Consider the following 57,671-nt stretch of genomic DNA (forward strand, 5'->3'; position numbering starts at 1 on the left):
CTCGGTAACCAGGCCTTTAAGATCGTTCCACACCTCGGTGCTGATGGGCTTGTTGTCATTTTTGCCCTGATCTGACCACCAGACGGTATCCCTGGTGGTGTCGTCGCGAACGATGTATTTGTCCTTCGGAGAACGGCCGGTAAAGATACCGGTATCCACGGCTACAGCCCCCAGGCTGGTAACCACTCCCTTTTCATAGCCTTCGAGGCCTTCACGGGTTTCTTCGATGAAAAGTTGCTCGTAGGAGGGGTTGTAAACGATTTCCTGGACGGCATTGATGCCGTACTGGCCCAGATCGATCTGACTCATGGGGGATGGCTCCTAGGGTACGTAGTGTCTAGCTGTAGGGATTTGTCTGTCTGTTTTCTGGCGGCATTGTAGCCCAAAGGTGAGGGTGAGAGAACGCCGAGCAGTCACGAAAATGAAAGACTTTCAGGTCGGGTTACATAATGGATGGGTGATACGCTTTTAAGACAAAAGTGTGAGCAAAGGTTTCATTTGTTTTCTAGTTGTTGATTGTTGATTTTTCTGATGTTAATACAAGGGCTCCTTTGCAAGGATGTTGCGAGCGGCCAGTAGAGCCGCCGCAGAGATGTTTCACACTTAGAAGGAATGAAACCTTGAAACTCCAAACCGCCTTCAAGCTGAGCCCGCTGGTCCTGGCGCTGGCTTCTGCTTCGTCTGTTGCTGCGTTGTCGAATGGTACACGCCACGTTGTTTTTGATAATCCGGTCACTAAACAAAGCCTTGCTGACAAGTCAGCTAAAGGCCCATTGCGTGAGGTGATCCCCAACCGTTACATCATTGAGTTGACTGGTGAACCTGTCGCGACACGCAGTGCCAAAGGCGTTGGATCTGTTGCTCGAACTGCCAACGGTAAAGTGGACTTTGCTGCTTCAGCAACAGTTTCGGTAAAAAGCCAACTGGCTTCCCAACAAGCACAGACGGCGAAGGCACTGAGCACCCTGTACCCTTCAGTCAAAGTGCTGCGTAACTTCAACACCGTACTCAACGGGCTGGCAATCGAGGGCACTAACCTTGACATCGACAAGCTGAAAGCGCTGCCGAATGTTAAGCACGTGTATCGTGACCAAATTATCCATGTCCAAATGGATCAGTCCTTGCCCATTATCAAAGCTCCCGCAGCGTGGGAGGCTCTTGGTGGCCAGGCTACAGCAGGGCAGGGTATTCGCGTTGCCGTAGTGGACTCCGGTATTCGTCCAGAAAACCCCATGTTTGATGATGCTGGCATGACCGCTCCCGACGCCAGCACCCTGCCTACCGATGACTACTGCCATACCGTCGATGCCAGTTTCTGTAACAACAAGCTGATAGTCGCCCGTTATTATCCTGCCCCTTCTGGCACCATTGCCGAGGAATATACTGATAAGCCACTGGGTTGGAACGGTCATGGTACCCACGTTGCTGGTACTGCAACTGGTATGCCGGTAACTGCCGATTACGAAGGCACCGATTACTCCCTTTCCGGTGTCGCGCCTGGCGCCTATTTGATGGTGTACAAAGCGCTTTACCAAAATGACACCACTGCTTCAGGGTCCAGCCTCAGCTTGGCCTCAGCGGTTGAGGATGCGGTCAAGGATGGCGCTGACGTTATCAACAACTCCTGGGGCGGCGGTCCTGGTGGGAACCCGAATAACAGCCCCTACAAGTCGGTATTTGAAAATGCCGAAGCTGCTGGTGTAGTGGTAGTCAGTGCTGCTGGTAACGACGGTAACGGCGCCCAGACCATCGGTTGCCCAGGCTGTGTCGAGTCCGGCATTACTGTAGCTAACACTCAAACCGGCCGCAGCTTTGTTCAGGAAATGAATGTCGACGGTCTCGGTGATTTGCAGATGGTTGAAGGCAGCTCTTCGGTACAGCTGTCCAGCTTGGCTGCGGCTGACCTCACTGCGCCTCTGGTTGCTGCTGCCAATGTTGATGCCGAGAATGCAGACGGCTGCGATGCCTTCCCTGCCGGCACTTTTGCCGACAGTTTTGCCTTTATCTCCCGCGGCAGCTGTAACTTTACCCTTAAGGCTGCCAATGCTCAGGCTGCCGGTGCCAAAGGCCTGGTTGTCTATGACAATGGCGGTGGTGTTGTTCAGATGTCCATGGATGAATCCACCATCTTTGGTGTGATGATCAGCCAAGCCGACGCCGAGAAAGTGCTGGCTGCTATGGGCACCGGTTCTATCAATGTCACCCTGGATCCTGCAGTTCACTCTTATGTGGATAGCTCTTTGGTTGACGTGATGAACAGCTCCTCTTCACGTGGCCCCAATGGCGACAGCAGCTTTATCAAACCTGACCTGGCTGCCCCCGGTACCAACATTCTGTCGGCATTCTCTCCAGATGAGTTGGGTATTGGCGGTACTGATCCTGTCTTTGATTCTCTGACCGGTACCTCCATGGCCAGCCCTCATGTAGCTGGCGCGGCGGCACTCGTTCTGGCGGCGCACAGTGACTGGACGCCCGCAGAAGTAAAAGCCGCTTTGACCACCACCAGTACCACTGCCGTTAAAGATGATGACGGTGAGAAAGCGGCAACACCTTTTGCCATGGGCGCTGGCCGTATTGATGTCTCCAAGGCAATCAACGCAGGGCTTGCGGTTGCACCTGTGTCTATTTCCATGCAGAACTGCGTAACTAGCTGTAGTTCTACGGTTAATGCTACCAACTTGGCACAAGACGCAGTGGATTGGCGGGTCAGTGTCAGCTTTACCGATCCGACTATTAGTGGAACTGTTTCTACCAGTACCATGAGCCTTGGTGCGGGCGCCTCCAGTCCCTTTACTCTGACGGCTGATGCCTCGTCAGCGGTGAAGAACAAGTGGTACTTTGGCACTATCACGTTTACTCCCAACAGTGGGAACGCGCCTCAGGCCCATATGCCGGTAGCTATTTATGCCGGTAACAGCACCAATGATAACCTGTTGACTTCGACTGCAGGTGAGGCTGCGGCTGGTGATGAAGTCCACGGCCAGACTGTACTGACCAATAGCTTGATTGACGGTACAGCAACCCTGAAAGTGGCTGCTCCTGAAGGAGTAACGATGGCCGCACAACCTGAGGTCACTCTGGTTAATGCGACACAGCAGTCCTACTCCTATGATGCTGACAGCCAAGTTGCGACCTGGGTTGGTTCAGTTAACAAGGCATACGGCCAACTTACCGCATCAGGCGTTCCAAGCTGGTTGAACAGTCTGCCTTCTATTACTGATGATGGCGTTGATTTCGACTCTTTTGATTGTGACTCTGTATGTGACGAAGGTACTTTGACCCTGACGATTCCTGCGTCTTGGGGTTTGAAGTTTATGGGGGCTAATGTTTCCACGCTTGCACTCAGTCCCAACGGGTACGTGACGTTCAACGGTGCGGCGGTATCCAGCTCTTACGCTAACGACGATTTACCTTCAGCCAGAGTAAGTGGTGCCATGTTGGCTCCGATGTGGACAGATCTTGACCTGACCAACACCGGTAAGTGGTATTACCAACTGCTCAACGATGGTACTAACGACTACTTGATCTTCGAGTGGAAGGATATTGTCGAGTATGGTGATACCAGTGGTCGTAAGTTCACTTTCCAAGTTGCACTGCAACTGGATGGCGATGCTGCTTATGTACACTATGTCAGTCTCGACAGCTTGCCTGAGTCTATGACCGCTGGTGTGCAAGACGCCACTACTACCCGAGGCAAGGCTCTGTACCTCAATGGTGATGGCACTGCCCCTGTTGCCGGCAGCAGCTATGCGGTCGAATATCAGGACGGTGGCAGTGTCACTCTGGATTACGATCTGTCAGGGAAAGCTGCAGCTGAGGACGCCACTCTCTCAGTGGTAGGTAAAGAGCCTGCAACAGTTGATCTGAGTGCACATCTCAAAGCCGCTCATCACATCATTACCTCGACAGTGTCTTCTGATGATGCAGAGGCTCAAGCTCTCTCCTTGCTGATAGCCGACCCGAATGGTGTCGCTGCCGAAGATGGCATTACCATCACCACTCAGCCTGCCAATGGCAAGCTGGTGGTTAACAAAACGGGTCTTGCCACCTACACGCCCAACGAAGGCTTCACTGGTACGGATAGCTATAGCTATACCCTTACCGATAGTGCCGATCTGACAACCACTACCGGTACTGTCACCGTCAACGTAGCGGCCGAGCCTGCTACCAACACCGGTGGCGGTGGTGGCGGTGCCTTCGGCATCCTGGCCCTGCTGATGGCGCCTCTGATGTGGATGCGTCGCCGTAAGGCCTGATAAATCCTGCCCATAAAAAAGGCCCCGCAAGGGGCCTTTTCTTTATCTGCCGTTTGGCGCTTTTTTACTGGGTGCTTTGGGGAGCGTCTTTGGCTCCGGCGAAAATACCGGCTACATCAACGCTGTCGAAGCGGTATTGCTTGCGGCAGTATTCGCAGTCCATGTCCAGGGTGCCATCGTGCTCGGCGACCAGCTTGAGCACTTCGTCCTGGCCCAGGGAGATAAGGGCGCTCTCGCAGCGTTCGCGGGAGCAGGTGCACTGGAAGCTGACCGGTTGCGGCTCAAAGAGGCGCACTTCTTCCTGGTGGAACAGGCGGTGCAGCACATCTTCGGCGCCAAGTTCGAACAGCTCTTCGGCTTTGATGGTGTCGGTGAGGGTGGTCAGGTGTTCGAACTGGCTTTCCTCGTCCTCGGCGGCAGGCAGCACCTGCAGCATCATGCCGGCGGCCTTTTGGCCTTCGGCAAAGAGCCAAAGCCGGGTAGGCAGCTGCTCGGAGTTGGCAAAGTAGCCTTCCAGCACTTGGGCCAGGTTGTCCCCTTCCAGGCCAACAACACCTTGATAGCGCTCGCCGTCTTTGGGGGAAATGGTGATCACCAGGTAGCCTTTACCCACCATCTCGGCCAGGGTGCCGTCCGGTACTTCACCCTGGTAGCGGGCCACACCGCGCAATACCTGCTGGTGGGTGCCGTTGATCACCGCCAGGCTGACCGGGCCGTCCCCTTGCAGTTGCACGGTGATTTCGCCTTCGAATTTGACCGTTGCCGTCAGCAGGCTGGTGGCTGCCATCAGCTGGCCCAGCAGGCGCTGGATGGGCTGCGGGTAGTTGTGGTTGGCGATGATGGCCTCAAAGCTCTCATCGAGCTGGACCAGTTCGCCCCTTACCTGTGCGTTTTCAAACACAAAGCGATACAGCTTGTCTTGGGCCATGGTTACTCCTGATGCTTGAAATCTCTCAGCTGCCGGCGCTGCTTTTTGTCCGGCTTGCTGTCGGGGTGCGGATTGTACAGGGCATTGAGCTTGCGCGCCTCGGCATTTTTGGCTCTTTTTTCGGCGCTTTGGGCCGTCTCTTCATAGAGCTGCTGGGCAACGGCGGCCGGGCCCCGGGTCTCGGTCAGCGCCAGGACAACCACTTCTTTTTCGTCACTGCCGGCCCAGAGTTTGACCAGGGCCCCCACTTCCACGATTTTTGCCGCTTTTACCCTGTTGCCGTTGTAATGCACCTTACCCCCTTCCACCTGGGCGCGGGCCAGGGAGCGGGTCTTGAAAAATCGGGCTGCCCAGAGCCATTTGTCCAGGCGAACTTTTTGATCGTTTTGCTTGTCAGTCATAGGCACCTTCACTTGCTTGGGGCATTATGACCAAGATCAGGCGCAGATGCAGTTTTGTGGGCAGGGTCTCACCATGGGGTGAACCTGTCTTATCCATCTATTGCAACTTGGTCGTCATGCTGAGACTTTACTCTGGAAACGCCAAGGCTTGCGTTGCAATTGCCAAAGCCATGGTTTTAACTAGCAAGTTGCTGTTGATAAACCAATTAGAAACAATTAGTGCACATTTTGCGCATCACTTTTTGAAGGGGTCGCAGCTTCCACCATGGATGTGGGGTTATGCAGGGAGCTGTAAAGATAATGAATTCTGAATTACTTCTTGAGCGCGCTGGCACTCTGGCCCGGCGTCTTCCCGAATCTGCTTTGCGCAGGTGGCTGACTATAGTGCCCGCCATGGTGGCCTTGTGGCTGCTGGCAGGGCTGGTGTGGCTACTGCTGACACCTACCCCAGGGCCATCGCCCTGGCAGCCCCAGCAGGATAACGCTTCTGGCACCGACCTTGATTTGAGTGGCCTGAATGGTTACCCCATGTTCGGGGTGGCCGATGTGGGCGCCGAGCAAGCCCAGCCCACCCAACAACTGGTCGACGCTCCGGAAACCCGCCTGAAATTGCGCCTCACCGGCCTGGTGGCAGAAAGCCATACCGGCAGCGGCGTGGCCATTATTGAAAGCCAGGGCAGCCAGATGGCCTACCGGGTTGGCGACGACATCAAAGGCACCCGCGCCAAGGTGGCCCGCATCCTCTGGGACAGGGTGCTGCTGGATAACAGCGGCAAGACCGAAGCGCTGATGGTAGACGGCAAGGAATACAAACCCCTGACCGTGCCGGCAGCCCCCGTTGCTCGCCAGCCTGCCCCCACCGCTACGGTGCCGGCTGCCGAAGTCCAAGCCACCTTAAGGCAGGTGCGTAACAACCCGCAGTCCATTGGCGATCTGGTGCGTTTCAGCCCGGCCCGCGAAGGGGACAACATCACCGGTTACCGGGTCGCCCCGGGCCGCGACCCGGCCATGTTTAAGCAGTTGGGTCTCGAAAGTGGCGATTTGGTCAAATCCATCAATGGCTATGACTTGAGCGACCCGGCCCAGGCCCTGGATATCCTCGGCCAGCTGCAAGGGCTCGACAGCCTGAGCCTCGACATCGAGCGCGGTGGCCAGCCTATGAGCCTGAACATCAATATTGCGCAATGACCGCCATGAAGAATAAAGGAAAACCTATGGTCATCAATAAAGGCCTCAAGCCGACCCTGGCGGCCATGCTGCTGGCATCCTTGCTGAGCGCCCCGGCCCTGCCGTTGCAGGCCGCCGAATCGGCCAAGCCCAATACCTATTCCGCCCAGTTCCGCGACACCGACATCAACGAATTCATCTCCACCGTGTCGGCGGTACTGAAAAAAACCATCGTGGTTGACCCGTCGGTGCGCGGCAAGATCGACGTGCGTTCCTACGACCAAATGACCGCCGACGAGTACTACCAGTTCTTCCAGAACGTGCTGGACGTGTACGGCTTTGCGGTAGTGGAAATGCCCAACGGCGTGCTGAAGGTGGTCAAAGCCAAAGACGCCAAGACCGGCGCCATCCCGGTGGTGGACGGTAAGCTTGGCAAGGAAGGCGGTGACGAGATGATCACCCGGGTCTTCCAGGTGCATAACGTGGCGGTGCGGGAACTGTCGCCGCTGCTGCGCCAACTGGTGGACAACGCCGGCGCTGGCAACGTGGTGCATTACGACGACTCCAACGTGCTGATCGTCACCGGCCGCAGTGGCGTGGTGGACCGCATCGGCCAGATCATCCAGCGGGTGGACAAGGCCGGCGACCAGGAAGTGGCAGTGGTTAAGCTCAAATACGCCTCCGCCGCCCAGGTGGTGTCCATCATCAACGACCTCAACAAGGGCTCGACTGCCAACAACAATACTTCCTCGCCGCTGGCGGTGAAGGTGGTGGCGGACGAGCGCACCAACTCGGTGCTGGTGTCTGGCGAGTCCAAGGCCCGCGACCGCATCATCAAGACCATCAAGGGCCTGGATACCGACCAGCAAAGCACCGGTAACACCCGGGTGGTGTACCTCCAGTACGCCAAGGCCAAAGACTTGGTCGACGTGCTGCAAGGAGTGTCTGACACCATCCAGGCCGAAGATCAAAAAGGTGACAAGGGGACTACCCGCACCGCCAGCAGTGGCCGCCAGCAGGTGTCCATCAAGGCCCACGAAGAAACCAACGCCCTGGTGATCACCGGCCAGCCGGACCTCATCAACAACCTGGTGAACGTGGTCAAAAAACTGGATATCCGCCGCGCCCAGGTGCATGTGGAAGCGATGATCGTCGAGCTGTATGACTCCGACGGTACCGACCTTGGCGTACAGTGGTTCTCCAGCAAATACGGTGCCCAGCAGTTCTCCAACGGCTCGGCTCCCAGCTTGACTACCCTGTACGGCGCCTACAGCGCTGCCACGGTCAACAGCGGCACCACCACCACCACGGTGGACCCGTCTACCAACATCACCACCACCACTTCTACCAACAATACCGCCGACTATTCCGACCTGGCCTCGGCCCTGGGCGGGGTCAACGGCGCGCTGTGGGGCGTGGTGAAAGGCGACTGGGGCGCGCTGGTCAACGCGGTGAGCTCCGACACCAAGGCCAACATCCTGTCGACCCCCTCGGTCACTACCCTGGACAACAAGGAAGCCTCTTTTGTGTCTGGTGAGGATGTGCCGCTGCTGACCGGTTCTACCCCCAGCTCTGACAACTCCAACCCCTTCCAGACCATCGAGCGTGAACAGCTGGGTGTGAAGCTCAACGTCACCCCGCAGATCAACAACGGCGACTCGGTGCAGCTGGCCATCAAACAGGAAGTGTCCAGCCGCTCCGGTAACACCGCTGTGGATATCACCCTCAACAAGCGGGAAGTGAACACCACGGTGCTGGTGCACAACGGCGACACCATAGTGCTGGGCGGTTTGATTGACGAGCAGACCCAGGAATCGGTGTCCAAGGTGCCGCTGCTGGGGGATATTCCCATCATCGGCAACCTGTTCAAGTCCACCTCCAGCACCAAGCAAAAGCGTAAATTGATGGTGTTCATCCACCCGGTGATTGTCCGTGACGATGAAACCATGCGTGGTCTGAGCCGCGAGAAATACAACCTGGTGCACGACGAGCAAATGCGCCGCAAGGAAGAGGGTATCAGCCTGATGCCCTTTATGGACGTGCCCGAAATGCCGGCCTGGGACGACAGCCTGGCCCAACCGCCGGGGCTGACCGAATTTATCCGCGACCGGGATAACAAGCATGACTGAACAGAGCCTCAACGCTGAACTGGCCGAGGCCACAGAGGCGGCCGAGCTCAGCCCCGAACAGGAGCGTGCGGCAGGGCGCCTGCCCTTTGCCTTTGCCAAGCGCCACGGGGTGCTGTTTACCGAAGGCCAGCTGTACCTGCGTGACGGCGCCGAGCCGGCGGCGCTGCTGGAGGCCTGGCGCTTCCTCGGCACCGGCGTGGCGCCTACCCCCATCAATGGCCACGATTTTGAAGAGCAGCTGGTGGCCGCCTACCAGCGCGATTCCAGCGCTGCCCGCCAGTTGATGGAAGACATCGGCGCCGACCTTGATTTGAACGCCCTGGCCGAAGAGTTGCCCCAGACCGAAGATCTGCTGGACTCCGACGACGACGCGCCGGTGATACGCCTTATCAACGCCCTGCTGTCTGAGGCCATCAAAGAAGGGGCCTCGGATATCCATATCGAGACCTTCGAGCAGGCGCTGGTGGTGCGGTTCCGGGTCGATGGCGTTTTGAAAGAAGTGCTCAAACCCAGCCGCAAGCTCGCCAACCTGCTGGTATCGCGCATCAAGGTTATGTCCCGCATGGACATCGCCGAGAAGCGGGTGCCTCAGGACGGCCGTATTGGCCTGCGCATTGCTGGCCGCGCCGTTGACGTGCGGGTGTCTACCATGCCGTCTAACCACGGCGAGCGGGTGGTGCTGCGGCTATTGGACAAAAACGCGGTGCGCCTGGATCTCGAAGACCTGGGCATGGTGCAGTCGGTGCGCGACCAGTTCGAGGGCCTTATCCGCAAGCCCCACGGCATTATCCTGGTTACCGGCCCCACCGGTTCTGGTAAGTCCACCACCCTCTATGCGGGGCTGTCGGAGATCAACTCCAAGGACCGCAACATCCTCACCGTCGAAGACCCCATCGAGTTTGACCTCGAAGGCATAGGCCAGACCCAGGTCAACCCCAAGGTGGACATGACCTTCGCCCGTGGCCTGCGCGCCATTTTGCGCCAAGACCCCGACGTGGTGATGGTGGGGGAAATCCGCGATTTGGAAACCGCGCAGATCGCGGTGCAGGCGTCCCTCACCGGCCACTTGGTGCTCTCCACCCTGCACACCAACACTGCCTCCGGGGCCATTACCCGCTTGGAAGACATGGGGGTCGAGCCGTTTTTGATCTCCAGCTCCCTGTTGGGGGTCCTTGCCCAGCGCCTGGTGCGCCGCCTCTGCCCGCAATGCCGCAGCCCTTACCAGGCCAGCAAAGGCGAGTTGGAGCTGATGGGCATCGAAGAGAAAAAGCTCACCCTGTTCCACCCCAAGGGCTGCGAACACTGCAACATGACCGGCTATCGCGGCCGGACCGGCATCCACGAGTTCATCATCATCGATGAGAAGCTGCGCGAGCTTATCCACAATGGCCGCGGCGAGCAGGCCATCGTCAAGCAGGTGCGCAAGTCCGTGCCCAGCATCCGCGACGACGGCTTTGCCAAGGTCCAAGCCGGTATCACCTCCCTTGAGGAAGTGCTGCGGGTTACCCGGGAGGACTGATGGCGGCTTTTGAATACGTTGCCCTGGATGCCAAAGGCAAACAGAAAAAAGGCATTTTGGAAGCCGACAGCCCCCGCGCTGCCCGAAGCGCGCTGCGCGACCAGGGGCTGATGCCGGTTTCTCTGGCCGAGAGCGTGCAGCAGGAAAAGGCCCGTGGCAAAGCCCGCGGCCTGGGTTTTGGCACCAAGGTGTCGGTGAGCGATTTGGCGCTTATCAGCCGCCAGCTCTCCACCCTGGTGCAATCGGCGCTGCCGCTGGAAGAATGCTTGAAAGCGGTGGCGGACCAAACCGAGAAGCCGCGCCTTCAGCGCATCCTGATGGCGGTGCGCTCCAAGGTGGTGGAAGGCTATAGCCTGGCCGACTCCATGGCCGAGTTTCCCAATGTCTTTGACGAGCTGTACTGCGCCATGGTGGCAGCCGGTGAAAAATCGGGGCACCTGGATACGGTACAAAACCGCCTGGCCGACTACACCGAGCAGCGCCAGACCGTGAAGCAGCAAATCCAGCAGGCCATGATCTACCCCATCATGCTGACCCTGGTGGCCATCGGCGTGGTGTCGTTGCTGCTGACCTCGGTAGTGCCGCAGGTGGTGGGCCAGTTTGAACACATGAACGCCACGTTGCCGGCCAGTACCCGCTTTTTGATTGGCGCCTCGGATTTTGTCCGCGACTGGGGGCTGTTGGTACTGGCGGGGGTTATCCTGGCCGGGGTCGGTTTTAGCCGGGCCATGAAGAAAATAGGCTTTAGGCGCAAGGTGCACGGCTATTTGCTGCGTATGGCGGTGCTGGGTAAGGTGGTGCGCGGCGTTAACACCGCCCGTTTTGCCCGTACCCTTGCCATCTGCTCTGCCTCGTCGGTGCCGCTTTTGGAGGGCATGCGCATCAGCGGTGACGTGCTGACCAACGTGGTGATGAAAGAATCGGTGGCCGAGGCCACCACCAAGGTCCGCGAGGGCACCAGCCTTCGCCAGGCCCTGACTCAGACCAAACTGTTTCCGCCAATGATGCTGCACATGATCGCCTCCGGGGAGAAGTCCGGCGAGCTGACCCAGATGCTGGAGCGCGCCGCCGACAACCAGGACCGGGAGTTTTCCAACCTGGTTACTGTGACCCTCGGGGTGCTGACCCCGGCCATGGTGGTGACCATGGCCGCCATTGTGTTTTTCATCATGATCTCTATCCTGCAACCCATTCTGGAAATGAACAACATGGTGGCCTGAGCTGCCAAGGAGTCGCTGTATGAACAAGAAACAACAGGGTTTTACCCTTATCGAAATCATGGTGGTGGTGGTGATCATCGGCATGCTGATTGCCATCGTCGCCCCCAACGTGTTGGGTAACAAAGACAAGGCCATGGTTCAAAAAGCGGTGGCCGACATCAACGGCCTGGAGTCGGCCCTTGAGATGTATTACCTGGACAACTCCACCCTGCCCACCACCGAGCAGGGCCTGCAAGCACTGGTGCAAGAGCCCACCCCGGCGCCTCGCAACTACCGCCAGGGCGGTTACATCAAGCGTCTGCCTACCGACCCTTGGGGCCGCGACTACATCTACATCAACCCCGGTGAGCATGGCCGTTACGACCTCTACACCCTGGGCGCCGATGGCCAGGAAGGGGGCGATGAGCTCAATGCCGACATCGGCAACTGGAACCTCAAGGACTTCCAGAAGTAAACGATGACAGCCCCGCGCGCCCAAGGCCTTGGCTTTACCCTTATCGAGATCCTGGTGGTCCTGCTGCTGATGGGGCTGATGGTGGCTATGGTCTCCGTCTCCTTTGGCGGCCCCAGCGACGGTAAGCTGGTGGATAAGGAAGCCGATACCTGGCAGGCGCGCTTTGCCCTGATGCACGACGAAGCCATCATGCGCTCCGAAGAGCTGGGGCTGAAATTTGACGGCAAGGGCGGCGTGGAAGTGATGCGCTTTGACCCCGACGCCCCGGTGCCCGGCACCGAAGACGACCCAGACGGCCCCAAGGGCGCCTGGGTCGACCTTAATGACGACAATGTCCTTAAAAACTGGCAAAGCCAGCCGGGCATTCACGGCAGCTTGGTGCTGGATGGCTTGTCCCTGGGGGAAAGCCTGATCCCGGACGACGCCTTTAAAAGCGGCGACGATGACAAAAGCGCCAACAAAGACAGCAAAGACGGCAAGGATAAACGCCTGACTCCCCACCTGTTCTTCCTCTCCTCCGGCGAGTTCATGCCCTTCGAGCTGTGTCTGTATAAGGTGCACAGCTCGCTACTGGATGGCCTCTTTGACAGCCAGCGCCAGAGCCGCGAGCGCGCCTTGCTGGCCAGTAGCGACCCGGACGCGGTGGTGGCCACCTGCATCGACGGCCACGCCAATGGCTCCTTGAGCCAGCCGCAAGACCCAGACCTGGATTGGAGCAAGGGAGAGGTGAAATGGTAAGGGCCAGGGGCTTTACCCTTATCGAGGTGCTGGTGGCCATGGCCATCTTCGCCATTGCCGCCATTGCCATCATCAATGCGGTAACCGCCAATATCCGCAGCCTGTCCATCCTCAAGGACAAAACCCTGGCCGACTGGGTGGCCACCAACAAGCTCAACGACAGCCTCTACAGCGCCGTTAAAGACGGCGCCAAAGGCACCGAAACCCAGGCCGGGGTAGAGTGGTACTGGCAAATCAAGAAGCTTAAAACCGAAGACAAAGACTTTTACGCCCTGGAAGTGACGGTCTCTAAAAACAGCGATCTCTCCCACCCCGAGGCGGTGCTGCGCCGCTACGGCGCCGTGCAGGAGCAAAAGAAATGAGGCGCCAGCGCGGCTTTACCCTGATTGAGATGATGGTGGCCATGGCCATCTTCGCCTTGATTGGGGTGGCGGCTTACTCGGTATTCAACCAGGTCAGCCTGGCCGACCGCTCCAGCCAGGAGGCCTCCAAACGCCTGGCCGAGGTGCAACAGGCCATGCTCACCATAGAGCGGGACATGACCCAGCTCTCCAGCCGCCAGGTGCGGTTTCCCAATGGCGACAAGCAATCGGAAGTGCTGGCCGGTAAGCATTTTTTCCTCGACAGCGAAGACGACGGCATCCTCTTTACCCGCCGGGGCTGGCAAAACCCCTCGGCGATGCTGCCCAGAAGCGAGATCCAGCTGGCCGCCTACCGCCTGGAAAAGGGCGAGCTTATCAAGCAGTACTACTTTTATCCCGACCCCGAAGTCGGGGTAGAGCCCCAGCGCCAGGTGCTGCTCACCGGGGTTGAAGAGCTGAAAATTCGCTACTACGACGGCGAAAACTGGCAAGACAACTGGGCCGCTTCCGAGTTGCCCCAGGCCATCGCCATTACCCTCAAGCTCAAGGATTACGGCGAGATAGTGCGCCGCTTTGCCACCCCTTCCAAAGGCCGGGGCAAGGCCAAGGAGGACAGCTGATGCGGCGCCAGCAAGGGGTAGCCCTTATCACCGTTATGCTGATCCTGGCTGCCATTGTGGTGGTGGCTGCCAGCATGACCTCGCGCCTTGGCCTTAATATCCGGCGCACCGGCAACCAACTGGGGCAGCACCAGGCCTATTTTTACGCCCTGTCCGGCGAGGCCTATGCCGAGCTTGCCCTGCACCGGTTGCTGGACGACAAAGATGGCAAGCTCAACCTTAGCCAGGACTGGAACAAGGAGCAGAGCTTTCCGGTGGAAGGCGGCGGTATTCGCGGCCATATTCGTGACGCCCGCACCTGCTTTAACCTCAACAGCCTGGCCGGCGACGACGGCGCCAGCCACCGCGCCCAGTTTCAGGCGCTGCTGGAAGACTTGGATGTCGAGAGCTTCCAGGCCGAGACCATCGCCTTTTCTCTGCGCGATTGGCTTGATGACGACAGCGATCTGAGCTCCAGTTTTGGCGCCGAAGACGCCGAATACCAGGGCCGCGAGCATCCCTACCTCGCTGCCAACGGCCCCATGGCCGACCGCTCCGAGCTGCGCATGGTCAACGGTGTTACCGCTGCCATTTACCAGAAGGTGAGCCCCTATGTGTGCGCCCTCGACGACACCAAGCTGCAACTGAACATCAACACCTTGGCGCAAGACGATGCGGTGGTGCTGGCGGCGGTGCTGGCGCCCATGACCTTGGAAGACGCCAAGCGGGTACTGGCAGACCGCCCCGAGAAAGGGTACGACACCGTCGAGGGGGCCTGGGCCGACCCGACCCTGGCCGCCGTGAAGAATCTGCCCGAGGGCGCCAAGGATGCCTTGGTGATCACCTCGGACCGTTATTTTGTCGACCTGGAAGGGCGCTTCCAGGAACGGCCCTTGTATATGCAAAGCCTTCTTAAAAAAGATGACGATAACAAGCTGACGGTGCTGTGGCGCCGTCTGGGAGGACGCTTGTAATGAATACCCTGGTTATACGGCTGCCAGTGACGGCAAGCCAGCCGGTTTCCTGGTTGCACTGGTCTGCAAGCGACAGCCAGGTGCTGGCCAGCGGTACCCTGGCCAGCACCAACCGGCTGGGCGATTTGGCCGGCCTTGACGGCCGGGTGCTGGTACTGGCGCCGGGCAGCAGCTTTTTTTGCACCGCCCTCAAGCAGGCCAACAAGAGCCGCCAGTTTTTAAAGGCGGTGCCGTTCATGCTCGAAGAAGAGCTGGCGGACGATGTCGACAGCCTGCACTTTTTGCTCAAGCCCCAGGGCGAGCAAGTGGCGGTGCTGGCGGTGCGCCACCAGCTGATGCAGGAATGGCTGGGCTGGCTGGAAGAGGCCGGTATCGAGCCCTGGAAACTGGTGCCCGATTTTCTGGCCCTGCCGCTGGTGGAAGGGGCTTGGTCGGCCCTGGGTATCGACGGCGAGCTGCTGCTGCGCACCGGCGCCTACACCGGCCTTACCGTGCCCCAAGAGTTGGCCGAGTGGGTGGTAGCGCCCCTGGTGGGCGACGACGTGCAGCCGGTGGAAGCCTATGGCGATGTCACCTTGCCCCTCACCTGCACCCAGACTCAACTGAGTGCCGAGCTGCCGCTGGCAGTGCCGGCCAAGCAGGCCGATGCCCTGAATGTCGACCTGCTAAGCGGCCCTTACCAGCGCAAATCCCAGTCCAATACCCTGGTCAAACGCTGGTGGCCGGTGGCGGCCAGCTTCGGGGTGCTGTTGCTGGTGGCACTGGTGGGTAAAGGGGTGGCCATTTATCAGTTGTCTGCCCAGTCGTCGGCTCTTGAGCAGCAAATTGCCCGCGATTACGGGCGCCTCTTTCCCGGCGAAAGGCTGGTGAGCGCCGGTGCGGTGCGGGCCCAGCTGCGCGGCAAACTGAAGAACCTGGTCAGCGGCTCTGCCAACGCCAGCCTGCTGGCCATGCTTAACGATCTGTCGCTCACCTTTGCCAAGGTGGGCAACATCAAGCCGGACAACCTGCGTTTTGACGCCAGCCGCGGCGAGCTGAGGCTACTGACCACGGCCCCGGATTTTGCCGCCTTTGAAAAACTCAAAGCGGCCCTGAGCGATCGTTACAGCGTGGAAACCGGCGGCCAAAGCACGGTAGAAGGGGGCGTCTCCGGCACCCTCATCTTAAGGAGCAAGGGATGATCAAGGACTATTGGAACAACCTGGCGCCCCGTGACCGCCAGATCCTCACCTGGGCCTCTCCCTTTTTTGCCCTGGGACTCTTTTACTTTGTTATCTGGCAGCCCCTGCAAGGGGCCGAGGCCTCGGCCCGCCAGACGCTGACCAACCGCCAGGGCGACTTGAGCTTTCTGCGCGAGCAGGGCAGCCGGGTGCTGGCGGCCAAGGGCGGCAAGCTGGCCAGCGGCGCCGGCAGCCTGACCGACCGGGTCACCCGCAGTGCCAACCAGTTCAGCATTCGCATCGACCGCCTGCAGCCGGGTAACGGCAACATCAACGTCTGGGTGGACGAAGTGCCCTTTGAAAAGCTGGTGGGTTGGTTGACCCAGCTGCAACTCAAAGAAGGGCTGAGTGTGGCCCAGGCCGATATCGCTGCCACCGGTAAGCCGGGCATGGTGAAAGTGCGGCGGCTGGAACTGACGGGGGCCTGATGAAAGCAGCAAAATGGACAGTGCTGGGCCTGGTGTTCTTCCTGGTGGCCCTGGTGTGGCAACTGCCAGCAGCGGTGGTGCTGGGTTATGCCAAGCTGCCAAAAGAAGTGGGCATAGAGGGCGTTTCCGGCACGGTGTGGCAGGGCAGGGTAGAGAGCCTCAGTCTGGCTGGCACCGCCTTTAAGGACGTGACCTGGCAGCTCCATCCCCTGGCGCTTTTTACCGGCAAGGTGGCTGCCAGCATTAAAAGCCGGCCAGACCGCACCCGCTTGAGTGGCGATCTTGCCGTTGGCTTTGGCGGCAAGCTGGCCCTGGATAACCTCATTGTGCGGGTGCCCGTGGCGCCGCTGGTAGCCGGGGTGCGCTTGCCCATTCCCAGCCAGGTGGGCGGTGAGTTGTCGGTGGCCATCGCCCAGTATCGCCAGGGCCAACCCTGGTGCGAGGCCCTCAAAGGCAAGGCCCAGTGGCTGGATGCCTCGGTCACCAACAAGTTTGGCGACTTCAATCTGGGCCGCATCGATGCCGACCTTGATTGCGACAAGGGCGCGGTGACTGCCGTTATCCGTGACACGCCGCCGCGCCTTGGCCTGGAGCTGGAAGCGCGCCTTGACGGCCAGCGCTATCATATTCGTGGCTTTGCCAAACCTGCCGCCGATCAGCCCAAGAACCTGCGCGATGCCTTCGCTTTCTTCGGGCGCCCCGCCGCCGACGGCCGCTACCCGGTGCAGTTTCAGGGCGCCTTGCCCCGATAAAAGGTATTTACCGCATTGGTGAAAAAAAAGCCCTCAAACGAGGGCTTTTTTACAACAATTTTTTAACGCTGCAGCCCCCGGCAATACTGGCAATTCGCCTGTTTTTGCCGAAAATAAACGCCGTTGCTGCAACATAAATGCAGCATCCTAGTAATTTCAATGTATCTAAATTGTAAAGAAATATAGTTAGGGTCTGTCCCGGTTTGTAACTTCATCAGTTTCGGGAGAGACCCTTTTATGACTTTCAAGGTAGCGGCCAAATTCAGCGCCCTGACGTTGGCCATGGCCCTCGCCGGTTGCGGCGGTGACATCAACATCAATGAAAACACCAGCAACAGTGGCAACAGCGGCGGCGGTTCTGAGACTCCGGTAGCCCAGTGCCCAAGCTTTGCTACTGATGGTACCGCCATTGCTGGCCACAGCGAGCCGGTCTGTGTACTGTCCGGGGCCATTACCGCTGACGCCACCTTGACTGCCGATACCCTCTGGGCTCTCAGTGGCCGTGTGGCTGTGGGTAACGACAACGCCGATGCCGCTACCCTCACTATCCAGGCTGGGACCACGGTATTCGGCCAATCCGGCGCCGACGTATTGGTGGTGTCCCGTGGCTCGAAGATCAATGCCGCTGGCACCGAAGCCGCGCCCATCGTGATGACCTCCCTGCAAGATGTCCTTGGCAATACCGACAATGCCTCTTCCGGCCAGTGGGGCGGTTTGGTGCTGCTGGGCAAGGGCCTGACCAACAGCTGTGAAGACGCGGATAACTGCACTGTAGAGGCCGAGGGTGACGCCGGCCCTTACGGCGGTAATGACAACGCCGACAACTCTGGGGTGCTGCGTTATGTACAGGTGCGTTACTCCGGCTTTGAAGTGCTGCCGGACAACGAGCTGAACGGCATCACCTTTGCTGCCGTTGGCTCTGGCACCACCGTTGACCATGTTGAAGTGATGAACAGCTCTGACGACGGTATCGAACTGTTTGGTGGCGCCGTTAACCTTCGCAATATCGTGCTGTTGGGTAACGAAGACGACTCCCTGGATTGGACCGATGGCTGGCAGGGCAAGGCCCAGTTTGTGTTCGTGCAGCAAAGTAAAGACGACCTGCATGCCAACCGCGGTATCGAAGGTGACGGTAACAAGAACGACAACCTTGCTACCCCTCTGACCCACCCGAAAATCGCCAACATGACCATCATCGGCAACAACTTCGACGGCGATGACGACTCCGAAGGGGTACTGCTGCGCGAAGGCACCCAGGCGGAGCTGTACAACTTCATCATTACCGGCCCGGCTGGCATGGGCGAGTGCTTTGAAATCAACAACCAAGCGACTGTTGACCAGTTTGACGCCGGCAACATCGTGCTCCGTAACTCCATTATTGACTGCGCCGAGCCGTTCAAGGACGCCGAGGATGATGCCGGCAACCCGCTGACCGACCTCGAAACCTGGTTTACCGATCCGACCCGCCAGAACGTGCTGGGTGATGCTCAACTGGGGGGGTATACCCCGGCAGCCACATCCCCTGCCATCGGCGGTGGTTATGACGTGGCCAACAATGTCGATAGCTGGTTCCAAAGTGTTGATTACATCGGCGCCTTCGACGGCACCTCCGATTGGACCCTGGGCTGGACCCACGGCTTGCACGACGAAACCCCGGCCTTGGCGGCCTGCCCTAATGGCACTACCCAAGTGGCGACCGTTACCGACAAGCTCAACTGCCAGGTGAGCGGTGACATCACCAGCGATCTGACCCTCAAAGCGGGCGCCGATTATGTGTTGTCCGGCAAGGTTGCCGTGGGCCACGACAACGCTGATTCCGCCACCCTGACCATCGAGCCAGGTGTCACCGTGTTCGGTAAAGGCACTGCTGATTTCCTGGTGGTTTCTCGCGGTTCGAAAATCATTGCCGAAGGCACTGCCCAGGCGCCCATTACTCTGACTTCGGTACAGGACGTTATCGGTTCCAGCACTGCGGCTGGCCAGTGGGGCGGCGTAGTGCTGCTGGGTAATGCGCCCTCCAACCAGTGTGCCGATTTGAGCGCCTGTGATGTGGAAGCCGAAGGCGACGCCGGCCCTTACGGCGGTAACAACAGCGCCGACAACTCCGGCAGCCTCAAATATGTGGTGATCAAACACGCCGGTTACGAAGTGCTGCCCGACAACGAGCTGAACGGCCTGACCCTGGGCGGTGTGGGCTCCGGCACCACCATCGACTTTGTGCAGGTGCACCAGAACCTGGATGACGGCATCGAGCTTTGGGGCGGCAACGTCAACCTCAAGCACATTGTCCTGACCAGTAACGGTGACGATTCCCTCGATTGGTCCGATGGCTGGCAGGGCAAAGCCCAGTACGTGTTGGTTAAGGAAGATGCCGACAACGCCAAGGCTAACCGCGGCATTGAAGGGGACAACTCCAAAGCCAATCCTGCTGCTACCCCGCTGACCGACCCGGTGGTGGCCAACATGACCATTATCGGTAACGCCTTTGACGGTGATGACGACTCCGAAGGCGTATTGCTGCGCGAAGGCTCTGCCGGCCATCTGTACAACATGGTAGTGACTGGCCCTGCTGGCATGGGCGAATGCCTGGAGATCGACGGCACCGAAAGTAACGACCTTGCCGCTGCTGGCGACATCGTGATGACCCACTCGGTTATTGCCTGCCCTGAGCCCTTCAAGAGCGCAGGCACTCTGGATGCTCAAGCCTGGTTCTTGGGCCAAGAAGGCAACAGCACCGCAGCCCAGATGAGTGATGTGGTCAACGGCATCTTCACCATCGACACCACCGCGCCGGTTGACTTGTCTGCCGACAGCTTCTTCGACCAGACCGACTACATCGGCGCGGTCAGCCAGAGTGCTGATTGGACCGCCGGTTGGACCTACGGCCTGCACTAACGGCACCGGGAGCGCCCGCCTGGGCGCTCCTCTTATTTATCTGTGTCGCAAGGATTTAATATGATGCGTCGATTCCCGACCCGGACCCCGGTGTCATTGGCCGTACTGGCCGCACTGGTAAGCCTTCCCGGATTGGCTGCCGAAACCGAGCAAAGCGCTAAGGACGAGTTCAACGTTGAGCGCATAGAAGTGGTGGGCCGCCAGATCAGTACCCTGTCATCGGTGATGGCCGAGCGCCGTGAAAAAGCGGTGGTAGCGGACCTAATGGATGCCGAGCAGATCAGCCGCACCGGTGACTCCGATGCTGCCGAGGCGCTGCGCCGAATCACCGGCCTGACGCTGGTGCAGGACAAATTCATCTATGTACGTGGCCTGGGGGAGCGGTATTCCAGCACCACCCTCAACGGCGCTTTGGTACCGTCCCCCGATCCGACCCGGTCGGTGATCCCGGTGGACATGTTCCCGGCCTCCATCATCGACTCGCTGGAAGTGCAAAAGGCCTATTCGGTCAACAAGCCAGCGGCCTTTGGTGGCGGCAATGTTGATATCCGCACCTTAAGCTTTCCGCTGGAATTTACCTTTGCTGCCAAGGTGGGGCTTTCGACCACCAGCCTTAACGATAGCGACGGCCTGGATTACGACGGTGGTGGCCAGGATTTTTGGGGCGATGATAGCAGCCGTGGTCTGCCGGATGACGTTAGCGCCGCTTCCAGCCAGTATGGCTCCATCAACCCCATCAACATTGCCAACGGCTTGGGTGGGCTGACCGCTGCCAACCTGGAGCGGGCCGAGGTCATTAACCGCGAGTTGGGTACCAGTTTCAACCGCCGTATGGACCTTAAGAACAGCAGCATCGACCCTGACTACGATTTCTCGGTGGCCCTTGGTAACCGTTTTGATATCGGTGAGCAAAGCGTGCTGGGCTTCATGGTAGGGGTGGCTCACGAAACAGAGGCCAAGAACCTCAAGCAGCGAGAGCGCTTTTACTCCCTGTCTGCCGAGGGTCTGGACCCGTTGGAAAAATTCGACAACATCCGGGGTACCCAGTACGACGAGAAGAATTCCGGCGTGGTGTCGGTGGGCTTTGACTTGGACACTTACAACAAGGTGACCTTCACCACCACTTACCTCAAAGACACCAGCGACGAGGTTAAACGCAAGATTGGCGATACCGTCGAGACCATCAACGAAAGCAACGCCAACTACAGCATCAACAACATTCGCTACGAAGAGCGCTCCATGGTGGCCAACCAACTGCGTGGCAAGCACATGTGGAGCTGGCTGTTCAACTTGGAAACCGACTGGCAATACACCGAAGCCCGCGCTCGCCGTTACGCCCCTGGTGAGTTGGAGTACCGTTACTACAACGAGTATGACGACAGCGGCGCCCTGCAAAGCTCGCGGCTGCGCCGTTCCAACAATGCCGCCGTTTACCAGTTTGGCGACATGAAGGACAAAACCAAGAACGGCTCTGTGGACTTTAAGCTGCCGTTTGAAGTGGGCGACTCCAGTTTCGATTTGTTGGCCGGGTACAACTACTTCGAGCGTGAGCGCGATTCCACAACCCGCCGTTATGGCTTTGATACCCGTGGCTTTAGTAATGACATTCTGGCCGGCAGCTTTGCGGATATTTTCTCAGACGACAATATCCTCAATGAAGCCAACGGTTTTGCCATTTCGGATACTGCCACTCGGGCCGACGATTACCGCTCGGCTCAGCAGCTTGACATGGGCTATGTGGGTTTTGACTGGCGATTGGGCTTTGACTGGCGCTTTACCGGTGGCTTGCGCTACGAAAACTTCCGCCAGGCCTCGGTCCCCTTCAACCCCACCACTGGGCAGATTGAAGGAGCGGTGATCGACATGGTGCGGGCCGAAGACGACCTCTACCCAGCCCTCTCCGCCACCTATTTTTTGACCGATGACATGCAACTGCGCTTTGGTTACGGCCAAACGGTGGTACGCCCCGACCTGCGGGAAGTGACGCCGGTGTTGTACGTGGACCCGGTGACCGACTTCAAGGTGACCGGTTACAGCCGCCTTGAAAGTACAGACATGACCAACTTCGACCTACGTTGGGAGTGGTATCTGGCCAGCGGCGCCAACCTGTCGGTGGGGGGCTTTTACAAGAAGCTCGACAAACCCATTGAAACCCTGGAGTTGCAGGGCTCGGACGGCGATCGTCAGATCTCCTTTCGTAATGCCCGCAACGGCAAAGTCTATGGGGTGGAGATTGAAGGCCTGCGGGACTTTTCGTTCCTTACTGACAGCGGTGATAGCCCCTGGAACGGCCTCTTTGTGGCGGGCAACCTGACGTTGTCTGACTCTGAGATCCGCATCGAGCAGCTAGCCGAGACCAACCTTACTCACCTTAAGCGGCGCATGACCGGCCATTCCAAATACGTGGCCAACGTGCAGCTGGGGTATGACTCGGTCAACGGCAAGCATTCCGCCAACCTTAGCTATAACGTTTTTGGCGAGCGCATTGCCTTTGCCGGCACCATGGGCCGGCCGGACGCTATGGAGCAGCCGTTTCATTCGGTCAATTTCACCTACACCTACTATCCGACCCTGGACTGGTCCGTGAAATTGGTTCTGAAAAACCTGTTGGATGAGAAGACGTCAATCGAGCAAGATGGAAACATTGTTCAGGAAAAAGAAGAAGGGGTCAGCTACGGGTTGAGCCTTTCTTACAAGTACTGAAACGGCGCCCGAGGGCGCCGCCGGTGCATACCTATAACGATAAACAACGTATTTTCTTACCCCCGGCCATTTATATGGCCGTTTTTTTTATGTCCTCGATAAAGCCCAGGTAGTCGCTGGTGGAGGGAAAACCGTTGAAGGTTTTATGAGGGCGTTGGGAGTCGGGGTTTTCTACGCCAAGCAGGTAGCGGATGCCAAACTGGTGGGCCGCCTCAAGGATTGGCTGGGAGTCGTCCACAAAAAGGGTGCGCTGTGGGTCGAACTTGAGATCTTGGTGCACCCCTTGCCAAAGCAGCTGGGATTCTTTGGAAGCCCGGTAACTGTGGGTGCTGATGAGCTGGTCTAAGTGCTTGTCGAGCGCCGTCAGCTCTACCTTCAACGACAGGCTCTTGGGATGGGCGTTGGTGAGCAGCACCACCTGCCGGCCTGACTCGCGCAGCGCCTTTAAAAAGGGCAGGGTGTCGCTTCGCAGGCTGATGAGGTGCTGAATGTCGCGGCTGGCCAAATCGATATCCAGCCCCAGGCGGGCGGTCCAGTAGTCGTAGCAGTACCAGTTGAGGGTACCGAACACGGCGGCGTACTCGGCGTCAATACGGGCCTGGGCCTGGGCCAGGGTGATGCCGTCTTTCTCGGCCAGCAGCACCGGCACCCGCTCCATCCAGAAGTGGCTGTCAAAATGCAGATCCAGCAGGGTACCGTCCATATCCAGTAAAACGGTGTCAATTTCCGACCAATTTAGCCTTTGGTCATTTCGCATCTGGTATCTGCCTTCGTGATTGGGTGTAATGGGGGAGCTATTCTAAGCCAGCGGTATGCCCATGACGAAATCTGCCAAACTCCCCGAAGTGCTCGATTCCGAGATAGTGGCCCAGAGCCGGCTGTTCAAGGTTGAGCAGTTGCACCTGCGGTTTTCCAACGGCGCCGAGCGCATCTATGAGCGCATGGCGGGCAAGGGCCGAGGCTCGGTGATGATAGTGCCGCTGCTCAACGACGACACCCTGCTGCTGGGCCGCGAGTATGCGGCGGGCCTCCACGCCTATGAGCTGGGCTTTCCCAAGGGCCTGATTGACCCGGGTGAAGACGCCATCGAGGCGGCCAACCGCGAGCTGCAAGAAGAGATAGGTTATGGCGCCCGTGACTGGACAGTGCTGCGGGACGTGTCCATGGCGCCGGGCTACTTTGGCTCGCAGATGACGCTGCTCATTGCCCGCGATCTCTACCCCTCAAGGCTGGAAGGGGACGAGCCCGAGCCCATCGAAGTGGTGCCCTGGCCGCTGGCCCGGCTCAATGAGCTACGCTATCAAAAGGATTTTTCAGAAGCGCGCAGCCTGACCGCTTTGCTGCTGGCCAGGGACTGGTTGGAGGAACAGGCACTGCTATGAATCCCCAAGCCCTGATTGACGACATTATCCACCTTGCCCGCCAGGCTGGCGACGCCATCCTGCCCTGGTTTCGCTCCGACCAACTGATAACCGAACACAAGGCTGACGACAGCCCGGTAACTAACGCCGATATCGCCGCCAACAAGGTGATTTTAAAGGGCCTCAAAGCCCTGACCCCGGACATTCCCATCCTCTCGGAAGAATCTGGCCACAAACCCTTTGCCGAGCGTCGCCAATGGCAATGCTACTGGCTGGTGGACCCGCTGGACGGCACCCGGGAGTTTGTCGGTGGCTCGCCGGACTTTGCGGTGAACATCGCGCTGGTGGTAGACAACGAGCCGGTGATGGGGGTGATCCACGCGCCGGTGTCGGGCGATTGCTACTGGGCGGTCAAAGGCCATGGGGTCTTTAAAAACGGCCAGCCCATCCATACCCGCAAACCTAGCTCGCCGCCACTGCTGGCGGTGTCGCGGCACCAATCCCTGGCTACCTTGAAGAGCCACCTCAAAGAGGCGCTGGATTTCGAGGCCCTGGCCTTTGGCTCGGCCAGCTTGAAATCTTGCATGGTGGCCGAAGGGGTGGCCGACGCCTACGTGCGCATCGGTCCCACCGGTGAGTGGGATACTGCCGCCAGTTGGGCCATCGTGGTGGAAGCCGGCGGGGCTATTGTAGATTTGGATGGCAAGCCGCTCACCTTCAACCGCAGCGAGAGCCTGGAAAACCCCAACTACGGGGTGCTGGGGCAATTGGCTGCGGCCCAGCTGTTCCCTTAAGGAAACCTGTCCATGCGTGTGCTGATGCTGGTGGTGGCGGTGCTGGTATTGCTGGCCATGGTACGCATGCTGGCGCTGGGTGGTAAGGACGACCCGCAGGCGCCACTTCCTAAACAGACCCTTGAGAACGTGCATCGCCAACTGGACGACGCCATGCTGCAAAGCCAGTGCCTGAACGCCATCCAGGCCCATTACGGCTTTCAGGGCATGCGCATTAAAAGGCTTGCCGACAATCGCTATCAAATCAGCGACAAGGGCCACAACGATATCCTCAGCTGCACCCTCGGGCCCGACGGTGCCATCAAGCTCACCGACCAGACTCCTTAGCCGCGCAGCGTCAAAATCGTGACACTTGTCACATGCTCGAAATTAAACCACTTGTTCATCTTTGCTTTGTTTAATGAAAAACAAGGGGTTACGTTTCCCTTCGGTAGGATTTCTTTTGTTTAGCGCTGTCTAAGTTCATTACCTTGTATTAACATTCAGGCCACTAATGCGGTGCCAAGGTAGGTTATGCAGCACATGCAGGGAAGGTTTGACGTTAATCAGTCTCAGGCCTGTATCGACAGTCCTCTATACCTAAAGCGCAGCCATGACGTTGCCCTCCCTCTTCGCCTGACCGGCGTTCTCAACCACAGCTCCCTCGACCACTCTTTAGGCCTGTTCGCCTTGAGCTTGCGCGCTGTTAAGCCGTTCGCTGCGAAAGGTGCTGGCTACGCCGAGCAAAAGGCCCGGGGTGGGTTGCTGAGGTTCTTTGTGCCGGGCAGCCCTACCCCATACCGCATCTTTATTTAGCAAGCGAAGGTCGGCGGCAACCAGGCCATGGCCAGGTAAAAGGCGTCGCCTTCGCCAGCCACAAAGCCGAGGCGCAGATAGAGCCTTTGGGCCGGGCTGGCAGGGGCAACCTGCAGTTTTATAGCGAGCGCTTTGGTGGTGGCTTCGGCCTGCAGCTGGCGCAGCAGTGCACTGCCAATACCAAGCCCCTGGTGGCTGGGCAGCAAGGCGATGTCCACTAGGCGCAGGTGGTCCGGTTGTTCGGCTACCAGCAAGCGGCCAATGGGCTGGCCCTGCTGCTCGATAAGGGCAAAGCGTTGGCTGGGGTAGTGCGCGAAATAGTGATGGTATTGCGCCTCGAACTGGTTTTGCAGGAACAGCGCTTTTTGCTGGTCGTTAAATGGAAAGGCTGCGACTTCAGCGCGGCGGTTGGCGGCATAGAGTGCGGCCATAAAGACTTTGTCATGGTCCGTTATCGGACGAAGGCTGATGCCGGGTGGCAAAGCGTTAAGCATGGATCCGTTTCCTGTCCTTGGCATGGCAACGGGGTATCAATAACGGAAGAGGATACGCAATGGAACCCTATATCGGAGAGATCCGGATCTTCGGCGGCAATTTTGCCCCGGCGGGCTGGGCCTTTTGTAACGGTCAGATATTGGCCATCAGTGAATACGACTCGCTCTTCTCCTTGATTGGCACCATCTACGGCGGTAACGGCCAGACCACCTTTGCCCTGCCCGATCTCCGTGGCCGACTGCCACTGCATATGGGTAATTTGAACACCGGCAGCCACTATGTATTGGGCGAGCGGGCTGGCAGCGAGGAAGTCACTTTGCTCTCGACTCAGCTTCCCCAGCACAGCCACCAGGCTCTGGCCGCCGCTAGCGGTGGCGTTGAGAGCCCGAGCAACGCCGTTTGGGCTGGCTCCAGCGCGGGTTCAGCCTTTTCCAAGGCCAACCCTAACACCACCATGGCCCCCCAGGCTGTGTCTGTGGCCGGTGGCAACCAGCCCCACGAGAACATGATGCCGAGCCAGGCATTGAGCTTCATCATCGCCCTTTACGGCATTTACCCGTCAGCAACTTGAGGAGGACTCGTCATGGCTGAACCCTTTCTCGGCGAAGTACGCACATTCGCCTCCAATGTGGTCCCCAAAGGCTGGGCAGCCTGCAATGGCCAGTTGCTGCCCATCAACCAGAACCAGGCACTGTTTGCCATTCTCGGTACCACTTACGGCGGTAATGGCACCACCAACTTCGCCCTGCCCAACCTCCAGGGGCGCGCGCCGGTCCATGCCGGTTCTTATCAGGGGCAGACGGTGTCTCTGGGCGAGAGTGCCGGCGAGGAAACCCACACCCTGACGGTATCGGAGATGCCTGCCCACAACCATATGGTGGTGGCGGACTCAGCCGATGCCACCAGCGTCTCTCCTAGTGACGGCTACTGGGCGGCCAGCGCCCAGGCCAGCCCCTATGCCAACCAGGCCGGCACCGCCATGGCTGCCAACGCCATTGGCAATACCGGTGGCAGCCAACCCCACAACAATATGCAGCCCTTCCTGGTGGCCAACTTCTGTATCGCCATCCAGGGCATTTTCCCGAGCCGAGGCTAAGGAGCACACAAATGGATTCGTATGTCGGTGAGATCCGCATCTTCGCGGGTAACTTTGCCCCCAGAGCCTGGGCCCTGTGCAACGGCCAGTTGCTGCCCATTTCCCAGAATACGGCGCTCTTTTCCCTGCTTGGCACCACTTATGGCGGTGACGGGATCAGCACTTTTGCCCTGCCCAACCTCCAGTGCCAAGCACCCATGCACTGGGGGCAAGGCCCGGGCCTGACCTCAAGGGAGCTGGGAGAGCAGGTCGGCACAGGCACCGTTACCTTGCTTCAATCCGAGATGCCTGGCCATAACCACCTTGCCAATGCCGTCAATGCCACCGGCACAGAGACAGACCCTGAAGGCGCCTACTGGGCTCAGCTCGTTGCAGGCCGACTCCCCCTGTCACTTTATGGGGGCGGTGGCGACAAAACGGCCATGTCGCCCCTGGCCCTAGGGGCGAGTGGGGGCAGTCAGCCCCATAACAACAAGCAGCCCTACCTGGGCTTGAACTTCATCATCAGCCTTTATGGCATTTTTCCGCCGCGCTCCTGAGTGGGCCCGGAACAGGCTTGGTGAAGGCTGCCTCGTAAGAGGCGGCCTTTCGCCTTTGGTTTTGAACAGACACTGTGTCTTTTACTCTAATTAAATAAGGAAGTTGCCATGAGTCGAGCTTGGCTGTGGTTGGGATTGTTGGCCGCTTTTGCGGGAAGTGCCAAGGAGCTGGTGTTGGTAGATACCGCACTGGCGCCCCTGATCAAAGCCGAAGCCGGCACCGAGGTCAGGGCCATCAGTCGCCTTGACCAATTGCCAGGCGCTCTGGCCGGCGGCCAGTGGAGCAGGGTGAGTCTTATCAGCCACGGCCAGCCTGGCACCCTGCAACTGGGTAACACGCTTCTCGACCAAAGCTTTCTCAACCAGCACCCCGGATTTTTGGATGCCTGGCGAAAACAACTGACGCCAGGTGCCCAGGTGGAACTCTGGGGGTGTGATGTGGCTAAGGGAGAGGGGCATAACCTAGTAGATGTGCTGGCAAAGAGTGTCGGCCGGCCGGTGTTGGCCTCAACCGATGCCACAGGCCCGGCGGCGCTGGGGGGGAATCTCATTCTTGAATATGGCCAAGGCCGTGCAGCTAACAATGCTCTGCTGGCCCAGCTGCCCATCTTGCTGGCGGTGAGCAATGAAGACTTTGAAAGCATTAGCGGCAGCCCCGCTTACTTCCCCAACAACTCCAACATCGGTAACTCCTTTGTCTTCTACAGCAACAACAGTACTGGCCACGACCCTTTCTATGTGAACGGTCTCCAAAGCGTTAACGGTAACGCTCCTCGTGGTTCTTACTGGCTTTACTTTTATAGCACCAACATCGGCGACGTAACCGAGGTACACGTAAGTAGCCAGGACGGCTCTGAATTTAAGCTCGATTCCTTTTTTCTCGATACCAATGCCGGGAATGCCAGCGTTACCCTCCATGGCTATAGGAACGGTGTCGAGATTGGCAGCACCACGGCGTCTACCGGCACCGTCAATTTGAGCGGTAACAGTGCCTTTTCCAATATTGACTCACTGCATATTACTGGTGGCGACCTCGACGTTCTGATGGATGACATAACAGTCTCAGCCGCTGTTACATCTGGGCCAACCGTTACGGCTGGCAATATCAGTGTCAGTGGCCATAGCGGCACCGGCGGTGCATACAAAGTAGGGGATACTGTGTCCGCCACTTGGAACAACACCAGCGGCGGTGATAACAACAGTGGCGTGACTGGCGTTACCGTCGATTTCAGCCAGTTTGGCGGTGGCGCTGCCGTTACTGCCAGCAACAGCGGCGGGAACTGGACGGCCACTTACACCATTGTGTCGGGCGGCATTGACGCTCCCAACCGCAACGTCAGCGTCTCGGCAACCGACAGTGTCGGCACCACTACCGTTAGTGGCACCAATAACGTTACCGTCGACAACATCCCGCCCACCGTCACCGATGGCAATATCAGCATCGGCGGCGCCAGTGGCAACGGCTCGGCCTACATCATTGGCGATACCGTCAGCGCCACCTGGAACAACACCGCTGGCGGGGATAACAACAGCGACACCATTGGCAGCGTCTTTGTCGACTTCTCTGCATTCGGTGGTGGGAGCGCTGTTGTGGCCAGTAACAGCTCTGGTACCTGGACGGCCACCTACACCATTACCGCCGGCGCCATCGAAGCGAATAACCGCAATGTGGCGGTGACTGCCGTCGACAATGCTGGCAACAGCACCACTGCCGGTGATTCCACCAATGCCACCGTGGATAACGTGGCGCCGGCTGCCCCTTCAGCGCCGGCACTGAGCGCCGGCTCCGACAGCGGTACCCTGGGAGATGGCCGCACCAACGTCACTACCCCAACCCTGACGGGGACCAGCGAAGCCAATGCCGCTATTGCCATCCAAGACGGCGCTGCTCAGGTGGGTAGCGGCGTGGCAGATGGCAGCGGCAACTGGAGCATCACCACCAGTAACCTGAACAGTGGTAGTCACAACCTGACCGCCACCCAAAGTGACACGGCCGGCAACACCTCCAGCCCTTCGGCGGCCCTTAGCCTAACCATTGATACGGCGGCCCCCAGCGGCTACAGCCTGACGGTGGACCAAAGCGCCGTGAATATCGCCAACCAAAGCACCACGTCGGTCACCCTGGCCGGGGCCGAAGTCGGCGCGGCCTACCAACTGAGCATTTCCAGCAGTGGCGGCGGTACGCCGGTCACCGGTAGCGGCACCATCAGCGCCGCCAACCAGCAGTTGACCGGGCTGAATGTCAGCAGCTTGGTAGACGGCACCTTGAGCTACAGCCTGACCCTTACCGACACCGCCGGTAACAGCGGCATTGCGGCCACCTCCACGGTACTCAAAGACAGCGCGGCCCCTACAGGCTACAGCGCCAGCTTTGGCGCCAGCTTTGTCAATATCGCCAACCAAGCGGCCCAGTCTGTCACCATCAGCGGTGGCGAAAATGGCGCCGATTATCAGCTCACCATCAGCAATGGCGCCAACGATGTCAGCCGCAGCGGCACCCTCACCGGCACCAGCCTGACCCTGAACGGCTTGAACCTCAGCGCCCTTGCCGACGGCACCATAAGCCTTAGCCTGGTGCTGACCGACGCGGCTGGTAACGCCGGTGCGCCGGCCACGGGCAGTATTACCAAGGACACGGTGGCGCCGACCCTGCAAATCAGCACTCCGGCCGACAGCGCTACCGATGTGGCCCTGGGGGTCTCGCCCAGCCTGACCTTCAGCGAAGACATGGCACCCGGCACCAATGGCAGCAACCACATCACCCTGACCGCCTCCAACAGCACCGTGGTTTTTGACGGCGCCGCCAATGGCGCTGCGGTATCAATCAGTGGCGCGGCGGTCAGCTTTACCCCCAGCCAGGAACTGGTGCCGGCCCTGGTGCATACTCTGTCGGTCGGAGCCGATGCCCTGACCGACCTCGCCGGCAACCCTTATGGCGGCGGCAGCCTTAGCTTTACCGCCCAAGACACCACGCCGGTGGCCAATAACGACAGCTTTGCGCTCACCGAAGACACCCCGGCGCAGCTGGCGGTGCTGGCCAACGACGCGGCTGTCAGAGGGAGCTTTAACAACGCCAGCCTGGTGGTGGTCACCGCGCCCCAGCACGGCACCCTGGCCCTCAATACCGGCACCGGCATCTTCACTTATACCCCGGATGCCGATTACAACGGCGCGGACAGCTTTACCTACCAGGTACAGGACAGCTACGGCACCTTGAGCAACACCGCCACCGCCACCCTGACCTTGGCGGCGGTAAACGACCCGCCACGGGCCCAGGACGACAGCGCCAGCCTGCAATCGGGCGCTAACCTCAGCGTGGATGTGCTGGCCAATGACCAAGAGGTGGACAGCGGTGACAGCATCAATCCCGCCACCCTGGTGATTGTTGCCAAGCCCCAGCATGGCAGCGCCACTGTGCAGGGCGGGCAAATCCTCTATCAGGCCGACAACGACTTCAGCGGCGTGGTGACCTTGCGCTACCAAGTGGGTGATACCAGCCAGGGGGCCTTGTCCAACGAAGCCACCCTGACCCTCACCGTGTTGGCCAGCGGCGCGCCGGTTGCCAATGCCGACACCGCCACCTTGGATGAAGACACCAGTGTGGACATCGATGTCTTGGCCAATGACAGCGGCAATGGCCTGGACCCTGACACTCTAGCCGTGGTGCTGGCCCCCAGCCACGGCGCGGTTAGCCTGGTCTCGGGAATGCTGCGCTATGTGCCGGAGGCGGATTATTTTGGCAGCGACAGCTTCAGTTACCGGGTAGCGGATGCCTCGGGGCTGACCTCCAGCGCCGCCACCGTGACCCTCACCATCAACCCGGTCAACGACCCGCCGGTGGCCGTGGCCGACACCGCCGTGATGGTGACCACCGGCGCCATGGACATCAACGTGCTGGGTAACGACAGCGATGTGGATGACGCCATTGGCGACCTGACCATCCAGTTTACCGGCGCGCCAGCCAGTGGCAGCCTCAGCCTCAACGGCCGCCTGGTGCATTACCAGCCCTCGGGTTCGCCAGTCAGCGACAGCTTCCAGTACCGGTTGCGCGACCCCTCCGGCGCCGTCTCGGCATCGGTAACGGTCAACCTGGTAGCCAGCCTGCCCAACCAGCCGCCGCTGGCGGTGGACGACCAGGCCAGTACTCGCCAAAACGAAGCGGTGACCTTCAACCTGCTGAGTAACGACAGCGATGCTGACGGCAGCCTGGACGCGCCCAGCCTGGCCTTGGTGACGGCGCCCGCCAACGGGGTGGCCACACTGCAAGGTTCAGGGCAGGTGCTCTACACCCCGGCCGCCGGCTTCCATGGCGACGATAGCTTTAGTTACCAGGTCGCGGACGACCAAGGCCAGCTGTCCAACACAGCCTTGGTGCAGGTGCGGGTGCAACGTATCAACCAGTTGCCCCAAGCCCAAGACGACAGCCAATCCGTGGTGGCTGGGGTGGCCAGCAACATTGACGTGCTGGCCAATGACAGCGACAGCGACGGCTCGGTGGTCTCGGCCCAGCTGCAGCAAATGCCGGCCCATGGCAGCGCCGTGGTGCAGGGTGATGGCAGCGTCACCTACACCGCACTTGTCGACTACCAAGGCAGTGACAGCTTCACCTATGTGGCGGTAGATGACGAAGGCGGCCTGTCTACTCCCGCAACAGTCAACCTGACAGTGACCCCGGCCAATGCCGCGCCGCTTATCAGTGGCACACCGGCAACCTCGGTGCAGCAAGGGGCCAGCTACCGCTTTGCCCCCACCGCCAGCGATGCCGACGGTGACAGCCTCACCTTCAGCATCCAAAACAAACCGGCTTGGGCCAGCTTCGACGTGGCTACCGGGGTGCTTGCCGGTACTCCCGGTAACGCCGACGTGGGTACCAGCAGCAACATCGTGATCTCGGTCAGCGACGGCACCGCTGTCAGTAGCCTGCCGGCGTTCAGCATCACCGTTATCAACGTCAACGATGCTCCGACCGCCCAAGCAGACAGCTACGGTCTGCTTGAAGGCAGCCTGCTGACCATCGGCGCCTTTGAAGGGGTGCTGGCCAACGACAGCGACCCGGATGGCGACACCCTGAGCGCCCAGCTACTGAGCGGCCCGGCCCACGCCACCGCCTTTAACCTCAACAGTGACGGTAGTTTTAGCTACCAGCACGATGGCAGTGAAGGCGGCAGCGACAGCTTCAGTTACCAGGTCAGCGACGGCCAGGGCGGTGTGGCTTCAGCCATCGTCTCCCTGACCATTCACCCGGTGAACGATGCGCCGCGCTTTACCAGCATCGCCCCCACATCGGCGATAGCCGGCGCTACCTTCAGTTACCAGGTGGTGGTGGAAGACCCGGACAGCGCCGTTACCCTGACCCTGGTCACGGCGCCGGCCTGGCTGACCCTGGAAGACAATGTGCTGGCGGGCACAGTGCCGGCCGATGGCAGCGGCCAGGTTACGGTTGAACTGTTGGCCAGCGATGGGGCTAAGACTGCTACCCAGCGCTTTGTGCTGACCATTACCGAGCCGCAGCAAAGCCTGGTGGGCCTCACCGGTACTTGGCAGGGTTTACCTGCCAAGGTAGGCCGGCCCCTGGCGCTGGTGCTGTCGGCCCAGCATCAAGGCGGCCCGGCGCTAAGCGGCGCCACCCTTGAGGTGCAGCTAAGCGGCGCGGCCATGAGCAGCATCAGCGGCTGTACCTTAAGTGGCGCGGTGCAGCGCTGCCCGCTGGCGCTGGCCAGTGGCGCCCAGCAGCAGTGGACCCTGCCGGTCAGCAGCCAAAACCAGGGCGACCAAACGGTCATGGCCCGGGTGCTGGATGCAGACGGCAACCCGCTCAGTGAGCTGACTACCGACGTTACCCTGGCGGCCGATGCCCTTTCCCAAGGTGACAGGGCGGCGGTGATCGCCAAGGCCACCGCCCTGGCCCTTATCCACGACCAGGGCCAGCAGCTGCTGGTGGCCGGTACCAGCGAAGGCGATGACATCACCTTCTACAGCTTCAGTGGCCAAACCCTGGTGGCCGAGGCCAGCCTTGCCAACCTGGGCCACACCCGGGCCCTGGCGGTGCTGGACTGGAACCAGGACGGCCTTGAGGATCTGGTGGTCATCAATAGCAGCGGCGACGCCTCGGCCATTTACCTCAACCAGGGGGATCTGCACTTTAGCGCCCTGCAAACCCTGCCTTATGGCCGCAAGGTCAAGGTGGCGGATGTGGATGGCGACACCTATCCGGATCTGCTGGTGGGAGGCCAGGGGCTTTACCTGTTCCGTGGCAACGATGGCGGCGCCATGGCCGGGCTTGAAGTGGCCAACGTGCCCTTCATCGTCAAGGAATTTGCGCTCTGGCCAGACGGCCGGGTGTTGGTGACCGACGGCAGCCAGCTGTCGCTGATGGCCCTTGATACCGTGGCCGACCAGACCGGTGGCAGCGTGGCCAGCGTGCCGATGATGGCGGCCTTGGCCGACGACCCGGCTACCGGCCAGATCCGCACCTTGCGGGTGGCTGACCTCGACGGTAACGGCGAGGCTGAAGCGGTGGCCAGCTATGGCCTGGATGCCAACGGCGAGGGCGGCGGTGTGGCGGTACTGAGTGATGCTGGCGACGGCACCATGGATACTCTCACCCATGTTGGCGATGCCGCGGTTAACGATCTGTTGGTAGCGGACTTTGATGGCGATGGCGACCTGGACCTGCTGGCTCAGCATGACAACGGCAGTTGGCAGCTGATGACCAACCTCGGTTCTGCCTCGAGCTTTATCGCCAACAACCAGACCCTGTTCCACCCGGACAGCCTGGGCCTGGTGGGGGATTTCAATGGCGACGGCATGGCCGATATCCTCCTGACCGACATCGGCGACGGCTCCTGGACCATCTACGACGGCCTTGCCAGCTTGTTGCTGGGCCCCAGCGCCGATTTGGCGTTGACCAGCGAGCTCACCGCCACCAGCACCGAGTATCAGACCCGCTACCAGCTGAAGGTGCAAAACAACGGCCCGGCCAGTGTTGACCAAGCGGTGCTGACGGTGCAGGTGCCGGCCAGTGTCACCGTGGCCCAATGGCCAGCGGGCTGTGTACAAAGCCAGGTGGGGTGGCAATGTAGCCTCGGTACCCTTGCCAGCGGCGCCGAGGTGCAGCTGACCTTGCTGGCGCAAGGCAATGCAAGTCTTGCCAAAGCGCAGCTTGGCGCCAGGGTGGACGGCACCGCCGGCGACCCAGACTTTAGCAACAACAGCACCAGCGACACCCTGGGCCAACCCTGGGGGCTGCGCTATGGGGTGAAAGGCCACGGCGGCGCCCTGGCCTGGCCCTGGCTACTGTTGCTGGCCCTGGCCTGGTATCGCCGCCGGCCAACAGCGGCCTGAGTGCGAGGGAAATAAAAAAGGAGGCTGACGCCTCCTTTTTTGTTGCTGTTGCTAAGGCCTTATTCGGCCTCTTCTTCTGCCACCGAGAGTTTGACCCCCACCTTGGCAATGCCGCTGTCAGACACCGACACCACAGTCCACACCAGGTTGTTCCAGTGCAGCTGGTCCCCCTCCACCACCTTGGCGCCAAGGGCATGGGTGATGAACTCGGCCAGGGTTTGCTGCTGCTGGGTGTCGTCCAGGGCCAGGCCGTAAAGCGGAGCGATATCGGCCAGGGGCGCCGCGCCATCCAGCACGAAGTCGCCAAAGAAGGTGTTGTCCAGGCCCCGTTTTGGGGGCTCGCTAAACAGGGTGCCCAGCTCGCTAAGATGCCCTTCTTTACCGATAACACAGAGAATGTCGCCGGCCTCCATGCAGGTAGAGCCCTTGGGGTGCAGCAGCTGCTTGTGCCGGAACAAGGCGGCGATACGGGTGCCCTCTGGCATATGCAGGTGGCGAAGCTCGGAGCCGATAAACCACTTTTCCGGCCCCAGCCGGTAAACAAAGAGCTCCCACTGGCTGGTGGGGTAAATTTCCAAACCGGCGCGGGAGATGGGCGAAGGTTTGGCCGGCACTTCCACCTTGGCCAGGCGGGTAGCCAGGGGCAAGGTACTGCCTTGCAGCAGCAAGGATACCAGCACCACGAAGAACGCCAGGTTGAAGAAGATTTGCGCGTGCTCAAGCCCTGCCATCATCGGGAATACCGCCAGGATGATGGGTACCGCTCCGCGCAGCCCCACCCAGGAGATAAACCAGCGCTCCCTGGCCTTGAAGTTCTTGAAAAACCCCAGGCTCGCCCACACCGCTACCGGCCGGGCAAAGAGGATCATCCAAAGCGCCAGGGCCAGGGCGGGCAGGGCGATGGGCAGCAGATCGCTGGGGGTCAGCAGCAACCCCAGCACCAGGAACATGCCAATTTGCGCCAGCCAGGCCAAGGCGTCCAGCACGCTCAGAATGGTGCTGTTGCTGCGAAGCGGCTTGTTGCCCATAAAAAGCCCGGCCAGATAAATGGCCAGAATGCCGCTGCCCCCCAAGGCGTTGGTGATGGCAAACAGCAGCAGGCCGCCGCTCACCACTAGGATGGGGTAGAGCCCGGCGGCGAGGTTGGCGCGGTTTACCAGTTGCCAAAGCCCCCAGCCACCGGCAAGGCCCAGGCCAATACCCAGGCCGAACTGCTGCACCAGGCTCAGCAGCAGCATGGGGCCGGGCTGGGTGCTGTGGCTGATGATGGCAATGAGGGTCACGGTGAGAAACACCGCCATGGGGTCGTTGGAGCCCGACTCAATCTCCAGGGTGGCCCCCACCCGCTGGTTGAGGCTGCGCCCGCCCAGCAGGGAGAACACCGCTGCCGCGTCGGTGGAGCCGACAATGGCCCCCACCAGCAGCCCTTCCATCCAGTTGAAATCAAAAAGGTAAGCGGCCGCCAGCCCGGTCAGGGCGGTGGTGATGGCGACCCCAATGGTGGCCAGGGACAGCGCCGGCCACAGCGCCACCCTGAAGGTGGCGGCCCGGGTTTGCAGGCCGCCGTCCAACAGGATAATGGCCAGCGCCAGGTTGCTGACCAGATAGGCCACCGGGTAGTTGTCGAAATGGATGCCGCCGGGGCCGTCTTCGCCGGCCAGAATGCCCACCGCCAGGAAAATCACCAGAATGGGAATGCCCAGCCGCGACGACAAGGAGCTGACCAGCACGCTGGCACCCACCAGCACGGCACCGATGATGTAAAGGCTGTTGATGGTAATGGCGTCCAATGGGGGTCCTTCTGGGCGGGTGCAAAGCCATACTTTACCCTAGCCGATAACAATGCGGCCAGGTAACAGGCTGTTACTACAGGCTTTATTGGGGCAGGCGCGGCAGCCCCAGTTTGGGCGCCAGCCGCCAGTACACCGGCTTTGGCATCACCACCAGCAGCGGCGAGGCTTTCGGGTCCAGCCAGCCCAGCAGTTGGTGCAGGGCGGGCTCGGCCATGGCAGTGCAACCGGCGGTGGTCTCCCCTGGGCCTTTCCAGACATGCAGGAAGATGCAGCTGCCTGCATTTTTGATGTTGGCCGGGTTGTGCAGCACCACCAGCGCTTCTTGATAGCGCCTGTCACCGGGGGTTTTGAGGTCGAGGCGCAGCGGCTCGCTCGAACCGGCTACCGCCGCCTGGCCCACCTGGTTGCTGTCTACCAGTTGGTTGTAATAGGGAGAGGTGGGCACGTCCATGCAATAACTGCTGGCGCTGGTGGCAAGATAGGGCAGGGCCGTGGCCAGGGTAGGGGCGTAGCCAAAAGCGTTACCCAGGGCGAAAATACCGGCCGGGGTCTTGCCGTCGCCCTCGGCCTTTTGCGGGTTAAGGGGCTGTTGGGGGTAGATGCCAAGGCCCCAGGCCAGGCCGCTTCTACCCAGGCTGACCGGGGTGGCCACCGGGCCGGCGCGCCAGTGGCCGTCTTGCTGCTCAAGGGTTTGCAATTGGCCTTGGGGGGCTTGCCAGTTGCCTGTGGTGACCACGATCAGCTGCCGCGCCTGCAGATCGGCGGCCATCACCTTAAGGGGGAGCAGCAGTAACAACAGGATGCGATACATGGTGGTTGGCGCCTCTTTATCCAGTCAGCATCTCATTCTTTAACAGGGCGTTTCAGTTTGGTAGCGGTTTTTGCTATCAAAGAGCGGCATCCCAAAAATAAGCAAAAGTGAGCCCATAGTGCATTGGTATTCCCTGTTACCGCCCCTGGTGGCCATCGCCTTCGTGTTTTGGAAAAAAGACGTGATAGGCGCCCTGGTGCTGGCCATTGTCAGCTCCGAAGCCTTGCAACTGGTGGCCAAGGGCACCCCGAGTCTCGCCCAGACCGGCGTCAACAGCGTCGACAGGGTGGTGGCGGTGTTCAGCTCGGCCGGTAACGTGCAGCTCATTATGTTCAGCGTGTTGATTGGCGCCTTCCTGGCGCTTATCCGCGAGTCTGGCGGTGTGGCGGCCACGGTGGCCTGGCTGGTGGGTAAGGGCCTGGCCAGTACCGCCCGGCGCTCGCGGCTCATTACCATGCTGGCCGGGGTGGCGGTGTTTGTTGAATCCAACCTCAGCGTGCTCACCGCCGGTATCCTCTCCCGTGGCCTCTTCGACAAATTCAAGATGAGCCGGGCCCAACTGGCCTACTTGGTGGATTCCACCTCGGCGCCGGTTTGTATCCTGATTTTGCTGAACGGCTGGGGCGCCTATGTGCTGGGGCTGCTGGCCGATTATGACCTGCCCGGCGGCGCGGTGTCGGTGCTGTGGGGCACTGTGCCCCTTAACTTCTACGCCCTGGTGACTTTGGCTATCGCCTTTTACGTGGCCTGGACCGGCAAGGTGTTTGGCCCCATGAAGGAGAGCGAAAAGCGCCTCGAGCAGGGGATGGCCGGCCTTAGCTCGGTGCCGGCCACCAAGGTGCGCTACATGGCGCTGCCCCTTATCACCCTGGTTGGCGGTATGGCCGGCTTTATGCTTTGGAGCGGCCATGGCGATCTCACCCAAGGCAACGGCTCGCTGTCCATGCTCTATGCCACTCTTTGCGGCATTTTGGTGGCCTACCTGCTGCTGATTTTTGACCCGGCCTTTACCCACAAGCGTTTGATTGACCTTTGCTTTACCGGCATGGGCGAGCTGTTGCAGCTGGTGAGTATTGTGCTGCTTTCCATTGCCCTGGGTGCCAGCCTCAAGGTGCTGGGCACCGGGGTTTATATCGCCGGTTTGGTGGGAGAGTTTTTGCCGCTGGTGCTGGTGGCGCCGGTGTTGTTTCTGGCCGGGGCGGCCATGTCCTTTACCACCGGTACCAGCTGGGGCACCTTTGCCATCCTTATCCCACTTGGCATGCCGCTGGTGCAAAGCCTGGGGCTGCCCCCCGAGCTGGTGCTGGCGGCCATCCTTGGTGGCGGCATTTTTGGCGACCACTGCTCGCCCATCTCCGACACCACGGCGGTGTCGTCCATCGCCTCGGGCTGCGATCTGCTTGAGCACGTACGCACCCAGATGCCCTACGCCCTGGTGGCAGGGGGAGTGAGCCTGGTGCTCTACTTCCTGGCATCCTTGGCGATGGTGTAACCCCAACAAGGAAGTCATGTCATGGTCGACCCCCAGGTTTATGCGCCGGATTATCAGCACCTATCCGACCAAGCGCTCTTCGTACAGTGGGAGCGGCGGGCAAGCCTTGGCCACCCCAATCAGGTCAAGGCCCTGGCGAGAGAATTGGACAAGCGCAACATTCCCTACACCGGCTTTTTTGCCGGGCGCCGGTATCTGCGCTCCTCGCTAAAACGGGTGCTGTGGACCCTCGGCGGCGGCGCGGCCATCGCGGCTTTGGTGATGCGCGGCGTCAGCCTAGCCACTAGCCTGCACCTGGCTGGCTTTTTGGCGCTGATGGCGCTCCTGGTGTTGCTGCTGCTTGGGTTGGTGCATATCAGCGGCAAGGTACCTTCCTACCACGGCCTGCTTGCCAGCAATGCCAGCGCCCCGATATTCAGCGCCTTGGTGCAGCTGCTGCTGGGCGGTCTTTTTTGGCTGCTCACGTTCAGCGCCGTGGCGGCGGCTATCTAGGGCGGGGCTTTGCCGGGCGGGATTGATAGGGCTGCAGGCCCTAAGGTAGAACTCCTTTACAGTGATTTGGCGCTGGCGGTACCATTCTTTGTTAAAGGCATTTTAAAAATTAATCGTTATTTATTGCCTTTCATTAATGTTAATTCGACAAAGGATGTTACTTGATGATGTTTCGTATTCTGGCGCTGATAAGTGTGCTTTTTTTTGTTGGCTGCGCCTCCAACCCCATGCAACTGGCTACCAACCAGCAAATCTCCAAAACCACCGCAGATAAAGCTCAAGTGGTGTTTATGCGGGATGCCTTTCTGGGCCAGGCCATTGGTGCTTCGCTTTATGATGTTACCGACGGCCAACTGATTTTTATTGGTATTTTGGATAACGGCACCAAAGTGGCTTACCAGACCACACCCGGCAAGCACACTTTCATGGTGGTTTCTGAAGCGGCCGATTTTTTGGAAGCCGATCTTAACTCAGGCCGTAACTATTACAGCCTGACCACTCCTCGAATGGGGATGTGGAAAGCGCGTTTTTCGTTGTGGCCAATTAAGAAAGATCCAGCTGCCGAATACCGCATCGACAGCAAAGACTTCAAAGAATGGCTGGAAGACACCAAGCTCTACACCCTATCTGACAAGGCTAAGGCTTGGTTTGAAAAGAACAAGGCTGACATCAAATCCAAGTACAACGAGTACTGGCCGGTATGGCAGCAAAAATCAGCTGCCGATGTCGCTAAGCGAACCTTGTCCCCGGCGGACGGAGTTTAAAAAAGCGCGCCTCTGGCGCGTTTTTTTATGCCCTGATGATTTCCCTGCCTAGGTAATTGGTGTTAGTGGGCTTGTGGTGGCTCGGTGATGGTGAAAATATCGGCTGAGCGAATGGGCCTTGTGCCCGCCCTGGCACCTGAGTCGTGCCGATGTAGGAGGTGATCATGGATTTTAAGGAAAACGGCCTGGTGGCCGTGATTGGCGCCGGTGTCATTGGCTTGTCCTGGGCGGCGCTGTTTGCTGCCCGTGGCCACAGGGTGCGGCTCTTTGACCCCCGCGCCGATCTCTACAGCCATATGGCCCGGTATCTGCCGGTGTTTATTCCCCAGGTGCCGGGTATCCACGAAGACCCGGGCATCATCATGGACCGCATCAGCGCCACCGGCGACCTAAAAGCGGCGGTAGAACATGCCGACTTTATCCAGGAGTCCGGCCCCGAGCAGGTGAGTTTCAAGCAGCACCTTTGGCAGCAGATTGAAGAGGCGGCTCCCATCGACGCGCTGTTGCTGTCGTCCTCTTCCGGCATCGTTGCCAGTGAGCAAGGCGCGCTGATGAAGGCGCCAGAGCGGCTTATTATCGGCCACCCCTTCAACCCGCCCCATATCCTGCCGCTGGTGGAAGTGTGCAGCGACGACCGCACCCCGTCCCTCTATCTGGACCGGGTGATGGGCTTTTATAAAAAGCTCGGCAAGGTACCGGTAAAGCTCAACAAGGAAGTGCCGGGCTTCGTGGCCAACCGCTTGCAAATGGCCCTGGCCAGCGAGGCCATCCGGCTGGTGGACACAGGAGTGGTGAGCGTGCACGACCTCGATGCCATTGTCACCAATTCCCTCGGCATTCGCTGGGCCTCCATCGGGCCGCTCAAAGCGCTGCACCTGGCCGGCAGCCAGGGTGGTTTGTCAGGCTTTTTACAGCACATCGGGGTTGGCCTTGCCGACCACATCGGCCAGAAGGCCATGTTTACCAAGGAGCTGGTCAGCCGCATTGGCGATCAGGCTGAAGCCGCCTATCCCTTTGACGAATTTGACGAATACCGCCGCTGGCGTGACCGGCGCCAAGCGGTGATCATCGAGGATCACGAGCGCCACCCGGAACGCTGAACCTGACCTTTTGAGCAAAGTCATTCTGAGCCGCTGGCCAAACCGGCCTTGCGGCAACGGGCCTTAAGATGCTGGCATCAACAGTATCTTGGAGGCGTTATGACACAGCAGGTTTTGGTAACGGGTGGTAGCGGTTTTGTGGCGGTGCATGCCATCAGCCAGTTGTTGGCCCAGGGTTACCGGGTGCGCACCACGGTGCGGGACCTGGCCAAACGGCCCCAGGTGCTGGCGGCCCTGGCCCATGGCGGTATCACCAGCACCGAGGCGCTGAGCTTTATCGAGGCGGATCTGCTGGCCGACCACAACTGGCACGAAGCGGCCGCCGGTTGCGATTACGTGCTGCATATCGCCTCGCCCATCTTCCTGCGCTTGCCCAAGCACGAGGACGAAATGATAAAACCGGCGGTGCAGGGCACCCTGCGGGTGCTTAAAGCCGCCCGGGACGCCGGCGTCAAACGGGTGGTGATGACCTCCAATTTCGGCGCTGTAGGATACAGCCACAAGGACAGAACCCGGCTTATCGACGAGCACGACTGGACTGACATCAACGAGCCTGGGCTGTCGGCTTACAACAAATCCAAGGTGCGGGCCGAGCGGGCCGCCTGGGATTTTATGGCCAAAGAGGGCGGCGCCCTGGAGCTGGCGGTGGTCAACCCCATGGGCATCTTCGGGCCCACTTTAAGCCCAGTGCTCTCCAGCGGCCTTGAGCTGCTACGCAACATCTTGAGCGGCAAGATGAAAAAGCTGCCCAACCTGACACTCGGGATAGTGGACGTGCGGGACGTGGCCGATCTGCACATTCGTGCCATGGTGGCGCCGGACGCCGCCGGGCAGCGTTTTTTGGCCCTGGCTGGTGGCACCCTGAGCCTGGCCCAGATAGCGGCGCTGCTGCGCCAGCATTTCCCCGAGGCGGCCGCCAAGGCGCCAACCCAAACCCTGCCCGACTGGCAAGTCCGGCTGGCGGCGCTGTTTAGCGACAAGGCCAAGGCCATCAAGCCGCTGCTGGGGGTGTATCGCCAGGCCTCCAACGAAAAGGCCCGCCAGATGCTGGGCTGGGCGCCGCGCAGCAACCAAGAGGCCATACTGGCATCGGTAGAGAGCATGTTGACCTTCAAGTCGTTGGAGCCTTGATGAAGCTCAGTCAAATACGTTCCTGTTACCTGGGGCCGGATATTTCCCCGGAGCAGTTCGTGCCAGAGCACTTCTTTTTGTTCCTGATAAAAGGGCGGATAGAAGGGTTTGACGGCGCCCGCCACTACCGGCTGGCGCCGGGCCAGGGCTGCCTGGTGCGCCGCAATCGGCTGATCCGCTACAACAAGGCGCCCAAGGACGGGCAGTTCGAGAAAATCGTCATGGTGCTCGACAGCGCCTTTCTCGGCCGCTTTTTAGAGCGCCATCCCCAGGTGCTGCCCGCCGCCGCGCCACCGGCCGGGGCCTTTGTGCGGCTGCAACGAGGGCCGCTGCTGGAGAATTTTCTCAGCTCGCTGTCGGCCTATTACCGCCAGGGCGGGCAACTGCACCCAGGCTTTGCCGACCTCAAACGCGAAGAGTTGCTGCTGGTGCTGTTGGAGCAGCAACCCGAGCTGGGGGCGGTGCTGTTTGACTTCAGCCCGCCCGGCAAGCTCGATATCCGCACTTTTATGCAAAGCCACTACCGCTTTAACGTCAGCCTCGAGCGCTTTGCCTTGATGACAGGCCGCAGCCTGTCGGCCTTCAAACGGGATTTTCGCAAGGAATTTGGCGAGGCCCCCGGCAGCTGGCTGACCAAAAAGCGCCTCGATGAAGCGCATTTTCTAATCGCCAGGGAAGGGCGGCGCCCGTCGGATGTCTACCTGGAGCTGGGCTTTGAGGACTTGTCCCATTTCTCCACCGCCTTTAAGCGCCAGTTCGGCGTGCCGCCAAGCCAACTGCTGGCCAAGGCCGGGCTGCCCAATAGCCGCTGATGTGCGACCATGGGGGCAAAGAGCTTTCAAGGACTCCCCATGCGACTGGCGCTACTGTTGTGGTTGGTAAGTTTTGGCCTGCTGGCGGCCCCCTGGCAAAGCGATGTGCCCGAGGTTAAAGAAGCGCAGCTAGCGCCCTGGTATTGGGTAAATCGCCTCAAGGCCCCCAACCAGCCGCTAATGACCCCCAAAGAGATAATCGCCTTTAACGCCCGGCAATTTAAAACCCTGCCCGAGATGGTGGCACTGGATACCCTGCCGGCTTTGCTGGCGGCGGACCAAGTAAAAAGCCAAATCACCGCGCTTGCCAAGGAGCCGCCCCGTTTTTATGCCAACGGCCGCGCCCTTAGCCCGGCCGACTGGGCTCGCTATCGCACCAACCTCAACCTTGGCGCCATTAAGGGGCCGCAAAAGCTGGCCTTTGCCCTGGTGGTGCGGCGCACCGTACTGCGCACCTATCCCACCTTCGAGCGGGTCTTTAACAAGGGGCTCAACCTCGACCTTGACCGCTTTCAAGAAAGCGGGCTCTTCCCCGGTGACGCCCTGGCGCTGCTGGCCAAAAGCCGCGACGGCCACTGGTACTTTGCCCAGTCTCAAAATTACCGGGCCTGGGTGCCGGCCGCCGATCTGGCCATTGGCTCGCGCCAGGCGGTGCTGGCTTATGGCAAGGCAGCGCCTTTTTTGGTGACCACCGGTAGCCAGGTGGAGACCGTCTTTAATCCAGAGGAGCCGAGGGTGTCGAAGCTGCGCCTCGACATGGGCCTCAGGCTGCCGCTGATGCCGAGCCGCCACAGCCTCTATGGCCAAAACCCCTATGCCGGTTTTGTGGTGCGGTTGCCGGTCAGAAACGGCGACGGCAGCCTGGATTTCAAGGCAGCTCTTATCCCCCGCAGCCAGGATGTACACCAGGGCTACCTGCCCCTGACCCAGGCCAATCTGGTGCGCCAGAGCTTTAAGTTCCTGGGGGAGCGCTACGGCTGGGGCCATGACTACCAGGGCCGGGATTGCACCGGTTTTGTGGGGGAGGTGTATCGCAGCTTCGGGCTGGTGATGCCGCGCAACTCCGGCGAGCAGGGCCATGGCCGCTATGGCCACGACCACCTCTTCGGCAAGGGCCAGGTAGCGGCCAAGCTCAAGGTGCTGGCAACGGCGCCGGTGGGCAGCCTGATTTACCTGCCCGGCCATGTGGCCATGCTGCTGGGCAGGGTGGACGGCAAGCCCTGGGTTATTCACGACGTGGCGGGCCTTGCCTACCTTAAGGGCGGCCAGTTTTACCGGGGCACCCTTAACGGCGTGTCGGTTACGCCCCTTGAGCCGTTGCTGCTTGGCCCCAACACCAGCTACCTAGACGCCACCTACAACATCAAGACCCTGCCTTAAGCTGTCACTGGATTGTCAAAAAGCCCGGCGCGCCCTGGTGGCCGGGCTTTGTGTTCTTACATGTTTAAATCCTGATAAATCATTTAACGATACGGAAACGTTTTCGTCACGTTACTCGCGCACAATCCGCCGCACATCGGCCCCTTCACGCCGATGACCCAACCAGGAAAGCTAAACGCGAGGATTGGCATGAAAAAGATTCCACAAGTGATGTCCGCGCTGGGCGCTGCCGTCGCCACCGCCCTGGTGGCCATGGCTGCCGATGCGGCGGTGCTGCCCACCACCCAAACCGACAGCAGCTGGTACCAGGACGGCGCTGCTGCCGTGGCCGCCAAAGTGGCCCAGGCCCGCAACACCGGCACCGCCAAGAACATCATTTTCTTTGTTGGCGATGGCATGGGGGTTTCTACCCTGACCGCCGCCCGCATCTACCAGGGCCAGCAGGCAGGCAACAGCGGCGAAGAAAACCGCCTGAGCTTTGAGACCTTCCCTTACAGCGCCCTGTCCAAAACCTATTCGGTAAACCAGCAGACCCCGGACTCCGCCCCGACCATGACCGCCATGGTGACAGGCGTCAAAACCGAAGATGGCATGCTGTCGGTATCTGCCGACTCCATCCGCGGCAACTGCTTGTCCAGCCAGGGTAACGAGCTGAAAACCGCCCTGGAGCTGGCCGAAGATCTGGGTAAATCCACCGGGATTGTCAGCACCGCCCGCATCACCCACGCCACCCCGGCCGCCACTTACGCTCACACCCCCGAGCGTGACTGGGAAGCCGACAGCAACCTGACCGCCGAAGCGGTCGCCAACGGCTGCCACGATATCGCCTATCAACTGGTGATGGACGCACCGGGCGACGGCCTGGAAGTGGCACTGGGTGGCGGGCGCAGCTACTTCCTGCCCAATACCGTCACCGACGGCGAAGGCGCCAAGGGCCGCCGCAAAGACGGTAACGACCTCACCACCGCCTGGACCAGCACCTATGCCAACGCGGCCTACGTGTGGAACCAAGCACAGTTCGATGCCATCGATGTGACCAAAACTGACCATCTGCTGGGCCTCTTTGAAGCCTCCCACATGCAGTACGAAGCGGACCGAGCCGACGATACCGCCGGTGAGCCCTCTCTGGCCGAGATGACCACCAAAGCCATCGACATGCTGGCCAAGAACGACAAAGGCTACTTCCTGATGGTGGAAGGGGGTCGTATCGACCACGCCCACCACGCCGGTAACGCCGCCCGCGCCCTGGCCGACACCGTGGCGCTGTCTGACGCGGTGCAGGCTGCCCTGGGTAAGGTGAACCTCGAAGACACCCTGATCATCGTCTCTGCCGACCACAGCCATACCTTCACCATCGCCGGTTACCCGGCCCGTGGTAACCCCATCCTTGGCCTGGTACACGAGCCCAACGACGAAGCCATCGCCGTTAACGCTGCCACCGCCGCCGACGGCCTGCCTTACACCACCCTGGGCTATGCCAATGGCCCCGGCGCCAAGCAAGGCGCCCGTAGCGACTTGTCCGGTATCGACACCACCGACGTGGACTTCCTGCAACAGGCCCAGGTGCCCATGGGCAGCGAGACCCACGCCGCCGAAGACGTGGCCATCTACGCCACCGGCCCCGGTGCTTACCTGTTCCAGGGCAATGTGGAACAGAACGTTATTTTCCACGTCATGAACCAGGCCGGTGCCCTGGGCGGCAGCAAGTACTGATAAAGGGATGATTACCATGGAAATGAAAAAACTCGCTCTGGTGATGGCCACCATCGCCGCCCTGGGCCTGGCCGGCTGCAATGACGGTGACGACGGCGTTGCCGGTACCCCCGGCGCCGACGGCGCCAATGGCAACAACGGCACCGACGGCCGCGACTTTACCGCCGTCAACCAGTGGTACCTGGCTGGCCAATCCACCGTGGCCAAAGCCGCTGAGTCCAGCATCAGCGACCCGGCCGGCAAAGCCAAGAACGTGATTTTGTTTGTCGGTGATGGCATGGGGGTTTCCACCCTCACCGCCGCCCGTATTTTTGAAGGCCAGCAGCAGGGTAAAAGCGGCGAAGAAAACCGCCTGAGCTTCGAGACCTTCCCCTACTCGGGCCTGGTAAAAACCTATTCGTCCAACCAGCAGACCCCAGACTCCGCGCCCACCATGAGCGCCATCGTCACCGGTGCCAAAACCAAGGACGGCATGTTGTCCATCACCGACGATGCGGTGCGTGGCGATTGCGCCTCCGGCCAGGGACATGAAATGGTCAGCGCCCTGGCGCTGGCGGAAATGGCCGGCATGAGCACCGGCGTGGTGTCCACCGCCCGTCTCACTCACGCCACCCCGGCCGCCACCTACGCCCATAGCGTGGAGCGTAACTGGGAAGCCGACAGCAACATGCCTGCCGCCGCCATCACCGCCGGCTGCACCGACATCGCCTCCCAGCTCATCGACTTCCCCTACGGGGACGGTATCGAAGTAGCTCTGGGTGGCGGCCGCACCTACTTCATGCCCAATACCGAGAACGACCCGGAATACGGCAGCGCTGGCCGCCGCAACGATGGCCGCGATCTCACCAGCGAGTGGACCACCAAACACGCTGGCAGCAGCTATGTGTGGAACCTCGACCAGTTCATGAACGTGGACTTGGCCACCACCAAGCACCTGCTGGGCCTGTTTGAAAACTCCCACATGCAGTACGAAGCGGACCGCAGCGACGACAGCGCCGGCGAGCCGTCCCTGGCGCAGATGACCAGCCGCGCCCTGGATATGCTCAAACAGAACGACAAAGGCTACTTCCTGATGGTGGAAGGGGGTCGTATCGACCACGCCCACCACGCCGGTAACGCCGCCCGCGCCCTGGAAGACACCGTTGCTTTGTCCGAGGCGGTGCGTGTGGCCATGGAAAAGGCCGGCCCCGACACCCTTATCCTGGTGACGGCCGACCACAGCCACGTGTTCACCATCGCCGGCTACCCGGTGCGGGGTAACCCCATCCTCGGCCTAGTACGCAGCGTCGATGAAAACGGCGAAGCGGCCAAAACCCTGAGCACGGATGCCAACGGCATGCCCTATACCACCTTGGGTTATGCCAATGGCCCCGGCTTTGGCTTTGGCAGCAGCCCGGTGAACATGGACAGCGCCCGCCCAGACCTGAACCTCTACGACGTCACCGATGTGGATTACCGCCAAGAGGCCACCGTGCCACTGGGCAGCGAAACCCACGCCGGTGAAGACGTCGCGGTATACGCCATGGGCCCCGGTGCCCAGCTGGTAACCGGTTCGGTCGAGCAGAACATGCTGTTCCACGTGATGAACTACGCCGCTGACCTTGAAGCGCGCGCCGAAGCCAATCAGCCCTAAGCCGGGCCTGTGAAGGGCCGGGCATTGCCCGGCCTTCTTTTGGCGAAAAGGAGTAACCCGATGTTTTATAAAGCCTTGATGTTATTGGCTCTGGGGAGCCTCAGCGCCCATGGCGCCAGCGTGTGCCCGGCCACCGCGCCAGAAGGTGCCTGGGGCCTTGAGTACCAGGTCAGCGCCAACCAGAGCGGCGCCGAGCCTCGCCAGGTGCAGCTATTGCGCCGTGGCGCCCAGACCGCGCTTTACAGCCCTGAGCACCAGATGGCCGAGTGGTGGCACTTTGAAGACCCCAAGCGCCCTGGTTTTAGCCGGGTGTTTGACCAGCAGCAGCGCCGTATCGACTACTACATGGGCGATTTGCGCGCCCTTGGCGTACATGCACAGCAAGAAGAGGTAGAAAGCTTTGCCGCCCGCCACCTGCTTGGCCAACTCACCAAGCAAGGCAGCAGCCCTTGCGAGCATGCCGATCGCTACCAAGGCGAGATAAGCGGCGTTAGTTACGAGCTGCTGTGGAGCCCGGTATTGGCTGCGCCCTTGGCCATCGTTACCCGCAAAGGCGAGGTGGAGCGGCGCTGGCAGGCGGACAAACTGCTGGACAAAGACGCGGTCAACGCCCGCTTTGCCACCTGGCAGCGTTATCGCGAGACCGACTTTGCCGACATCGGCGACATGGAAAACGACCCCTTCCTGGCCAAGATGATCAATCAGGGCTTTATCGAACACCGCGAACACGCCGTGTATAACGACCAGGGCCAACCCCTGGCCACCGGCCACAGCCATTAAAAAAGGCGCCGTAAGGCGCCTTTTTCTCAGTACCTGTAGTCGGCCTGCAGGTAGTAATAACCGCCGTTCATGCCAAAGGGCGTGTTGCCCACCGGGTATTTGAATACCCCGTTGTAGGTTTGGTCTGCCACGGTGCGCTCCGGGTAGGTATCAAACAGGTTCTGGGCTCCCAGGGTGAAGGCCAGTTGGCTGTTGTAGTGATACTTCACTGCCAGATCGGTCACCCACTTGGCGTCGTACTTCACCGTTTCGTTGGTGTAGCCCACCGAGTAGGTGCCGAAGTAGCTAAGCCGCAAGGTGGTATCAAAATCGCCCAGGGAGTGGGTGAGGTTGAGGCTGCCTTTGCTGCGCGGGTTGGATTTGGTCATCCGTACCTGCTCGACATTGTTGAACAGCTCGTCTTCCAGGCCGCCAAGGATACTGGGCAGGTGCACGCTGTCGATGTCGGTTTTGTTGTAACCGAAGGACGCGCTGCCTTTGAGGCTGCCGTAACTGCCCAGATCCCAGTTTTGGGACGCCACCAGATCAACCCCTTTGGTGGTGGTGTCTACGGCGTTGATAAAGAAGCGGGCCGAATCGGCGCCGGCGCTGCTGATAAGGCTGCGCACCGAGTCGGGCAGGGCGGCGTCGTCGCTCTCCAAAGACGAAGACAGCACGATGCGGTTATCCACCTTGATTTGGTAGGCGTCCAGGGTCACCGACAGGCCGCTGTCGCCGGTGTAAACCAGGCCCAGGCTGTAAGACTTGGATTTTTCCGGTTTGAGCTCACTGATGCCAAGGGCGCTGGCCACCTCGGACTGGCTGTTGAAGGTACCGGATTCTTGCGGCTCGAGCTGGCCGGTATCGGGGTTGGTCACGAACAGGGTCGAGACGTTGGTAAAGTACAGCTGCTGCACGCTTGGCGCCCGAAAACCGGTGTTGGTGGCACCACGCACCGCCCAGTGGTCGCTCAGCTGGTAGCGGCCAGCCAGCTTCCAACTGGTGTTGGAGCCAAAGTCGGAATAATCCTCACGGCGCACCGCGCTGGACCAGTAAAAGGCGTCGGTCAGCTGGTTTTCCAATTCCAGGTAAAAACCCAGGTTATGGCGGTCCTGCTTGACGGTGGATTCTTGGTTGAAGCCCACAAAGCCCTGGCTGCCCGAGCCGTAGTAAGAGTTGGGCTCGCCTGCCTCAATCTGGTACTGGTTTTTACGCCAAGCCGCGCCCACCGCCACCAGCAGATCGGAGCCGTTAACGAAGGGCACGAACCGGGAGGCATCAAGGTTGGCGTTGATTTCACTGGTGGACAGGGCGCCGGCATAGAAGTGGGACTGGGAGTCGTCACCCAAGTCCACGTTCAGGCTGTTGTCCACGTAGTATTTGAAGCGGTTTTTGCCGTAGCCAAGAGAGCTGTCGATGTCCCAATCGGCGACGGTGAACTTGTAGCCACCGTAGAGGGACTGGTCGCGGATCTTCGGCGCCAGCTGCGGCAGGAAACCGTTGGGGTAGATGTTGATGTTGTTGCGGCTATCGAGAGCGCGGCGGTAGAAGGCGCCGGAGATGTTCTCGCGCTCTGAGATGCCGCCAAAGGCGTAAAGCTTGCCGTTGTCGCCCACCGGCTTGGCGGCGTTAACAAACAGCGCCGTGTTTTTATATTCCCCCTGGCCGATTTGAAAGCTCTTGCGGTCAAAGGTCTGTTCCCGTGGGTCGGGGGAGCCGTCGGCCAGCAGCGGGTATTGCTGGCGGCTGTCAGGGCCGGCCCTGTTGGTGCGGTTTTTATGTTCGGCCTGCAAAGAGAGGTTAACGAAGCCGTCGCCCAGCAGCGTCAAACCCTGGTTCCAGCCCAGCTCCCAGGATTGGCCGTCACCGGCGTAGGTTTGGCCGCCTTTGGCCTCCAGGCTGCCGCCCTCGGCGCTGTCTTTGAGCACGATGTTGATCACCCCGGCAATGGCGTCTGAGCCATATTGGGCAGCGGCGCCGTCGCGCAGGATCTCGATGCGCTTGATGGCGGTCATGGGAATGGCATTGAGGTCGACGTTGGACGAGCCCTTGCTGGCGGTGCCGTTAAGGTGCACCAGGGCCGAACCATGGCGGCGCTTGCCATTGACCAGCACCAGGGTATGGTCAGGGCTCATGCCGCGCAGGTTGGCTGGGCGCACGGCGTCAGAGCCGTCGGTCACGGAAGACTGCGGGAAGTTAAAACTGGGGGCCAGAAATTGCAGGGCCTTGGCGGTCTCGGTCATGCCGGTGGCTGCCAGATCCTGGCCGGTAATGATGTCCACCGGCGAGGCACTGTCGGTGGCGGTACGCAGGGCCAGGCGAGAGCCGACCACTTCGATTTTCTCGGTTTGGTCGTTGTCAGCGTCGGCAAAAGCGGGGAAAGTGAGAGAGCTGGCCAGGGCCAGGGTAAGCAGCGAATAGCGATACATCTGAAACTCCTTTATTACAGCTATTCGCATAGTGCATAAAAATACACCTACAGGTTAGATACATTTGTAATAATGTATTGATGGTCAAAAAATAAAAAATTGCCCTCGCTTTTTGTTTTTTAAATTGTTATCTATTAAAAGTGAATATCTATTCTTAAGCTAATGGTGATAAACAAAAAGGCGCCCAAGGCGCCTTTTTTGCGAGCAGGCCTTGGCCTACTGGCTGGATTTCTTACCGGACATCTTGTCGAGATAGCCCATGCCGAAGGCCGACACCACAAAGGTGAGGTGGATAAGGCAGTACCACATCAGCTTGTTGTCGGCGATGTCCTTGGCGTTCATAAACACTTTTAAAAGGTGAATGGCGGAGATGGCCACAATAGAGGCCGACACCTTGGTCTTGAGGCTGCCGGAGTCCATTTTGCCCAGCCAGCCCAGCTTCTCGTTGCTCTCGTCGAGGTCGAGGCGCGAAACGAAGTTCTCGTAGCCTGACAGCATCACCATCACGATAAGCCCGCCCACCAGCGCCACGTCAATCAAGGTCAGCACCGCCAGAATGAGGTTGGTGTCGGTCATCTCGAAGATGGTGGGGGCCATGTGGATGATTTCCTGCACGAACTTTATCAAAAGCGCCACCAGGGTCAGGCTCAATCCCAGGTAAATGGGCGCCAGCAGCCAGCGGGAGGAATACATCAAAGACTCAATAAAACGTTCCATTGTTTCTCTCAAAAGGGCTTAGCCCTGGGGGACATCGGGGCGCATATCGACATAGGAAGCATCATTGAGGGTACGGTAAACCCCCTCGATATTGAGCCCCAGCCATTCGTTATAGCGCGGTAGATTACTGTATTGCGGCAGTCTGATCTCGCTTTTCAGTTGTGCCAACGACTTGCCGGCCAGCATGCCGTCGCGGACGCTGTCATACAGCGCTTGCAGGTACCCAAGATAATGGCGCACATCGGCCTTGCTGCCCATCTCGCCATGGCCGCCGACAAAGCGGTCAAAGTCCAGATTGAGCACCCCCTGGGTGGAGTGGATCATGCCTTCGATATCGTAACCTTTGAGGTCTCGATAGGGCATGCGCCCCAGCACGACCCAGTCCACCACGTACAGCACCTTTTGCGGTTTAAACAGCATGCTGACCGAGCCTCGACCATTATTGGTTCCCCAGTACTGCAAGGTGACGCTGTTGTCGCCCAGATACAGGGTGGCCGAGTTATCGAAGACAAGATCTGGCAGTTTGGCCGGCAAGCGGGTATGTGCCATGTCTTCACGAGCCAGGCGCTGCGCCACCATAGTGGTGGTTGGGTCTACCAATTGTGCGGCCCCCAAGGCGTGGTCGACGTGGTTATGGCTATATACCAAGTAGCGAATGGGCTTGCCGGGGTAGCGCCGGTTGAGCTCGCCTTTGAGCCAACTGGCGGCGCTGGGGTTGATAGGGTCGGTGACCAGAATGCCGCCATCAGCCACCAAAAATACCGATTTGTAGTTACCGGCGGTGAAGCGATAAAGGCCGTCCTTGACCTCTTCTATCTGGTAGTCGGCTGCCAAGGCGCGTTGACAGCCGAGCAGTAATAACAGCGCTGTGATGAGTGTTCCTTTCATATTCTCGCTCCTTGGTGGCGCCGCGCTGCGGCTCTTGTCAGAACAACCGGTTCAAGCCATTCAGGGCCGCTACCCGGTAGGCCTCGGCCATGGTGGGGTAGTTGAAGGTGGTATTGACGAAGTACTCGATGCAGTTGCCTTCGCCCTTTTGCTCCATGATGGCCTGGCCGATGTGAATGATCTCCGAGGCCCGCTCCCCAAAGCAGTGAATGCCGAGGATAGCCTTGGTTTCCCGGTGAAAGAGGATCTTCAAACACCCCACCGGCGAGCCGGCGATCTGCGCCCGGGCCAGGTGCTGGAACTGGGCGCGGCCCACTTCGTAAGGCACCTTGGCGGCGGTGAGTTCTTCCTCGGTTTTGCCCACCGAGCTTATTTCGGGAATGGTGTAGATGCCGGTGGGGATATCGGGGATGAGGTTACCCAGATCCTTGTCTGCCTCCAAAATGCCGGTGGCGGCCAGGCGGCCCTGGTCATAGGCGGCCGACGCCAGCGACGGGTAACCGATGACATCACCCACGGCGATGATGTGGGGCACGTTGGTCTGGTAGCGCTCGTTGACATCCAACTGGCCGCGGCCGTTGGCCTTGAGCCCTACGGCTTCGAGGTTCAGGCGGTCGGTATTGCCGGTACGGCCGTTGGCAAACAGCAGGCAGTCAGCCTTAAGGCGTTTGCCGGATTTAAAGTGCATCACCACGCCGTCGTCGGTGCCTTCCACCCGCTCGTACTCCTCGTTATGGCGAATAACGGTGCCGGAGCTTCGCAGGTGATAAGACAGGGCGTCGGAGATCTCGGCGTCCAGGAAGGACAGCAGCCGGTCGCGGGTGTTGATGAGGTCCACCTTCACCGACAGGCCGCGGAAGATGGAGGCGTATTCGCTGCCGATGACCCCGGCGCCGTAAATGATCACCGAACGCGGCTCGTGCTTGAGGCTAAGAATGGTGTCGGAGTCGTAGATGCGCGGGTGGTTGAAATCGATATCGCGGGGCCGGTAGGGGCGCGAGCCGGTGGCGATAACGATATTGGCGGCAGAGATAAACTCCTCGGAGCCGTCGCTCTGGCGAATGGCCAGGGTGTGCTCGTCGGTAAAACGGGCCTCGCCTTTAATGACTTCCACATCGTTGCGGTTGTAAAAGCCGCCGCGCAGTTTTACCTGCTTGCCTATCACCGAAGAGGTGTGGCCAAGGATGTGCTTGAAGGTCAGCCGGTGGGCCGGTTGCACGTCGGCAAACAGCGGGCTCTGGTTGTACTCCACCAGGCGCGATACCGAGTGGCGCAGCGCCTTGGAGGGAATAGTGCCCCAATGGGTGCAGCCGCCCCCCACCTCGACATGGCGCTCGATAACCGCCACTTTTTGGCCGTGCTTGGCCAGCTGCATGGCGGCCCCTTCACCGCCCGGGCCTGTGCCGATGATAAGGGTGTCGTACTGGTATTGAGCCACTGCTACCTCCTGATTGTGCTGGCTTATTGTTGCACAGCCTTCGCGAAAAATTCGATCAGCCATTTCAGGCCAGGATCGTTGTCACTGCGCTCATGCCAGATAAGCCGCTGCTGCAATGGCGGCAGGTCGATGGGCAGGGCCAGCGGCAATTCGCGAAGGGCGATGGGGTAACCCTCGGCGACCTTGGCGGCGTAGGCGGCCGGCAGGATAGTGAGCATGTCGGACCAAAGCACGGTTTGCAGCGCCGCCTGCAGGCTCGACACCTGCATCATCAGCTGGCGGCGGTGGCCCAGGCGGGCAAGCTCTGCATCCAGCAGCCAGTCACCGTCCCATTGGCAATGGATATGCACCTGGGGCCAGCCAAGAAAGGTCTCCAAGTCCCAGGGCTGGTGGAGCCGGGGGTTGTTGGCGCTCGCCACGCACAGGTAGTGGTCTGTCATCAGGGTGTGGCTGCGAAAGCCCTCGGGCAGCGGCGCTATGGGTTCGTCCTGGGCGGTGATGGCCAGTTCCTGCTGGCCGCTGGTAAGGCCCTCAAGGCCGAGATCTTGGGCCGGGAAGCATTCCAGGCGAATGTGGGGCGCCTTGGCGCGAAGGGCCGGCAGCCACTGGGGCAAAAACAGAGTGTAGGCACCGTCTATCACGTTCAGCCGAAAGGTGCGGTCGCTGCTGGCCGGGTCAAAGGCCGGTGGCTGCAGCAGTTGGTCGAGCTGAGGCAGCAATAGCTGCAGTTGGCGGTGCAGGGCTTCGGCCCTGGGGCTTGCCTTCATGCCCTGGCCGCGACGCACCAGCAGCGGGTCGTCAAACAGGGCGCGCAGTCGGGTCAGGGTTTTGGACATGGCCGACTGGGTCAAATGCAGGCTGGCGGCGGCCTGAGACACCGAGCAATGGTCCAGCAAGGCATTGAGGCTCACCAGCAGGTTGAGGTCGGTTTTGGCCAGGCGGCTGAGATCCATGGTTATGCCTCACAGGAATGCTTTACCTGAAATCATATCATTGGTGTTCATGTTTATTGGCCAGTACAGTGGCGCCGATTTTCAGGAGGCGTGCATGGTGTGGTTCAAGTGGTTGCTGCTGTGTCTGGTGTTGTTCAGTCCGCTGGGTATCGATATTTATCTGCCGGCCATCCCGGCTATCGCTGATAGCCTGGGCAGCTCCCAGGGGTTGGTGCAAAGCACCGTCAGTCTCTTTCTGCTGATGATGGGCCTTGGGCAGCTGGTGGCGGGTCCCCTGGCCGACCGCTTCGGCCGCCGCCCGGTGGCCATGGCCGGTATCGTGATTTACCTTGCCGGCGCCTTGCTGGCGGTGCTGAGCACCAGCGGCTGGCTCTTTGTGCTCTCAAGGCTTATCCAAGGCAGCGCTGTTTGTGCCACCTCGGTGGTGGCCTTCTCGGCGGTGCGAGACCGGATGGACGGCCAGCAAAGCGCCCAGGCCTATTCCTTTCTCAACGGCGCGTTGAACATTGTGCCGGCGCTGGCGCCGCTTTGGGGCGGGCTCTTGGCTGAGCGCTTTGGCTGGCAGGCACCCTTTTGGTTTTTGGCCCTCTATGCCCTGGCCCTGCTGCTGGTGGTGTGGCGCTTTTTGCCCGAAACCCTGCCGGCTGGCACCCAGGTCAAAAGGGGTATTCCCTTTGGCCGTTACCTGGCGATATTGCGCCAGGGGCCGTTCCTGGCTTTTGCCTTGGTTAATGCCACCGGCATGGGCATGGTTCTCACCTACGTCTCTTTGGCGCCGACGGTGCTGATGAACCAAGCCGGGCTGAGCCCGCTGGGATTTTCCCTGGTGTTTGGGGCCAATGCCCTGTGGATACTGACGGCGAGCCTGCTGGCCAACTGGGTTATCCGCCGCTTTGGCCGCCGGGCCTGCCTGGGCTTTGCCCTGGCCTGGCTGCTGGCAGCAGTGCTGGCGCTGGCCGCCACGACATGGGGTGAGGCGGCCCCTGCCTGGGGTTACATGCTACCAGTGGCGCTGGCCTGTGCCGGGTTTGCCTGTAGCCTGGGGCCGGCCACCAGTATGGCGTTGGCGCCTTTTGGGGATGAAGCCGGCGTCGCCGCCGCCTTGGTACTGTGCCTGCAGATGGCCGGCGCTTCGCTTATCGGTATCACGGCGGTGGCCTTGCCGCTGGCGCCCCAATGGGCGCTGTGGGGCACCATGGTGCTGGCGGCCTTGCTGGTGGCCAACAGTTTGCGGGTGGCCAAAGGCCATTAAAAAAGGCGCCTTAGGGCGCCTTTTTATCAAGCTATCTGGGTGCGAAGTTGCTGCCAGTGCAATTGCAGGTGGCGAAGCTTCTCGCCCATCTCCTCGATTTGCTTGCGAAGCTCCAGGGCCTCCACCGAACGTTTGAGCTTGGCCTTTTTCATTTGCAGCCAGCGTTTACGCAACTGGAAGTAGTGCTGGGCAGTGGCCAGGGTTTCGTCGTAGTGGCGATGCAGCTCGGCAAAACACAAACCCTGGGCCTGGGCCTGTTCTTTGGCTTCTTCCAGTTGACGGGTCAGGCGCGCCTTGACGATCAGCTCGTCCGGGGTTTTGCGAAGGCCCTGGGCCAGCCCCAGCTTGCTGGCAGCTTTAATAAGCCACTTGGTAGGGTCGTAGTCGAACCAGCGAATGCCGTTGCGATAGTCGTTCTCGAAGGTGTGGTGGAAGTTGTGGTAACCCTCACCAAAGGTCAGCAGCGCCAGGAAGCCGTTGTCTTTGGCCGAATGCTTGTCGCTGAAGCTGTTACGGCCCCAGATATGCGCCAGGGAGTTGATAAAAAAGGTGGTGTGGTGGGTCACGAAGATACGCAGGAAACCGGCCAGCAGCACGGTACCAATCACGTCACCCATCATCAGCCCAAGGGCGATGGTCAGGCCCAGGTTCAGGCCCCAGACCAGCTTCATATAGTGGCGATGCTGGAAATCCACCACCGGATCTTTGAAGAGATCGCGGACGTTGGAATAGTCGTTGTAACGCTCGGCCTGATACTCGCGCATCATCCAGCCCATGTGGGAATACCAGAAGCCGCGGCCGGCAGAGTAAGGGTCTACCTCGTCGTTATCCACGTGGCGGTGATGAATGCGGTGGTCAGAGGCCCAATGCACCACCGAGTTCTCGATGGCCAAGGCGCCGCCCAGGGCAAACAGCCAGCGCAGCGCCGGGTGAGCCTGGTAGGTC

At 60.0% G+C, this 57,671-nt stretch carries 46 protein-coding genes (2 of these 46 cut by a window edge); 33 read left to right on the forward strand and 13 right to left on the reverse strand.

Annotation, left to right across the window (positions count from 1 at the left end):
- Positions 1-309, reverse strand: the beginning of a protein-coding gene (gene pckA, locus AC22G1_RS01065; protein WP_487315162.1) for a phosphoenolpyruvate carboxykinase (ATP). 1,293 nt of this gene lie to the left of the window's left edge; the window shows 309 of its 1,602 coding nt (coding positions 1-309); it begins with the start codon at positions 307-309; its stop codon lies off the left edge, out of view.
- A 311-nt stretch (positions 310-620) separates the two neighbouring features.
- Here pckA and AC22G1_RS01070 point away from each other — a divergent pair, with 311 nt between their 5' ends.
- Entirely contained in the window at positions 621-4,256 is a 3,636-nt protein-coding gene (locus AC22G1_RS01070; protein WP_487315163.1) for a S8 family serine peptidase, read from the forward strand.
- A gap of 64 nt (positions 4,257-4,320) precedes the next feature.
- Here the strand turns inward: AC22G1_RS01070 and hslO are convergent, their stop codons facing one another.
- A complete protein-coding gene (hslO, locus tag AC22G1_RS01075; RefSeq protein WP_487315164.1) occupies positions 4,321-5,184 on the reverse strand; it encodes an Hsp33 family molecular chaperone HslO in 864 nt (287 codons plus the stop codon).
- A 2-nt stretch (positions 5,185-5,186) separates the two neighbouring features.
- Positions 5,187-5,585, reverse strand: a complete 399-nt coding sequence (gene hslR / locus AC22G1_RS01080) for a ribosome-associated heat shock protein Hsp15 (protein WP_487315165.1) — start codon at positions 5,583-5,585, stop codon at positions 5,187-5,189.
- Positions 5,586-5,885: 300 nt separating this feature from the next.
- Here hslR and gspC point away from each other — a divergent pair, with 300 nt between their 5' ends.
- The 14 genes from gspC (at position 5,886) to AC22G1_RS01150 (ending at position 22,745) form a co-directional block, all read left to right on the forward strand.
- Positions 5,886-6,773, forward strand: a complete 888-nt coding sequence (gene gspC, locus AC22G1_RS01085; protein WP_487315166.1) for a type II secretion system protein GspC — start codon at positions 5,886-5,888, stop codon at positions 6,771-6,773.
- Between the two features lie 26 nt (positions 6,774-6,799).
- The gene (gene gspD / locus AC22G1_RS01090; RefSeq protein ID WP_487315167.1) at positions 6,800-8,881 is read left to right on the forward strand and encodes a type II secretion system secretin GspD; all 2,082 of its coding nucleotides are present in this window, start codon (positions 6,800-6,802) and stop codon (positions 8,879-8,881) included.
- On the forward strand, positions 8,874-10,400 hold the full coding sequence (gene gspE, locus AC22G1_RS01095) for a type II secretion system ATPase GspE (protein WP_487315168.1): 1,527 nt from the start codon (positions 8,874-8,876) through the stop codon (positions 10,398-10,400). Before gspD ends, gspE begins: the two co-directional genes overlap by 8 nt.
- The gene (gene gspF, locus AC22G1_RS01100; RefSeq protein ID WP_050658813.1) at positions 10,400-11,620 is read left to right on the forward strand and encodes a type II secretion system inner membrane protein GspF; all 1,221 of its coding nucleotides are present in this window, start codon (positions 10,400-10,402) and stop codon (positions 11,618-11,620) included. Before gspE ends, gspF begins: the two co-directional genes overlap by 1 nt.
- 19 nt (positions 11,621-11,639) lie before the next feature.
- Entirely contained in the window at positions 11,640-12,074 is a 435-nt protein-coding gene (gene gspG / locus AC22G1_RS01105; RefSeq protein ID WP_050658812.1) for a type II secretion system major pseudopilin GspG, read from the forward strand.
- A 3-nt stretch (positions 12,075-12,077) separates the two neighbouring features.
- On the forward strand, positions 12,078-12,812 hold the full coding sequence (locus AC22G1_RS01110; RefSeq protein WP_487315169.1) for a prepilin-type N-terminal cleavage/methylation domain-containing protein: 735 nt from the start codon (positions 12,078-12,080) through the stop codon (positions 12,810-12,812).
- Entirely contained in the window at positions 12,806-13,174 is a 369-nt protein-coding gene (gene gspI, locus AC22G1_RS01115; protein ID WP_050658810.1) for a type II secretion system minor pseudopilin GspI, read from the forward strand. The genes AC22G1_RS01110 and gspI overlap by 7 nt, the downstream gene beginning before the upstream one ends.
- Positions 13,171-13,794 (forward strand): type II secretion system minor pseudopilin GspJ, encoded by a 624-nt coding sequence (gene gspJ / locus AC22G1_RS01120; protein WP_123422639.1) that lies wholly within the window; start codon positions 13,171-13,173, stop codon positions 13,792-13,794. Before gspI ends, gspJ begins: the two co-directional genes overlap by 4 nt.
- The gene (gene gspK / locus AC22G1_RS01125) at positions 13,794-14,747 is read left to right on the forward strand and encodes a type II secretion system minor pseudopilin GspK (RefSeq protein WP_487315170.1); all 954 of its coding nucleotides are present in this window, start codon (positions 13,794-13,796) and stop codon (positions 14,745-14,747) included. Before gspJ ends, gspK begins: the two co-directional genes overlap by 1 nt.
- Entirely contained in the window at positions 14,747-15,928 is a 1,182-nt protein-coding gene (gene gspL / locus AC22G1_RS01130; protein ID WP_487315171.1) for a type II secretion system protein GspL, read from the forward strand. Before gspK ends, gspL begins: the two co-directional genes overlap by 1 nt.
- Positions 15,925-16,395, forward strand: a complete 471-nt coding sequence (locus AC22G1_RS01135; RefSeq protein WP_487315172.1) for a type II secretion system protein M — start codon at positions 15,925-15,927, stop codon at positions 16,393-16,395. The genes gspL and AC22G1_RS01135 overlap by 4 nt, the downstream gene beginning before the upstream one ends.
- Complete coding sequence (gene gspN / locus AC22G1_RS01140; protein ID WP_487315173.1) at positions 16,395-17,147, forward strand: type II secretion system protein N; 753 nt, start codon at positions 16,395-16,397, stop codon at positions 17,145-17,147. The genes AC22G1_RS01135 and gspN overlap by 1 nt, the downstream gene beginning before the upstream one ends.
- Positions 17,148-17,384: 237 nt before the next feature.
- Positions 17,385-20,042 (forward strand): beta-helix domain-containing protein, encoded by a 2,658-nt coding sequence (locus AC22G1_RS01145; protein ID WP_487315174.1) that lies wholly within the window; start codon positions 17,385-17,387, stop codon positions 20,040-20,042.
- Between the two features lie 60 nt (positions 20,043-20,102).
- Positions 20,103-22,745 (forward strand): TonB-dependent receptor domain-containing protein, encoded by a 2,643-nt coding sequence (locus AC22G1_RS01150; RefSeq protein ID WP_487315175.1) that lies wholly within the window; start codon positions 20,103-20,105, stop codon positions 22,743-22,745.
- A 70-nt stretch (positions 22,746-22,815) separates the two neighbouring features.
- On the opposite strand, the gene yrfG is transcribed toward AC22G1_RS01150, so the two are convergent.
- Positions 22,816-23,502, reverse strand: coding sequence for a GMP/IMP nucleotidase (gene yrfG / locus AC22G1_RS01155; RefSeq protein ID WP_487315176.1), 687 nt, complete (start codon positions 23,500-23,502; stop codon positions 22,816-22,818).
- Positions 23,503-23,563: 61 nt separating this feature from the next.
- Between yrfG and nudE the strand changes: the two genes are divergently transcribed.
- The 3 genes from nudE to AC22G1_RS01170 are packed head-to-tail and all read left to right on the forward strand — an operon-like array spanning position 23,564 to position 25,227.
- Positions 23,564-24,127, forward strand: coding sequence for an ADP compounds hydrolase NudE (gene nudE / locus AC22G1_RS01160; RefSeq protein ID WP_487315177.1), 564 nt, complete (start codon positions 23,564-23,566; stop codon positions 24,125-24,127).
- Positions 24,124-24,900, forward strand: a complete 777-nt coding sequence (gene cysQ / locus AC22G1_RS01165) for a 3'(2'),5'-bisphosphate nucleotidase CysQ (RefSeq protein WP_487315178.1) — start codon at positions 24,124-24,126, stop codon at positions 24,898-24,900. The genes nudE and cysQ overlap by 4 nt, the downstream gene beginning before the upstream one ends.
- 12 nt (positions 24,901-24,912) lie before the next feature.
- Entirely contained in the window at positions 24,913-25,227 is a 315-nt protein-coding gene (locus AC22G1_RS01170; protein WP_487315179.1) for a hypothetical protein, read from the forward strand.
- 464 nt (positions 25,228-25,691) lie between these two features.
- On the opposite strand, the gene AC22G1_RS01175 is transcribed toward AC22G1_RS01170, so the two are convergent.
- On the reverse strand, positions 25,692-26,189 hold the full coding sequence (locus tag AC22G1_RS01175; protein WP_487315180.1) for a GNAT family N-acetyltransferase: 498 nt from the start codon (positions 26,187-26,189) through the stop codon (positions 25,692-25,694).
- A gap of 59 nt (positions 26,190-26,248) precedes the next feature.
- Between AC22G1_RS01175 and AC22G1_RS01180 the strand changes: the two genes are divergently transcribed.
- The 4 genes from AC22G1_RS01180 to AC22G1_RS01195 all read left to right on the forward strand — a co-directional run bounded on the left by AC22G1_RS01180 (position 26,249) and on the right by AC22G1_RS01195 (position 35,169).
- Positions 26,249-26,761 (forward strand): phage tail protein, encoded by a 513-nt coding sequence (locus tag AC22G1_RS01180; protein ID WP_487315181.1) that lies wholly within the window; start codon positions 26,249-26,251, stop codon positions 26,759-26,761.
- Between the two features lie 12 nt (positions 26,762-26,773).
- Positions 26,774-27,286 carry a phage tail protein gene (locus AC22G1_RS01185; RefSeq protein ID WP_487315182.1) on the forward strand — a complete coding sequence of 171 codons (513 nt, stop codon included), beginning with the start codon at positions 26,774-26,776 and terminating at the stop codon, positions 27,284-27,286.
- Positions 27,287-27,297: 11 nt separating this feature from the next.
- A complete protein-coding gene (locus AC22G1_RS01190; RefSeq protein ID WP_487315183.1) occupies positions 27,298-27,825 on the forward strand; it encodes a phage tail protein in 528 nt (175 codons plus the stop codon).
- Positions 27,826-27,933: 108 nt separating this feature from the next.
- Positions 27,934-35,169 carry an Ig-like domain-containing protein gene (locus AC22G1_RS01195; RefSeq protein WP_487315184.1) on the forward strand — a complete coding sequence of 2,412 codons (7,236 nt, stop codon included), beginning with the start codon at positions 27,934-27,936 and terminating at the stop codon, positions 35,167-35,169.
- 59 nt (positions 35,170-35,228) lie between these two features.
- Here the strand turns inward: AC22G1_RS01195 and AC22G1_RS01200 are convergent, their stop codons facing one another.
- Entirely contained in the window at positions 35,229-36,959 is a 1,731-nt protein-coding gene (locus AC22G1_RS01200) for a potassium/proton antiporter (RefSeq protein ID WP_487315185.1), read from the reverse strand.
- An 85-nt stretch (positions 36,960-37,044) separates the two neighbouring features.
- Positions 37,045-37,773 (reverse strand): L,D-transpeptidase family protein, encoded by a 729-nt coding sequence (locus tag AC22G1_RS01205; protein WP_487315186.1) that lies wholly within the window; start codon positions 37,771-37,773, stop codon positions 37,045-37,047.
- A gap of 118 nt (positions 37,774-37,891) precedes the next feature.
- On the opposite strand from AC22G1_RS01205, the gene AC22G1_RS01210 reads away from it, so the two are divergent.
- From AC22G1_RS01210 to AC22G1_RS01255, 10 genes are all read left to right on the forward strand, one after another.
- On the forward strand, positions 37,892-39,265 hold the full coding sequence (locus AC22G1_RS01210) for a Na+/H+ antiporter NhaC family protein (protein WP_487315187.1): 1,374 nt from the start codon (positions 37,892-37,894) through the stop codon (positions 39,263-39,265).
- A 21-nt stretch (positions 39,266-39,286) separates the two neighbouring features.
- A complete protein-coding gene (locus tag AC22G1_RS01215; RefSeq protein ID WP_487315188.1) occupies positions 39,287-39,757 on the forward strand; it encodes a hypothetical protein in 471 nt (156 codons plus the stop codon).
- A 227-nt stretch (positions 39,758-39,984) separates the two neighbouring features.
- A complete protein-coding gene (locus AC22G1_RS01220; protein WP_487315189.1) occupies positions 39,985-40,521 on the forward strand; it encodes a hypothetical protein in 537 nt (178 codons plus the stop codon).
- Between the two features lie 164 nt (positions 40,522-40,685).
- Entirely contained in the window at positions 40,686-41,621 is a 936-nt protein-coding gene (locus AC22G1_RS01225; RefSeq protein ID WP_487315190.1) for a 3-hydroxyacyl-CoA dehydrogenase NAD-binding domain-containing protein, read from the forward strand.
- A 99-nt stretch (positions 41,622-41,720) separates the two neighbouring features.
- Complete coding sequence (locus AC22G1_RS01230) at positions 41,721-42,752, forward strand: SDR family oxidoreductase (RefSeq protein WP_487315191.1); 1,032 nt, start codon at positions 41,721-41,723, stop codon at positions 42,750-42,752.
- On the forward strand, positions 42,752-43,564 hold the full coding sequence (locus AC22G1_RS01235) for a helix-turn-helix transcriptional regulator (RefSeq protein ID WP_487315192.1): 813 nt from the start codon (positions 42,752-42,754) through the stop codon (positions 43,562-43,564). The genes AC22G1_RS01230 and AC22G1_RS01235 overlap by 1 nt, the downstream gene beginning before the upstream one ends.
- Positions 43,565-43,603: 39 nt before the next feature.
- On the forward strand, positions 43,604-44,944 hold the full coding sequence (locus tag AC22G1_RS01240; RefSeq protein ID WP_487315193.1) for an SH3 domain-containing protein: 1,341 nt from the start codon (positions 43,604-43,606) through the stop codon (positions 44,942-44,944).
- A 189-nt stretch (positions 44,945-45,133) separates the two neighbouring features.
- Positions 45,134-46,657 carry an alkaline phosphatase family protein gene (locus AC22G1_RS01245; RefSeq protein ID WP_487315194.1) on the forward strand — a complete coding sequence of 508 codons (1,524 nt, stop codon included), beginning with the start codon at positions 45,134-45,136 and terminating at the stop codon, positions 46,655-46,657.
- Positions 46,658-46,679: 22 nt separating this feature from the next.
- Positions 46,680-48,290 (forward strand): alkaline phosphatase family protein, encoded by a 1,611-nt coding sequence (locus AC22G1_RS01250; RefSeq protein ID WP_487315195.1) that lies wholly within the window; start codon positions 46,680-46,682, stop codon positions 48,288-48,290.
- A 60-nt stretch (positions 48,291-48,350) separates the two neighbouring features.
- On the forward strand, positions 48,351-49,070 hold the full coding sequence (locus AC22G1_RS01255; RefSeq protein ID WP_487315196.1) for a hypothetical protein: 720 nt from the start codon (positions 48,351-48,353) through the stop codon (positions 49,068-49,070).
- A 26-nt stretch (positions 49,071-49,096) separates the two neighbouring features.
- On the opposite strand, the gene AC22G1_RS01260 is transcribed toward AC22G1_RS01255, so the two are convergent.
- The 5 genes from AC22G1_RS01260 to AC22G1_RS01280 form a co-directional block, all read right to left on the reverse strand.
- A complete protein-coding gene (locus AC22G1_RS01260; protein WP_487315197.1) occupies positions 49,097-51,478 on the reverse strand; it encodes a TonB-dependent receptor plug domain-containing protein in 2,382 nt (793 codons plus the stop codon).
- Between the two features lie 216 nt (positions 51,479-51,694).
- Positions 51,695-52,195: a TIGR00645 family protein gene (locus AC22G1_RS01265; RefSeq protein ID WP_487315198.1), complete on the reverse strand. Its 501-nt coding sequence runs from the start codon at positions 52,193-52,195 to the stop codon at positions 51,695-51,697.
- An 18-nt stretch (positions 52,196-52,213) separates the two neighbouring features.
- Positions 52,214-53,083, reverse strand: a complete 870-nt coding sequence (locus tag AC22G1_RS01270; protein WP_487315199.1) for an MBL fold metallo-hydrolase — start codon at positions 53,081-53,083, stop codon at positions 52,214-52,216.
- 37 nt (positions 53,084-53,120) lie between these two features.
- Positions 53,121-54,521: a Si-specific NAD(P)(+) transhydrogenase gene (gene sthA, locus AC22G1_RS01275; protein ID WP_487316678.1), complete on the reverse strand. Its 1,401-nt coding sequence runs from the start codon at positions 54,519-54,521 to the stop codon at positions 53,121-53,123.
- Between the two features lie 23 nt (positions 54,522-54,544).
- Positions 54,545-55,474: a LysR family transcriptional regulator gene (locus AC22G1_RS01280; RefSeq protein WP_487315200.1), complete on the reverse strand. Its 930-nt coding sequence runs from the start codon at positions 55,472-55,474 to the stop codon at positions 54,545-54,547.
- A gap of 94 nt (positions 55,475-55,568) precedes the next feature.
- Between AC22G1_RS01280 and AC22G1_RS01285 the strand changes: the two genes are divergently transcribed.
- Positions 55,569-56,726 (forward strand): multidrug effflux MFS transporter, encoded by a 1,158-nt coding sequence (locus AC22G1_RS01285; RefSeq protein ID WP_487315201.1) that lies wholly within the window; start codon positions 55,569-55,571, stop codon positions 56,724-56,726.
- A 26-nt stretch (positions 56,727-56,752) separates the two neighbouring features.
- Here the strand turns inward: AC22G1_RS01285 and AC22G1_RS01290 are convergent, their stop codons facing one another.
- Positions 56,753-57,671: the 3' portion of an acyl-CoA desaturase gene (locus AC22G1_RS01290; RefSeq protein ID WP_487315202.1), read on the reverse strand. The gene runs 191 nt beyond the window's last position; 919 of the gene's 1,110 nt are visible here — the last part of the coding sequence; its start codon lies beyond the right edge, outside the window — the gene reads right to left on this strand; the stop codon is at positions 56,753-56,755.

It is taken from the genome of Gallaecimonas zhanjiangensis (assembly GCF_057624825.1).

Bases quoted from the DNA above. Each gene is read 5' to 3' on its own strand.
- hslO (WP_487315164.1), bottom strand. From the start codon at position 5,184: ATGGCCCAAGACAAGCTGTATCGCTTTGTGTTTGAAAACGCACAGGTA.
- hslR (WP_487315165.1), bottom strand. From the start codon at position 5,585: ATGACTGACAAGCAAAACGATCAAAAAGTTCGCCTGGACAAATGGCTC.
- gspC (WP_487315166.1), top strand. From the start codon at position 5,886: ATGAATTCTGAATTACTTCTTGAGCGCGCTGGCACTCTGGCCCGGCGT.
- gspD (WP_487315167.1), top strand. From the start codon at position 6,800: ATGGTCATCAATAAAGGCCTCAAGCCGACCCTGGCGGCCATGCTGCTG.
- gspE (WP_487315168.1), top strand. From the start codon at position 8,874: ATGACTGAACAGAGCCTCAACGCTGAACTGGCCGAGGCCACAGAGGCG.
- gspF (WP_050658813.1), top strand. From the start codon at position 10,400: ATGGCGGCTTTTGAATACGTTGCCCTGGATGCCAAAGGCAAACAGAAA.
- gspG (WP_050658812.1), top strand. From the start codon at position 11,640: ATGAACAAGAAACAACAGGGTTTTACCCTTATCGAAATCATGGTGGTG.
- AC22G1_RS01110 (WP_487315169.1), top strand. From the start codon at position 12,078: ATGACAGCCCCGCGCGCCCAAGGCCTTGGCTTTACCCTTATCGAGATC.
- gspI (WP_050658810.1), top strand. From the start codon at position 12,806: ATGGTAAGGGCCAGGGGCTTTACCCTTATCGAGGTGCTGGTGGCCATG.
- gspJ (WP_123422639.1), top strand. From the start codon at position 13,171: ATGAGGCGCCAGCGCGGCTTTACCCTGATTGAGATGATGGTGGCCATG.
- gspK (WP_487315170.1), top strand. From the start codon at position 13,794: ATGCGGCGCCAGCAAGGGGTAGCCCTTATCACCGTTATGCTGATCCTG.
- gspL (WP_487315171.1), top strand. From the start codon at position 14,747: ATGAATACCCTGGTTATACGGCTGCCAGTGACGGCAAGCCAGCCGGTT.
- AC22G1_RS01135 (WP_487315172.1), top strand. From the start codon at position 15,925: ATGATCAAGGACTATTGGAACAACCTGGCGCCCCGTGACCGCCAGATC.
- gspN (WP_487315173.1), top strand. From the start codon at position 16,395: ATGAAAGCAGCAAAATGGACAGTGCTGGGCCTGGTGTTCTTCCTGGTG.
- AC22G1_RS01145 (WP_487315174.1), top strand. From the start codon at position 17,385: ATGACTTTCAAGGTAGCGGCCAAATTCAGCGCCCTGACGTTGGCCATG.
- AC22G1_RS01150 (WP_487315175.1), top strand. From the start codon at position 20,103: ATGATGCGTCGATTCCCGACCCGGACCCCGGTGTCATTGGCCGTACTG.
- yrfG (WP_487315176.1), bottom strand. From the start codon at position 23,502: ATGCGAAATGACCAAAGGCTAAATTGGTCGGAAATTGACACCGTTTTA.
- nudE (WP_487315177.1), top strand. From the start codon at position 23,564: ATGACGAAATCTGCCAAACTCCCCGAAGTGCTCGATTCCGAGATAGTG.
- cysQ (WP_487315178.1), top strand. From the start codon at position 24,124: ATGAATCCCCAAGCCCTGATTGACGACATTATCCACCTTGCCCGCCAG.
- AC22G1_RS01170 (WP_487315179.1), top strand. From the start codon at position 24,913: ATGCGTGTGCTGATGCTGGTGGTGGCGGTGCTGGTATTGCTGGCCATG.
- AC22G1_RS01175 (WP_487315180.1), bottom strand. From the start codon at position 26,189: ATGCTTAACGCTTTGCCACCCGGCATCAGCCTTCGTCCGATAACGGAC.
- AC22G1_RS01180 (WP_487315181.1), top strand. From the start codon at position 26,249: ATGGAACCCTATATCGGAGAGATCCGGATCTTCGGCGGCAATTTTGCC.
- AC22G1_RS01185 (WP_487315182.1), top strand. From the start codon at position 26,774: ATGGCTGAACCCTTTCTCGGCGAAGTACGCACATTCGCCTCCAATGTG.
- AC22G1_RS01190 (WP_487315183.1), top strand. From the start codon at position 27,298: ATGGATTCGTATGTCGGTGAGATCCGCATCTTCGCGGGTAACTTTGCC.
- AC22G1_RS01195 (WP_487315184.1), top strand. From the start codon at position 27,934: ATGAGTCGAGCTTGGCTGTGGTTGGGATTGTTGGCCGCTTTTGCGGGA.
- AC22G1_RS01205 (WP_487315186.1), bottom strand. From the start codon at position 37,773: ATGTATCGCATCCTGTTGTTACTGCTGCTCCCCCTTAAGGTGATGGCC.
- AC22G1_RS01215 (WP_487315188.1), top strand. From the start codon at position 39,287: ATGGTCGACCCCCAGGTTTATGCGCCGGATTATCAGCACCTATCCGAC.
- AC22G1_RS01220 (WP_487315189.1), top strand. From the start codon at position 39,985: ATGCAACTGGCTACCAACCAGCAAATCTCCAAAACCACCGCAGATAAA.
- AC22G1_RS01225 (WP_487315190.1), top strand. From the start codon at position 40,686: ATGGATTTTAAGGAAAACGGCCTGGTGGCCGTGATTGGCGCCGGTGTC.
- AC22G1_RS01230 (WP_487315191.1), top strand. From the start codon at position 41,721: ATGACACAGCAGGTTTTGGTAACGGGTGGTAGCGGTTTTGTGGCGGTG.
- AC22G1_RS01235 (WP_487315192.1), top strand. From the start codon at position 42,752: ATGAAGCTCAGTCAAATACGTTCCTGTTACCTGGGGCCGGATATTTCC.
- AC22G1_RS01240 (WP_487315193.1), top strand. From the start codon at position 43,604: ATGCGACTGGCGCTACTGTTGTGGTTGGTAAGTTTTGGCCTGCTGGCG.
- AC22G1_RS01245 (WP_487315194.1), top strand. From the start codon at position 45,134: ATGAAAAAGATTCCACAAGTGATGTCCGCGCTGGGCGCTGCCGTCGCC.
- AC22G1_RS01250 (WP_487315195.1), top strand. From the start codon at position 46,680: ATGAAAAAACTCGCTCTGGTGATGGCCACCATCGCCGCCCTGGGCCTG.
- AC22G1_RS01255 (WP_487315196.1), top strand. From the start codon at position 48,351: ATGTTTTATAAAGCCTTGATGTTATTGGCTCTGGGGAGCCTCAGCGCC.
- AC22G1_RS01260 (WP_487315197.1), bottom strand. From the start codon at position 51,478: ATGTATCGCTATTCGCTGCTTACCCTGGCCCTGGCCAGCTCTCTCACT.
- AC22G1_RS01265 (WP_487315198.1), bottom strand. From the start codon at position 52,195: ATGGAACGTTTTATTGAGTCTTTGATGTATTCCTCCCGCTGGCTGCTG.
- AC22G1_RS01270 (WP_487315199.1), bottom strand. From the start codon at position 53,083: ATGAAAGGAACACTCATCACAGCGCTGTTATTACTGCTCGGCTGTCAA.
- AC22G1_RS01280 (WP_487315200.1), bottom strand. From the start codon at position 55,474: ATGGATCTCAGCCGCCTGGCCAAAACCGACCTCAACCTGCTGGTGAGC.
- AC22G1_RS01285 (WP_487315201.1), top strand. From the start codon at position 55,569: ATGGTGTGGTTCAAGTGGTTGCTGCTGTGTCTGGTGTTGTTCAGTCCG.